Source organism: Brevundimonas sp., assembly GCF_047617075.1.
In the GTDB taxonomy this organism is placed as follows: domain Bacteria; phylum Pseudomonadota; class Alphaproteobacteria; order Caulobacterales; family Caulobacteraceae; genus Brevundimonas.
This window is the reverse complement of record NZ_JBLGCI010000005.1, coordinates 107,607-161,970: the sequence shown is the minus strand read 5'-3', so window position 1 is coordinate 161,970 and position 54,364 is coordinate 107,607. Positions and strand designations below refer to the sequence as shown.

Annotated in this window: 59 protein-coding genes and 1 other RNA gene (2 of these 60 only partly in view); 30 read left to right on the top strand and 30 right to left on the bottom strand. The window is 69.2% G+C overall.

Annotated elements, in window-relative coordinates:
* The 4 genes in view from ACI8U3_RS07355 to ACI8U3_RS07340 are tightly spaced (at most 21 nt apart) and all read right to left on the bottom strand, a layout consistent with a single transcriptional unit that may run on beyond the window.
* On the bottom strand, positions 1-981 hold the 5' portion of the coding sequence (locus ACI8U3_RS07355; protein WP_415014216.1) for an anthranilate synthase component I family protein. The gene continues 375 nt to the left of window position 1, outside the view; only the first 981 of its 1,356 coding nucleotides appear in the window; the start codon lies at positions 979-981; its stop codon lies beyond the left edge, outside the window.
* A gap of 2 nt (positions 982-983) precedes the next feature.
* Positions 984-1,766 carry a tyrosine-protein phosphatase gene (locus ACI8U3_RS07350; RefSeq protein ID WP_415014215.1) on the bottom strand — a complete coding sequence of 261 codons (783 nt, stop codon included), beginning with the start codon at positions 1,764-1,766 and terminating at the stop codon, positions 984-986.
* A gap of 21 nt (positions 1,767-1,787) precedes the next feature.
* Entirely contained in the window at positions 1,788-2,090 is a 303-nt protein-coding gene (locus ACI8U3_RS07345) for a winged helix-turn-helix domain-containing protein (protein WP_415014214.1), read from the bottom strand.
* Between the two features lie 3 nt (positions 2,091-2,093).
* Entirely contained in the window at positions 2,094-2,720 is a 627-nt protein-coding gene (locus tag ACI8U3_RS07340) for a hypothetical protein (protein ID WP_415014213.1), read from the bottom strand.
* 61 nt (positions 2,721-2,781) lie between these two features.
* On the opposite strand from ACI8U3_RS07340, the gene ACI8U3_RS07335 reads away from it, so the two are divergent.
* Complete coding sequence (locus tag ACI8U3_RS07335) at positions 2,782-3,564, top strand: SAM-dependent methyltransferase (protein ID WP_415014212.1); 783 nt, start codon at positions 2,782-2,784, stop codon at positions 3,562-3,564.
* On the opposite strand, the gene ACI8U3_RS07330 is transcribed toward ACI8U3_RS07335, so the two are convergent.
* Both ACI8U3_RS07330 and ACI8U3_RS07325 read right to left on the bottom strand, forming a co-directional pair.
* Positions 3,546-3,782 (bottom strand): helix-turn-helix domain-containing protein, encoded by a 237-nt coding sequence (locus ACI8U3_RS07330; RefSeq protein ID WP_415014211.1) that lies wholly within the window; start codon positions 3,780-3,782, stop codon positions 3,546-3,548. The genes ACI8U3_RS07335 and ACI8U3_RS07330 overlap by 19 nt on opposite strands.
* A gap of 6 nt (positions 3,783-3,788) precedes the next feature.
* Positions 3,789-4,340, bottom strand: a complete 552-nt coding sequence (locus tag ACI8U3_RS07325; protein ID WP_415014210.1) for a hypothetical protein — start codon at positions 4,338-4,340, stop codon at positions 3,789-3,791.
* Between the two features lie 73 nt (positions 4,341-4,413).
* Between ACI8U3_RS07325 and ACI8U3_RS07320 the strand changes: the two genes are divergently transcribed.
* Positions 4,414-4,548, top strand: a complete 135-nt coding sequence (locus ACI8U3_RS07320; RefSeq protein WP_415014209.1) for a hypothetical protein — start codon at positions 4,414-4,416, stop codon at positions 4,546-4,548.
* Complete coding sequence (locus tag ACI8U3_RS07315; RefSeq protein WP_415014208.1) at positions 4,545-5,729, top strand: aspartyl protease family protein; 1,185 nt, start codon at positions 4,545-4,547, stop codon at positions 5,727-5,729. The genes ACI8U3_RS07320 and ACI8U3_RS07315 overlap by 4 nt, the downstream gene beginning before the upstream one ends.
* On the opposite strand, the gene ACI8U3_RS07310 is transcribed toward ACI8U3_RS07315, so the two are convergent.
* From ACI8U3_RS07310 to ACI8U3_RS07285, 6 genes are all read right to left on the bottom strand, one after another.
* Positions 5,726-7,174 carry an AMP nucleosidase gene (locus ACI8U3_RS07310; RefSeq protein ID WP_415014207.1) on the bottom strand — a complete coding sequence of 483 codons (1,449 nt, stop codon included), beginning with the start codon at positions 7,172-7,174 and terminating at the stop codon, positions 5,726-5,728. The genes ACI8U3_RS07315 and ACI8U3_RS07310 overlap by 4 nt on opposite strands.
* Before the next feature lie 45 nt (positions 7,175-7,219).
* The gene (locus ACI8U3_RS07305) at positions 7,220-8,311 is read right to left on the bottom strand and encodes a hypothetical protein (RefSeq protein WP_415014206.1); all 1,092 of its coding nucleotides are present in this window, start codon (positions 8,309-8,311) and stop codon (positions 7,220-7,222) included.
* A gap of 65 nt (positions 8,312-8,376) precedes the next feature.
* Positions 8,377-9,207, bottom strand: a complete 831-nt coding sequence (locus ACI8U3_RS07300; protein ID WP_415014205.1) for an alpha/beta hydrolase — start codon at positions 9,205-9,207, stop codon at positions 8,377-8,379.
* A gap of 122 nt (positions 9,208-9,329) precedes the next feature.
* Positions 9,330-11,408: an AsmA family protein gene (locus tag ACI8U3_RS07295; protein WP_415014204.1), complete on the bottom strand. Its 2,079-nt coding sequence runs from the start codon at positions 11,406-11,408 to the stop codon at positions 9,330-9,332.
* A gap of 60 nt (positions 11,409-11,468) precedes the next feature.
* Positions 11,469-11,789: a hypothetical protein gene (locus ACI8U3_RS07290; protein ID WP_021696683.1), complete on the bottom strand. Its 321-nt coding sequence runs from the start codon at positions 11,787-11,789 to the stop codon at positions 11,469-11,471.
* A gap of 137 nt (positions 11,790-11,926) precedes the next feature.
* Positions 11,927-12,160, bottom strand: a complete 234-nt coding sequence (locus ACI8U3_RS07285; protein ID WP_415014203.1) for a hypothetical protein — start codon at positions 12,158-12,160, stop codon at positions 11,927-11,929.
* A 21-nt stretch (positions 12,161-12,181) separates the two neighbouring features.
* On the opposite strand from ACI8U3_RS07285, the gene ACI8U3_RS07280 reads away from it, so the two are divergent.
* The 4 genes from ACI8U3_RS07280 to ACI8U3_RS07265 are packed head-to-tail and all read left to right on the top strand — an operon-like array spanning position 12,182 to position 16,258.
* Positions 12,182-13,339 carry a serine hydrolase domain-containing protein gene (locus ACI8U3_RS07280; protein ID WP_415014202.1) on the top strand — a complete coding sequence of 386 codons (1,158 nt, stop codon included), beginning with the start codon at positions 12,182-12,184 and terminating at the stop codon, positions 13,337-13,339.
* Positions 13,340-13,379: 40 nt separating this feature from the next.
* Entirely contained in the window at positions 13,380-14,102 is a 723-nt protein-coding gene (locus tag ACI8U3_RS07275) for a 3-deoxy-manno-octulosonate cytidylyltransferase (RefSeq protein WP_415014201.1), read from the top strand.
* Positions 14,103-14,132: 30 nt separating this feature from the next.
* Positions 14,133-15,125: a KpsF/GutQ family sugar-phosphate isomerase gene (locus ACI8U3_RS07270; RefSeq protein WP_415014200.1), complete on the top strand. Its 993-nt coding sequence runs from the start codon at positions 14,133-14,135 to the stop codon at positions 15,123-15,125.
* Positions 15,122-16,258: an NAD(P)/FAD-dependent oxidoreductase gene (locus ACI8U3_RS07265; protein WP_415014313.1), complete on the top strand. Its 1,137-nt coding sequence runs from the start codon at positions 15,122-15,124 to the stop codon at positions 16,256-16,258. Before ACI8U3_RS07270 ends, ACI8U3_RS07265 begins: the two co-directional genes overlap by 4 nt.
* Here ACI8U3_RS07265 and ACI8U3_RS07260 read toward each other — a convergent pair.
* The 4 genes from ACI8U3_RS07260 to fsa are packed head-to-tail and all read right to left on the bottom strand — an operon-like array spanning position 16,238 to position 19,540.
* Positions 16,238-17,215, bottom strand: a complete 978-nt coding sequence (locus ACI8U3_RS07260; RefSeq protein WP_415014199.1) for a retroviral-like aspartic protease family protein — start codon at positions 17,213-17,215, stop codon at positions 16,238-16,240. The two genes, ACI8U3_RS07265 and ACI8U3_RS07260, sit on opposite strands and share 21 nt — an antisense overlap.
* A gap of 32 nt (positions 17,216-17,247) precedes the next feature.
* Positions 17,248-18,177, bottom strand: a complete 930-nt coding sequence (locus tag ACI8U3_RS07255; RefSeq protein WP_415014198.1) for a tyrosine recombinase XerC — start codon at positions 18,175-18,177, stop codon at positions 17,248-17,250.
* On the bottom strand, positions 18,159-18,851 hold the full coding sequence (locus ACI8U3_RS07250; RefSeq protein ID WP_415014197.1) for a DUF484 family protein: 693 nt from the start codon (positions 18,849-18,851) through the stop codon (positions 18,159-18,161). Before ACI8U3_RS07250 ends, ACI8U3_RS07255 begins: the two co-directional genes overlap by 19 nt.
* Before the next feature lie 35 nt (positions 18,852-18,886).
* Positions 18,887-19,540: a fructose-6-phosphate aldolase gene (fsa, locus tag ACI8U3_RS07245; protein WP_415014196.1), complete on the bottom strand. Its 654-nt coding sequence runs from the start codon at positions 19,538-19,540 to the stop codon at positions 18,887-18,889.
* Between the two features lie 45 nt (positions 19,541-19,585).
* Between fsa and ACI8U3_RS07240 the strand changes: the two genes are divergently transcribed.
* Positions 19,586-21,748 carry a primosomal protein N' gene (locus tag ACI8U3_RS07240; RefSeq protein WP_415014195.1) on the top strand — a complete coding sequence of 721 codons (2,163 nt, stop codon included), beginning with the start codon at positions 19,586-19,588 and terminating at the stop codon, positions 21,746-21,748.
* Here ACI8U3_RS07240 and ACI8U3_RS07235 read toward each other — a convergent pair.
* Together ACI8U3_RS07235 and ACI8U3_RS07230 are read right to left on the bottom strand one after the other, a co-directional pair.
* Positions 21,745-22,530: a glutaminyl-peptide cyclotransferase gene (locus ACI8U3_RS07235; protein WP_415014194.1), complete on the bottom strand. Its 786-nt coding sequence runs from the start codon at positions 22,528-22,530 to the stop codon at positions 21,745-21,747. The two genes, ACI8U3_RS07240 and ACI8U3_RS07235, sit on opposite strands and share 4 nt — an antisense overlap.
* 17 nt (positions 22,531-22,547) lie before the next feature.
* Entirely contained in the window at positions 22,548-23,333 is a 786-nt protein-coding gene (locus ACI8U3_RS07230; RefSeq protein WP_415014193.1) for a TerC family protein, read from the bottom strand.
* A gap of 272 nt (positions 23,334-23,605) precedes the next feature.
* On the opposite strand from ACI8U3_RS07230, the gene ACI8U3_RS07225 reads away from it, so the two are divergent.
* The 8 genes from ACI8U3_RS07225 to ACI8U3_RS07190 all read left to right on the top strand — a co-directional run bounded on the left by ACI8U3_RS07225 (position 23,606) and on the right by ACI8U3_RS07190 (position 32,133).
* Positions 23,606-24,160, top strand: coding sequence for a F0F1 ATP synthase subunit delta (locus ACI8U3_RS07225; protein ID WP_415014192.1), 555 nt, complete (start codon positions 23,606-23,608; stop codon positions 24,158-24,160).
* A gap of 66 nt (positions 24,161-24,226) precedes the next feature.
* Positions 24,227-25,762 carry a F0F1 ATP synthase subunit alpha gene (gene atpA, locus ACI8U3_RS07220; protein ID WP_415014191.1) on the top strand — a complete coding sequence of 512 codons (1,536 nt, stop codon included), beginning with the start codon at positions 24,227-24,229 and terminating at the stop codon, positions 25,760-25,762.
* 34 nt (positions 25,763-25,796) lie between these two features.
* Positions 25,797-26,675, top strand: coding sequence for a F0F1 ATP synthase subunit gamma (locus ACI8U3_RS07215; protein ID WP_415014190.1), 879 nt, complete (start codon positions 25,797-25,799; stop codon positions 26,673-26,675).
* 37 nt (positions 26,676-26,712) lie between these two features.
* A complete protein-coding gene (atpD, locus tag ACI8U3_RS07210) occupies positions 26,713-28,266 on the top strand; it encodes a F0F1 ATP synthase subunit beta (RefSeq protein ID WP_415014189.1) in 1,554 nt (517 codons plus the stop codon).
* 2 nt (positions 28,267-28,268) lie between these two features.
* Complete coding sequence (locus ACI8U3_RS07205) at positions 28,269-28,538, top strand: ATP synthase F1 subunit epsilon (RefSeq protein WP_415014188.1); 270 nt, start codon at positions 28,269-28,271, stop codon at positions 28,536-28,538.
* A gap of 147 nt (positions 28,539-28,685) precedes the next feature.
* Positions 28,686-30,851: a TonB-dependent receptor gene (locus tag ACI8U3_RS07200; protein ID WP_415014187.1), complete on the top strand. Its 2,166-nt coding sequence runs from the start codon at positions 28,686-28,688 to the stop codon at positions 30,849-30,851.
* Positions 30,761-31,945, top strand: coding sequence for a PepSY-associated TM helix domain-containing protein (locus tag ACI8U3_RS07195; protein WP_415014312.1), 1,185 nt, complete (start codon positions 30,761-30,763; stop codon positions 31,943-31,945). Before ACI8U3_RS07200 ends, ACI8U3_RS07195 begins: the two co-directional genes overlap by 91 nt.
* Positions 31,942-32,133, top strand: coding sequence for a hypothetical protein (locus ACI8U3_RS07190; RefSeq protein ID WP_415014186.1), 192 nt, complete (start codon positions 31,942-31,944; stop codon positions 32,131-32,133). Before ACI8U3_RS07195 ends, ACI8U3_RS07190 begins: the two co-directional genes overlap by 4 nt.
* A gap of 22 nt (positions 32,134-32,155) precedes the next feature.
* Here ACI8U3_RS07190 and recR read toward each other — a convergent pair whose 3' ends face one another.
* Genes recR through ACI8U3_RS07165 form a run of 5 tightly spaced genes read right to left on the bottom strand, consistent with a single transcriptional unit; the run spans position 32,156 to position 34,652 of the window.
* Complete coding sequence (gene recR, locus ACI8U3_RS07185; protein ID WP_415014185.1) at positions 32,156-32,758, bottom strand: recombination mediator RecR; 603 nt, start codon at positions 32,756-32,758, stop codon at positions 32,156-32,158.
* A 5-nt stretch (positions 32,759-32,763) separates the two neighbouring features.
* The gene (locus tag ACI8U3_RS07180) at positions 32,764-33,093 is read right to left on the bottom strand and encodes a YbaB/EbfC family nucleoid-associated protein (RefSeq protein ID WP_415014184.1); all 330 of its coding nucleotides are present in this window, start codon (positions 33,091-33,093) and stop codon (positions 32,764-32,766) included.
* A 58-nt stretch (positions 33,094-33,151) separates the two neighbouring features.
* The gene (locus tag ACI8U3_RS07175) at positions 33,152-33,691 is read right to left on the bottom strand and encodes a TadE/TadG family type IV pilus assembly protein (protein ID WP_415014183.1); all 540 of its coding nucleotides are present in this window, start codon (positions 33,689-33,691) and stop codon (positions 33,152-33,154) included.
* 8 nt (positions 33,692-33,699) lie between these two features.
* Positions 33,700-34,227, bottom strand: a complete 528-nt coding sequence (locus ACI8U3_RS07170; protein ID WP_415014182.1) for a TadE/TadG family type IV pilus assembly protein — start codon at positions 34,225-34,227, stop codon at positions 33,700-33,702.
* A 20-nt stretch (positions 34,228-34,247) separates the two neighbouring features.
* On the bottom strand, positions 34,248-34,652 hold the full coding sequence (locus tag ACI8U3_RS07165; RefSeq protein WP_415014181.1) for a pilus assembly protein N-terminal domain-containing protein: 405 nt from the start codon (positions 34,650-34,652) through the stop codon (positions 34,248-34,250).
* A gap of 281 nt (positions 34,653-34,933) precedes the next feature.
* Between ACI8U3_RS07165 and ACI8U3_RS07160 the strand changes: the two genes are divergently transcribed.
* The 9 genes from ACI8U3_RS07160 (at position 34,934) to ACI8U3_RS07120 (ending at position 43,890) form a co-directional block, all read left to right on the top strand.
* Positions 34,934-35,131: a Flp family type IVb pilin gene (locus tag ACI8U3_RS07160; RefSeq protein WP_415014180.1), complete on the top strand. Its 198-nt coding sequence runs from the start codon at positions 34,934-34,936 to the stop codon at positions 35,129-35,131.
* Positions 35,132-35,262: 131 nt separating this feature from the next.
* Positions 35,263-35,769: an A24 family peptidase gene (locus tag ACI8U3_RS07155; RefSeq protein WP_415014179.1), complete on the top strand. Its 507-nt coding sequence runs from the start codon at positions 35,263-35,265 to the stop codon at positions 35,767-35,769.
* 99 nt (positions 35,770-35,868) lie between these two features.
* Entirely contained in the window at positions 35,869-36,786 is a 918-nt protein-coding gene (cpaB, locus tag ACI8U3_RS07150) for a Flp pilus assembly protein CpaB (protein ID WP_415014178.1), read from the top strand.
* A complete protein-coding gene (locus ACI8U3_RS07145) occupies positions 36,783-38,183 on the top strand; it encodes a type II and III secretion system protein family protein (RefSeq protein ID WP_415014177.1) in 1,401 nt (466 codons plus the stop codon). The genes cpaB and ACI8U3_RS07145 overlap by 4 nt, the downstream gene beginning before the upstream one ends.
* A gap of 8 nt (positions 38,184-38,191) precedes the next feature.
* A complete protein-coding gene (locus tag ACI8U3_RS07140; RefSeq protein ID WP_415014176.1) occupies positions 38,192-38,857 on the top strand; it encodes a CpaD family pilus assembly protein in 666 nt (221 codons plus the stop codon).
* 14 nt (positions 38,858-38,871) lie between these two features.
* Positions 38,872-40,305, top strand: coding sequence for an AAA family ATPase (locus ACI8U3_RS07135; RefSeq protein ID WP_415014175.1), 1,434 nt, complete (start codon positions 38,872-38,874; stop codon positions 40,303-40,305).
* A 135-nt stretch (positions 40,306-40,440) separates the two neighbouring features.
* A complete protein-coding gene (locus tag ACI8U3_RS07130; protein WP_415014311.1) occupies positions 40,441-41,934 on the top strand; it encodes a CpaF family protein in 1,494 nt (497 codons plus the stop codon).
* 3 nt (positions 41,935-41,937) lie between these two features.
* On the top strand, positions 41,938-42,912 hold the full coding sequence (locus ACI8U3_RS07125; RefSeq protein WP_415014174.1) for a type II secretion system F family protein: 975 nt from the start codon (positions 41,938-41,940) through the stop codon (positions 42,910-42,912).
* A 9-nt stretch (positions 42,913-42,921) separates the two neighbouring features.
* On the top strand, positions 42,922-43,890 hold the full coding sequence (locus ACI8U3_RS07120; protein WP_415014173.1) for a type II secretion system F family protein: 969 nt from the start codon (positions 42,922-42,924) through the stop codon (positions 43,888-43,890).
* Positions 43,891-44,033: 143 nt separating this feature from the next.
* Here the strand turns inward: ACI8U3_RS07120 and ACI8U3_RS07115 are convergent, their stop codons facing one another.
* Positions 44,034-44,822 (bottom strand): tetratricopeptide repeat protein, encoded by a 789-nt coding sequence (locus ACI8U3_RS07115; protein WP_415014172.1) that lies wholly within the window; start codon positions 44,820-44,822, stop codon positions 44,034-44,036.
* Positions 44,823-44,902: 80 nt separating this feature from the next.
* Here ACI8U3_RS07115 and ACI8U3_RS07110 point away from each other — a divergent pair, with 80 nt between their 5' ends.
* Together ACI8U3_RS07110 and ACI8U3_RS07105 are read left to right on the top strand one after the other, a co-directional pair.
* Positions 44,903-46,279 carry a leucyl aminopeptidase family protein gene (locus tag ACI8U3_RS07110; RefSeq protein WP_415014171.1) on the top strand — a complete coding sequence of 459 codons (1,377 nt, stop codon included), beginning with the start codon at positions 44,903-44,905 and terminating at the stop codon, positions 46,277-46,279.
* Positions 46,280-46,358: 79 nt separating this feature from the next.
* Complete coding sequence (locus ACI8U3_RS07105) at positions 46,359-47,195, top strand: NlpC/P60 family protein (protein WP_415014170.1); 837 nt, start codon at positions 46,359-46,361, stop codon at positions 47,193-47,195.
* 70 nt (positions 47,196-47,265) lie between these two features.
* Here ACI8U3_RS07105 and ACI8U3_RS07100 read toward each other — a convergent pair whose 3' ends face one another.
* Positions 47,266-47,976: a c-type cytochrome gene (locus tag ACI8U3_RS07100; RefSeq protein WP_415014169.1), complete on the bottom strand. Its 711-nt coding sequence runs from the start codon at positions 47,974-47,976 to the stop codon at positions 47,266-47,268.
* Positions 47,977-48,095: 119 nt separating this feature from the next.
* Positions 48,096-49,010 carry an NAD(+) diphosphatase gene (gene nudC, locus ACI8U3_RS07095; protein WP_415014168.1) on the bottom strand — a complete coding sequence of 305 codons (915 nt, stop codon included), beginning with the start codon at positions 49,008-49,010 and terminating at the stop codon, positions 48,096-48,098.
* A gap of 79 nt (positions 49,011-49,089) precedes the next feature.
* Between nudC and ffs the strand changes: the two genes are divergently transcribed.
* Positions 49,090-49,185: signal recognition particle sRNA small type (gene ffs, locus ACI8U3_RS07090), an RNA gene on the top strand.
* Between the two features lie 204 nt (positions 49,186-49,389).
* Positions 49,390-51,246, top strand: a complete 1,857-nt coding sequence (locus ACI8U3_RS07085) for a DNA polymerase III subunit gamma/tau (RefSeq protein WP_415014167.1) — start codon at positions 49,390-49,392, stop codon at positions 51,244-51,246.
* Positions 51,247-51,279: 33 nt separating this feature from the next.
* Here ACI8U3_RS07085 and ACI8U3_RS07080 read toward each other — a convergent pair whose 3' ends face one another.
* From ACI8U3_RS07080 to ACI8U3_RS07065, 4 genes are read right to left on the bottom strand one after another with little or no spacing between them, the layout of a single operon-like run.
* Complete coding sequence (locus ACI8U3_RS07080; protein ID WP_415014166.1) at positions 51,280-51,987, bottom strand: lysophospholipid acyltransferase family protein; 708 nt, start codon at positions 51,985-51,987, stop codon at positions 51,280-51,282.
* Between the two features lie 4 nt (positions 51,988-51,991).
* Positions 51,992-52,609: a YdcF family protein gene (locus ACI8U3_RS07075; RefSeq protein ID WP_415014165.1), complete on the bottom strand. Its 618-nt coding sequence runs from the start codon at positions 52,607-52,609 to the stop codon at positions 51,992-51,994.
* Positions 52,606-53,517 carry a cell division protein FtsX gene (locus ACI8U3_RS07070; RefSeq protein ID WP_415014164.1) on the bottom strand — a complete coding sequence of 304 codons (912 nt, stop codon included), beginning with the start codon at positions 53,515-53,517 and terminating at the stop codon, positions 52,606-52,608. The genes ACI8U3_RS07075 and ACI8U3_RS07070 overlap by 4 nt, the downstream gene beginning before the upstream one ends.
* Positions 53,514-54,230 (bottom strand): cell division ATP-binding protein FtsE, encoded by a 717-nt coding sequence (locus ACI8U3_RS07065; RefSeq protein WP_415014163.1) that lies wholly within the window; start codon positions 54,228-54,230, stop codon positions 53,514-53,516. The genes ACI8U3_RS07070 and ACI8U3_RS07065 overlap by 4 nt, the downstream gene beginning before the upstream one ends.
* Before the next feature lie 72 nt (positions 54,231-54,302).
* On the opposite strand from ACI8U3_RS07065, the gene ACI8U3_RS07060 reads away from it, so the two are divergent.
* On the top strand, positions 54,303-54,364 hold the start of the coding sequence (locus tag ACI8U3_RS07060; RefSeq protein WP_415014162.1) for an MJ0042-type zinc finger domain-containing protein. It continues 805 nt past the right edge of the window; 62 of the gene's 867 nt are visible here — the first part of the coding sequence; the start codon lies at positions 54,303-54,305; its stop codon lies beyond the right edge, outside the window.

Genomic DNA, 54,364 nt, shown 5'->3' with positions numbered 1-54,364 from the left:
ATGGTGGACATTGGCGAAGGTCTGCAGCTCGAACAGCGCCGGCGCCGTGACGCTGCCGGGGACGCAGACACGCGACAGGTCATTGCGCATCAGGTCCACGATCATCAGATTTTCGGCCCGATCCTTGGCGCTGGCGAGCAGTTCGGCTTTCATCGCCGCATCCTGTCGCGGGTTCGCCCCCCGGCGCCGGGTGCCCTTGATGGGCCGGGCCGTGATCCAGCCGTCTCGCAAGCTGAGGAAGGACTCGGGCGAGTTGGACGCCAGCACATGGTCGCCCAGATCCCAGAAAGCCGCGTAGGGCGCCGGACTGGCGCCGGCCATGCGCGCGAACAGGTCGAAGGGGTCTGCTTCCTCGACCAGAACTCCCGACCACGCCCGCGCGATGTTGGCCTGAAAGATTTCGCCGGCGGCGATGCGGCCGACCACGTCCGACACCGCATCGACATAGGCCTGTGCCGGGCGCTCTGGCGCAAAATCTTCGGCCAGCGGACCGGACAAGCCCCGCGGCGCCCGGGCCGAGGCCAGCCATGCCGAGGCCTGCTCCGCCGCCGCCCGGGCCGCCCGGTCATCCGCGCCTCTGCCGACGGCGATCACCCGCCGCTCCCGATGGTCGAAGGCCAGAACGGCCTCGTAACGAGCCAGGGTCAGACCCGGCCAGTCCTGATCATCGCCGCCGAGCACCGCTTCCGGCGCGGCCAGATCATAGGCCGCCAGCCCCACCACGCCGCCGGTGAAGGGCGGCGCGCCCGGCGCGGGCTCGGCGCGCTCGCCGAGCAGCGCCGCGATCCGCTCGAACGGATCGCCTTGGCCTCGCGGGATTCGCTCAATGGCGGCGGGTTCGGCGGCCGCATAGGACCAGCGGGCGTCAGGCGCGCCGTCGGACAGAAGCACAAGGCGACCTTCCCGCGCCTCCAGCCCCGCCGCCGCATGCAAAGGCGGAACCCAGTCCCGCTCAATCAGCGTCAGGACCGGACCGGGCATTGTCAGGCCGACAGCCGCTCGCCGATGCGGTCGCGCAAGGCCGCGTCCACGCCCAGCGCCCGCTCCAGATAGCCGTCGATGGAGCCATGCGCCTCGACCATGGCCGCGATGGCCGCGTCCAGATAGGCGGCCTCGACCCCCAGGAAGGCCACCACCGCCGCATGGGACGCGGGGCGCCCCGTCCAGGTCTCCAGCTGCTTCGCCACCGCCGGGGCGCGGCCGTCCAGATCCACCGCGTGGTTGGTCAGCAGATAGTCCTCCATCATCTCGTCATGGCCGACGCCGAGCAGATAATGGGTCAGGGCGGCCAGCAGGCCGGTGCGATCCTTGCCCGCCGCACAGTGGATCAGCACCGGCCCGTCGCTGTCCCCCAAGGCGTGGAAATAGCGGCGGAACAGGTCCACGTGGGCGTCCTCGAACGGCAGGCGGCGATAGGTCTGCATCATGAAGGCGCGGCCGCCTTCCTCGGTCAGGGGCGAGGTTTTGAGGAAGGTGATGTGGGGCGCCTCGCCGTCGTCGGCCTGATCCCACTCGATCACCTGCCCGGAAAAGTCCTCGGGCCGCTTGGACGGCTGGGCCCGCCGCTCCGACACCCGGCGCAGGTCCACCACTGTGGCCAGATTCAGGGCCCCCAGCCGCGCAACGTCCGCCTCGCTGGCCCGCGCCTGATGCCCCGCGCGGAACAGGACGCCGCCGCGAATGCGGCGTCCGGCGGCGGTGGCGTAGTCGCCGTAGTCGCGGAAATTCTCGACGGCGTCGAAGCGGTGCAGGCGGGAGGAGGTCATGCCCGCCAGTCTATAGGCGCCCTAGCGCTGCTCCACCAGACGGGCCATGGCGTCCAGATAGTCCACAAAGGCCTTTCGCCCGGCGTCGGTCAAGCGCGCCCGGGTCAGGGGACGGCGGCCCTGAAAACTCTTGAGCACCTCCACGAACCCCGCGTCCTCCAGTTTCCTGAGATGCACCGAAAGATTGCCGTCGGTGACCTGCAGCCGCGCCTTCAGCTCGTTGAAGTCCGCCGTATCGGCGCCGGACAGATAGGCCATGACCCCCAGACGAACCCGCCCGTGAATGACCTCGTCGATGTCGGCGATCTGGAAATCATCCGCCATGGATCACACCACGTCCGCGGGTTCCTGGCGCATCAGGGCCAGGCCGGGGAGCAGGGCGACGAAGACCATCAGGCCCGCGAACACCAGATAGATCCAGGCGCTCTCTGAAAACACGCCCAGCAGCACCGCACCGGCGTAGGCGATCAGGGCCACACCCTTCATCCAGCCGACCCCGACCATGGTCCCGGCCACCATCCACGCCGCCCCATAGGCCGCGAACACCACGCTGGGCATGGCCCGCATGATCGCCCAGTCGCCCGTGGTCAGGCCGATGGCCATGAAGGTCACCCACATGGCGAAGATGCCGAAGCCCACCGCCGACCAGGCCGCGCCCACCGCCCGGTTCACCGGTGATTGCGCGCCCGGCTTGATGTCCATGCGGCGGATCAGAACCATCAGGGTCGCCGTGAACAGCACGCCCGCCCCGACCCACAGCCAGACGGGCGCCCAGGGCGATAGCTGCAGAACTCCGGCCGCCATGGCCCACTGGCCCAGTGTCGCCGCGCCGAAGATCACGGCGGCGGCCACCAGCACCGAGCCGCACAGCAGCGGCGTGTTGCGCCCCTCCTGCGCCAGGCTGCGCATATAGGCGATGTCGTCGTGGACGGATTTCATCTGATCGTTGGTCATGGGGCTCTCCCTTGGATGAAGAGACCCTAGCATCATACTTTAATATGTAAAGTGCTTTTTCGTGGCCCTGCCCGGCCCGCCGGTGCAAGCCGTCCCCATGGCCCTGAACTTTCAGCATATCGCTTATAAGACGCTGGATATCTGCAACCCGGTGTCCTGGGACGCGGTGCGCGGCGCGGTCACGGCGAGCGGCCTGAAGCCCGGCGCGGCGGCGCTGGATCTGGGCGCCGGAAACGCCAGCCTCGCCATTGGGCTGGCGCGGGATCTGGGCCTCAAGGTGCGTGCGGTGGAGCGGGACCCCCTCATGGCCGAACTGGCCGCCCGGCGCATCGCCGCCGCCGGTCAGGGCGAAACCGTCGAACTCGTGATCCGGGATTCCAGCGAGGTTCTGGGCCGCCCGCCCCTGCCGGACCTGATCACGGTGCTGGGCGCCACCGATGCGGCCGCCCCCGGCCTTCGCGATCCGGTCGCCGTGTTCGCGCGGCTGAGGGACGCCGTGGCCCCCGGCGGTTTCCTGCTGTGGGGCGAGCCCTTCTGGAAGGCCGAGCCCAGCGCACCCCTGCGCCAGATCATCGAGATGACCAACTCCTACCAGACCGACGCGGGCTGGCAGGCGGCGGCGGAACAGGCCGGCTGGCGCGTCATCCATGTGCGCCACAGCACCGAGGAGGAATGGCGCATCTACATCGACACCATGGACGCCTCCGTCCGCGCCTGGGTCGCCGAGAACCCCGACGCCCCCCAGGCCCCGCGTCTGCTCGCCCGCGCCGACATGCAGAAGGCCATGTTCGAATCCGAAGGCTTCCGCGTCTTCGGATTCGGACTCTATTTATTAGCGGCCTGACCGGTGGCGGCGTCATCCGGCGCGTAGGCCAGAATGTCGGCCGGCTGACAGTCCAGAAGCCGGCACAGGGCGTCCAGGGTGTCGAGCCGCACGCCGCGCACCTTGCCGGTCTTCAGCAATGACATATTGGCCTCGGTGATGCCGAGCGCCTGGGCGAGGTCTCTGGAGCGAACCCCCCGTTTCGCCATCACCACCGCCAGAGTCACGCGAACGGCCATGCAGCCTCAGACAAACCGGGCATGGTCGTCCGCCACCGCTGCGGCCCGGTCAATGGCGTGAGCCACGACCCAGACCGCGGCGGCGAACACCAGCAGCACCAGAAGGTCAGACGAGACGTTCAGACTGACCGAGCGCGCCCCCGGCGGCTGGGCCCACGACGCCAGCGCGCTGGCCGCAACCCCCGCCAGGGGACGAAGCAGGGCCGAAAGCGCCATTCCGGCGGCCATCGATTTCAGGCCCCGCGTCATGGCCGGCGACACCAGACGGCCTGACGCCATCTCGCGGAAACACCGCCGCGCGCCGAGAATGGCCCAGATCAGGGCGGCCATGGGCACGGCGGTTATCACAAGGCCGGTTGCGCGGGCCCACGGCGGCCAGACGTCGCCGGCCGTGGGCGGCGAACCGGCTGCGGCCGTCAAGGTCTCGGCCGGGACGGCGATCCAGTAGCCGACCGCAAAAGCGGGAAGCGCCAGGGCGACGCCCAGCGCGAAGGCTTCAAGCAACCGTCCCGCCAATCGCAGGCGAGGCGGCGCGGTCGTATCGGGACGGAGGCTCATGAAATTATCGAATTGCAATAATTTTGTACTGTGAAAGAATAGGTATCAGACATCTGACCCGAGAGTTCAATCCATGTCCGCTCGCTATCTGATCCCGCTGCTCGCCATCCTCGCGTGCCTCGCCGCCGCCGGCTGCTCCACACTGGACTGGGGGGCTGAGATCCGCGACCCGAGGGTCGACCCGGGCGAGCGGCGCGACCCGTCATGAGGCGCCCGCTGCTGGCTGCCGTCATAAGCCTCGCGGCGGCGTTCTCGACCACGACCGCAATGGCCCAGGAAGCCGACGCCCAAACGATCCTGTCTCAGCCGCCGGTGTTCGAGCGGTCCTCGGACGTGACCGTTCCCCTGCAGTGGCGAGCGGGAAAACTGGCGCTGGACGCCGAGGCGAACGGCGTGGCCCGGTCTTTCATTCTCGACACAGGCTCTCCGACGATCCTGTCTGCTGATCTGGCGCGGGAACTGGGCCTGACCGTTCAGGGGCGCAATGTCGGACAGGACGCCAACGGACGACCCGTCACCATGGAGATCGCCCGACTGGACCGCCTCGAGATCGGCGGTCTGGTGATCCGCGACCTCCCGGTGCTGATTTTCGATTTCTCCGCGCTGGAGATCGGCGCCTGTGTCATGGACGGCGGCGTCATCGGCTCGGACATCCTGCCGGCCGGCGCCTGGACGCTGGATATGGAGGCGGAAACGCTCAGCCTCGCCACAGAAGCGCCATCCAGCGACGCCGCCGCTCTGGAGTCCTACGGCTATCCCTTCGCACCCATTGTGGTTTACCGCGCGGGCGATCTGATCGATCGCGCCCTGATCGACACCGGAGGAACAGGCGCGGTCACCCTGTTTGACGGCGCCATGGACGGGTGGGCCTCAGGGGCGGCTGCAGATGCGGTCGAGACGGAACAGGCCTTCGCGGGTGAATCCGCCGGCGGACGGGGTGGACAGGTTCGCGTCCGTCGCGCCCGCATCGACGAATTCCACATCGGCCCGTTCGACATCGGCCCGGTCGTGGCCGGATCGCGCCCCGTCGCGCCCACCCTGATCGGCGTCGACATTCTGAGAACGCACCGGATAACCCTGAACCAGCCCTCCGGAACCCTGGAACTCATACCGCGCGACCACCCCGACCTGCGGCCCGCCGACCTGGGCCTTGGGGTCGAATGGATCGACGGCGCTGCCGTGGTCAGTCGTCTCATGGACAACTCCGTCGCGGCCCGGGCCGGGTTGCGGCTGGGCGACCGAATCCTGGCCGCGAACGGACGGGATCTGGAGGACGCCGCCGATCATTGCGGCCAGGCCCTCTGGCTCATCGAGACCCTTGCGTGGGCGCCGGCGATGACGCTGACCACGGCCCGCGACCCGCAACATCCCGTGGTTCTGGAACCCTAGCGGAAAGGCGGTTCGTCAAACGCGCGCAGCTTGCGCGAGTGCAGGCCGACGCCTTCCTGACGCAGCAGGGACACCGCCTCGATGCCGATCTGCAGGTGCTCGGAGATGGAGCCCTCATAGAAGCGGTTGGCCTGACCCGGCAGCTTGATCTCGCCGTGCAGGGGCTTGTCGGACACGCACAGCAGGGTGCCGTAGGGCACGCGGAAGCGGTAGCCCTGGGCGGCGATAGTGGCGCTTTCCATATCGATGGCCACCGCCCGGCTCTGGTTGAAGCGCAGGGCGGAGCGGGAATAGCGCAGCTCCCAATTGCGGTCGTCGGTGGTGACCACCGTTCCGGTGCGCAGCCGCCGCTTGACCTCCTCGCCCGGCATGCCGCTGACGGCCTTGGTGGCGTCGTAGAGAGCCCGCTGGACCTCGGCGATGGACGGGATGGGAATGTCCGGCGGCAGCACCGCGTCCAGCACGTGGTCGTCGCGCAAGTAAGCGTGGGCCAGCACATAGTCGCCGATGGACTGGCTGGCGCGCAGCCCGCCGCAGTGGCCGATCATCAGCCAGGCGTGGGGCCGGGTCACGGCCAGATGGTCGGTGATAGTCTTGGCGTTGGACGGGCCGACCCCGATGTTGACCAGGGTCACGCCGCGCCAGCCGGGCGCGGTTAGATGCCAGGCCGGCATCTGGTGCCGTCGCCACGCGCCGTCGGACAGGGCCGCGTCCGCGTCCGGATCATCCCGGGTCACCACCACGCCCCCGGCGCAGGACAGGGTTTCGTACGGGCTCGACGGGTCCGCCAGCTGGGCGCAGGCCCAGCGCACGAACTCGTCCACGTAGCGATGGTAGTTGGTGAACAGGATGAAGGACTGCACATCATCCACCGGCGTGCCGGTGTAATGCTTCAGCCGGGCCAGCGAAAAATCAGTCCTCAGCCCGTCGAAGTGGGACAGAGGAAAATCCCCCGCGGCCGGATCGAACAGGCCGTCTGCGATCTCGTCCCCGATGTGGGCCAGTTCGGTGGTGGGGAAATACCGCGCGATGGCCGAGGTCATGCTGCGGTCCAGCGTCACGCCCGAGCCGTCCATCACATAAGGGAAAGGGATTTCCTGACGCGACGGCGTCACCTCGAAGGTGGCGCCATAGTCGGCCTCAAGCAGCTCCAGCTGCTCGCGGATATAGGACCGGAACAGGTCGGGCCGGGTGATGGTGGCGGCGTAGTCGCCGGGCCGCGACAGCCGGGCGAAGGCGCGGGGGTCCAGATCGCCGGGCCGCTCGCCGCGCCAGCGAACCTTCAGTTCGGGATAGGCGAACAGGCCCTTCGCCCGGGCATTCGGATCGGGCAGGGCGCCGGTGTCCAGAAACTGCTTCACCGCCTCACGCAGGGCGCCCACGGAACTGGAATAAAGGTCTTGCAGACGGTCCAGCACCGCCTCGATGGTCATGGTCTCGGTCATGACCCAGTCTAGCGGGCAAGCGTGACGATGGCGAGACGCGGCGCGCTACATCGCCCCGGCGCGGGCCAGAATGTCCAGCACCGCCTCGTCATCGGCGTGCGTGCGGCGCAGGGCCTGTTCGTCGGCGCCGAGGGTCTCGCACCGGGCCTCGGACAGGGCCGCATCGATCTGGGCGGCGCGCTCGGCGTCATAGGGCTCCTCCCCGCCCCAGTGGTCGCAGGCCATGCGCCGCTGAACCCAGGCGAAGACATCGGCGGGAACCTGCTGGGCGAGGGTCGCAAGGGCGTCTTTCACCTGCACACCGGTCAGGGCCAGGCGATCATCGCGGATCTCGAAATCCAGAAAGGCCTCACCGCCCGTGGGGCAGCAATTGGCGTCGTTGGTTCGCCACAGAGAGGTTTCAGCCATCAGGGCGCCGTAGAAAAACCGAACCCCCTTCCACACTTCCAACCCTTGGGGCAGCCGATCATCAAGCGTGTCGCGCCAGCTCAAATTATCGATCTGGACAAGGGGACGCTCGCCGCCCTCGACGATGCGGAACATGACATCGGCGTTCTGGGCGCCGGTGCCGTCCTGCGTCCCCGCCACGGCCACGAACAGGTCCCCGTCCGGGCCGCCTGCGCCCTCGGCCCATTCCGGCTGTTGGTACACAAAGCCCTCGAAGTCCCAGGCCGCGGGACGAAGGGTGACGCCGTCCGCCTCCAGCTGAAGCAGCACAAAGCCGCCGCCCACGCCGTCCCACTCGGTGAACCCCCGCTGGACCTGCCAATAAAGCGTGGGGCCGTCCTGTCGCGTGACATGGCCCCCGGCGACGCTTTGACAATCGCGCAGAACGATGGGCACGCAGGCCCGGGCCAGATCGGCCGGGGTGGTCCGCAGGTCCCACGCGGCGCGGTCGCGGGCGGCGCGGATGGTCAGATCCTCGAGGCGCCGGGCCCGACCCTCGGCGCTATGATCCCCGTACTCGGTCCACTCCGCCAGATCGCGATCCAGCGACAGGGGCACGGGGCTGACCTGTCGCGCCGCCTCGAAAGCGCTCTCCAGATCAGACGACGTTGCGGCCGGCTGCGCAGCCGCGCCGGCCGCCCACATGGCCAGCGCGGCTGCGGCCGCCAGTCCCATGATCCATGCCCGCATCGCCCTGCCTCCCGCTGCCATAGTGGACATTTCCACCGGAAAACGCCGCTGACGCAAGCTGACGATCAGGCCAGCGTCTCCGTCAGGAAGCTGGCCATGTCGCCCAGAACGGGGGCCTTGCGTCGGAACAGGGGTGAGAAGGTCGCGACCAGATCGGCGTGGTTCAGCCCCTCATACAGCCGCAGGGTGGAGGGCGCCCCCAGCTCGGTCAGGCGCGCGTGCAGGATTTCGGAATCCTCGGCGTGGACCGTTTCGTCCTCCGTGCCGTGGGCCAGCCAGACGGGCGGGGCGTCGGCCCGAGCGAAGGTGACCGGCTGGGTCAAGGTGGGGTCCGGCGCCCGACCGAAGGCGTTACGACTGGCGGCAACGTCAAAGGGCAGGAAATCATACGGGCCCGCCAGACCCGCCGCCGCCTTGATCAGGTCCGGCCGGTCCACGCTCGCCATGTAGCGCCGGTCCAGGGTGATCATCATGGCCAGATGGGCGCCGGCGGAATGCCCGCTGACCGCCAGCCGGGCCGGGTCGCCCCCATGATCCGCCGCCACATCCGCCGCCGCCGCCGTCGCCATGGCCGCGTCCTCGATGAAAGCGGGAAAATGCACGTCGGGGGACAGGCGATAGTCCGGCAGGGCCACCACAAAACCGCGCGCCGCCAGCGCCTGCGCCGCCCAGCCATACAGGTCCTTCGCCCCCGAGTCCCAGCCGCCGCCGTAGAAGAAGACCACCACCGGCAGGTTCGCCCCAACGGTCGGGGCGTAGAGATCAAAGCGCTGGCGGTCCTCGGGCCCATAGGTCAGGCCTTTCGCCACCCGCCCGGCGCCGCCGTCACGCGGCCCCAGGGCGTTCAGGGCGCCCAGCGGCGAACAACCGGCCAGCAAACCGGCAAGGGCAGGCATGAAAAATCCGCGTCGTGTCATGGGTTTCCGCGTCAGGGGTTCTATCTCAGAGGTCCAGATCAGATACGCACGTCGTCCGTCGCAGGTTGCGGCCGTCAAACGGGGTTGTCGAGCAAGTGGGATTACCGCGCCTGGCTGATCAGGGCGCCGCAGTTGGCGTCTTCGGCCAGCCCCGGCTCGATCAGGCCCAGCACGCCCGCGACCGGCGCCACCAGCGCGCCGATGGCGGCGATCAGGCCCACCTGCCCGGCGATGGCGGCCTCGTCCACGCCCACCGACGGCGAGCGTATCGGGCCCGAGATGGTGACAGGCGACCAGACGCGCAGCAGGCGCGGCTTCTTGCTCTCGCCGTCGATGCGGATATCCAACTGCTCGGTTCTCAGGTTCAGCGTCCCCTGCCCCTGAGCCAACACCACGTCTGTGTCGATGATGAAGGTGGAGGCCGTTCCCACCCCGTCGCGCACGTCGAAACTGGCGACGCCGCAGCGGATGGGCGTGGTGCGCTCGTCGCCGGACAGCAGCAGGCGCAGGCCGCGCCCCACATTGATGCCCAGCAGCTCGGCGAAGGCTTCGCGCATCTGGCCCTGCGGCACCACCACGGTGATGGTCCCGCGCGAGCGGGCGGCGAAGTCGGCGATGGAGGCGCCCGCCCCCTGCAACCGGACCCGGCCCAGAGCCCGGCCCGTCACGGTGGGCTGGCCGTCGCGGGCGGGAATGACGGCCTCCAGCGGGTAGCCGGCCAGCCGGAAATCGACGCTGGACTGGGGAACCTCTCCGGTGGCGTCGATGCGGGCCGTGCCGTTCAGCTCGCCCTGGGCGAACGAGAAGGCGACCGGGTCCAGCCCGAGAATCCCGTCCTCCAGCGTGGCGCCCAGACTGACGGCGGTGACGGACAAAGCGTTGCGCTTCACCTCGTCGGCGCGGAAGTCCAGCCGGCCGTCCATGGTGCGCAGCCGCTCGGTGCGCAGGGGCGCATCGGGCAGCAGGCGGGCCTGGGCGCGCATGGCGCTGGCGCGGGCCCGCTGTTCCGGCGAGGCGGTTTCGGTCGGGTCCGGCGGAGCGCCCAGCACGGCCAACAGGTCGTCCAGATCCAGCGATCGACTGCGCAGGTCCGCCTCCACCCGCAGCCGGTTATCGACCCGATCCACGCTGATGTCCCCGGACAGGTCGCTGTCGCCCACCTGGCCGGTCACCGCGCTGAAGGTCCACAAGCTGTCGTCCCGGGCCAGATCGCCCTCCAGGCTGTAGGGCGGCGTGTTGGGCGCCACCACGCCGGTGATCAGGTACAGGTTCGCCAGATCCGGCCCGGACAGGCTGAGGTCGGCGGTGAAGTGGCTGAGGTCGAAGGGGCGCGTGATCTGGCCCCGCGCATTCAGTTCGCTGCCGGCCCCGGTCAGCTCGGCCCGGAACCGCCAGGGCCGGTCGCGGCGCAGCTGGACGAAGGGCTGGCCCAGCACGCGCAGGGTCAGGGGCTGGCCGTTCAGGGCGCCGTCGCCCTCCAGTCGGAAGCCGGAGCGCTCGTCCTCGTCGCCCACGCCTTCGGCCAGCTCGCGGGCGTCGATTTCGGCGTCCAGGGTCAGACCGCGGCCACGCTCATCCACCCGGACCCGTCCGTCGCGGATCAGCAGACGTTCGATCAGGGGCAGGCGGGTGGGTTCGTCCGGGCCGGTGTCGTCCAGGACCCAACTGCGGCGTCCGTCCTTATGGACGATCAGAACGATGTCGGGCGCGATCACCACCGCCCGGGTCAGTTGCAGATCACCCGCCAGCAGACGGGTCAGGCGCGCCGAACCCTCGAACCGCGCCACCCGCAGGGTGTCCTCTTCATCCGCCCAGTCCGGCCCGCCGACGCGCAGATCCTCGACCCGGACCGACGGCGTCCAGCTGAACAGGGTGACGTCCAGATCGCCGTCGATGCTGATGTCGCGTTCGTATTTCGCCGAGGCCCAGCGGCCGATGGGCCCGCGAAGCTGGTTCCACTCGAACAGAGCCAGAAAAAGGACGATAGCCAGCACCAGCACGCCCGCCGCGGCGCCCGAGATGATTTCGGGCCGTCCCGGCCGGCGCCATGCGCGCCAGACGGGATCATTTGCGGCGACCCAGCCGCGACCGGTATCGAAATGCGCGCGCCCGGACGCCCAGAGCCGACCACCCCGCGTGGCGGCGTCGGCTCTGGCGCGCTTCCAGTCAGGAAGTTTCACTGTGTGTTCCCGGTCATGACGACAGGGAACGCCTCAGTGATGATTTGGTGGCGCGGGTCGTCAGGCGGCCAGTTCGGCCTGGTCCTCGCGCAGCATTTCAGCCACGCGCAGCAGGAAGTCGCGGCGGCGCTCCAGCGCCTCCACATCGTCCGGGCCGATGCGGCCGTGGCGCACGTGGGTGCGCTCGGACTCGGAGATCAGGCGCTCGGCCACGGCGGCCTGGTGACCGGGGGTCTTGCGACGGTCCATCAGCTCGGCGTGAGACTTCAGTTCGCGGACACGGCGCGTCAGCGCCTCCTCCACGTCCTGACCGCCGTCGGCGCGGGCGGCCATGGCGGCGAAATCGCGCACGTAGAGTTGAACGAAGCCTTCTTCGACCATCGTTTGTCCTTTCCAGTCTGACGCGGTCCTTGGGGAAGAAACGCCGGTCGCGCGGCCAACCCGTTCAGGATCAGGGGGCGCGCAGGCGGCGAAAAGGGCCGGGGATGCGAGGGCGGTCAATAAGGACCGCGTGAGTGTCACTCTCTTAGCACACCCTTGTGGAAAAAGCCATTTTCTTGATTCGGTCGTGAAATTCCCGTCATGCGCATCCGGCGCGGCGCACCGCCGCCTCTTGCCTGCATGAAGCCGCTCGCCGCCCTTTTCATGCTGATCGTCGCCAGCTGCGCCGGCGCGGTTCCCGTCATGGCCGGGGCCGGCGCCGCGCCAACGCCGGTGACTTCCGGCACAGCGTCCACAAGCCTATAGATCATGCTCGAACAGGGGGCTCTCACATGCGCAGTCATCACATCCTCGGCCTGACCGCCGCCATCCTGCTTTCGGCCTGTGCGCCAGAGCCGGACCTGATCGGTCAGGGCCTGCCCCGGCTGGAGCGAACTTCGGAGGTGTTGTTCTGGAGCCAGGACGAGCGCGAGGCCGGCTTCCGCGCCATGGACCGGATCACGCCGCACCGCACGGTGGCGGCGGGCGGCGAGGTTCGCGCCCTGCCGCCCGGCGCGCCGCTGGATCTGGAGGTGGACGCCTTCATGGAGACCGAGAAGGTCGCGGGCCTGCTGGTGCTTCAGGATGGGCGGGTGCGGCTGGAGCGGTATGGACTGGGCTTCGGGCCGGATGGTCGCTGGACGTCCTTTTCGGTGGCCAAGTCCCTGACCTCGACCCTCGTGGGCGCCGCTATCGCCGACGATCATATCGAGAGTCTTCAGACGCCCATCACCCGCTACCTGCCGGAGCTGGCGGGCGGGGCCTATGACGGAGTCACGGTGCGCCAGTTGCTGACCATGACCTCGGGCGTGGCTTGGAACGAGGACTATGGCGATCCTGACTCGGACGTGGCCCGCTTCTTCGAGCCGCGCGAGACCGGCGGCATGGACCCGACCCTGCACTACATGCGCGGGCTGACGCGGGCCGCTGAGCCGGGGACACGCTGGCACTACAGCACCGGCGAGACGAATCTGGTGGGGCTGCTCATCAGCCGGGCCACGGGGCGCACTCTGGCGGACTATCTGTCCCAGACCATCTGGCGGCCCTACGGCATGGAACGGGACGCGGCCTGGATGGTGGATGAGGCCGGGCAGGAGCCGGGCGGGTGCTGCCTGACGGCGTCCCTGCGCGATTGGGGCCGGGTCGGCCAGCTGGTGCTGGAGGACGGCGTGATCGACGGGGACTCCATCGTTCCCGCCGGATGGTTCGCCGAGGCGACGCGGAAACAGGCCGACATCGACGACCCGGGCAGGGGCTACGGCTTCCAGTGGTGGACGCGGGACGACGGACGTTTCGAGGCCTACGGCATTTTCGGCCAGACCATTCACATCGACCCGGAGCGGCGGCTGGTGGTGGTGATCCTGTCCGCCTGGCCCACCGCCACCGGTCGCGAGCGGTCGCAGGCGCGCGAGGCGATCCTGGCGCGCATCGCGGCGGCGGCGGATCAGTGACGGGCTTGCGGGCGCGCGCCATCGGGGCTAGCGCCGGAGCATGAACCCCCTGGTCCTGATCCCCGCCCGCATGGCGGCCACGCGCCTGCCGAACAAGCCGCTGGCCGACATCGGCGGCAAGCCCATGATCGTGCGGGCGTATGAGGCGGCGGCGGCCTCGGGCCTGCCTGCGGCCGTGGCTGCGGGCGACCCGGAGATCGTCCAGGCGGTCGAGGCCGCCGGCGGCCGAGCCGTCCTGACCGATCCGGAACTGCCTTCGGGGTCGGACCGCATCCGCGCGGCCTTGGACGCCATTGACCCGGACGGCGCCCACGACGTGGTCATCAATCTGCAGGGCGACATGCCCTTCGCCGACCCGTCCATCAGCCGCCTGTGCGCCGACCTGATGGCGCGCGAGCCGTCCTGCGACATCGCCACCCTGGTGGCGCTCGAGGCGGGGCCGGAGGACCGGGCCAATCCCGACGTGGTCAAGGCGGTGCTGGCGCTGGACGGGACAGGAGGCAGCGGCCGGGCGCTCTATTTCACCCGCTCGACGCTTTATGGCGACGGGCCGGTGTGGCGCCATGTGGGCGTCTATGGCTATCGGCGCGCGGCGCTGGAGGCCTTCTGCGCCGCCCCGCCGTCGCCGCTGGAGCGTCGCGAGAAGCTGGAGCAACTGCGGGCGCTGGAGATGGGTCTGAGCATCTGGGCTGCGGTGATCGATGAAGCCCCCCTGTCGGTGGACAATCCGGCGGACCTTGAGGCGGCGCGAAAGCTGGCCTGAACCGGCCCCGATGGGCTATGGCCCATGTCCATGAACACGAGCACTCAAGACGCCCGCCCGGACGACCAGGCCATGCTGGCCCGCGCCCGCGAGGTGATGGCCCTGAACATTGAGGCCCTGACGGCCCTGAACGACAGCCTCGGCGAGGCGCTGATCGAGGCGTGCCGCACCGTCCTGAGCCGGCCCGGCTATCTGGTGGTCACGGGCATGGGCAAGTCGGGCCATATCGGCGGCAAGATCGCCGCCACCCTGGCCTCCACCGGCACCAACGCCTTCTTCGTGCACCCGGCCGAGATGAGCCACGGGGACCTGGGCATGCTGCGGGAGGACTGCACCCTGCTGGCCATTTCCTCGTCTGGGGAAAGCCGCGAGTTGCGCGATCCGCTGCTGTTCTGCCAGCGTCACCATATCCCGGTCATCGGCATCACCCAGCGCGAGGGCAGCTTCCTGCACCGCATGTCCACCGTGCCGCTGGTGATGCCCAAGGTGGCCGAGGCGTGCCCGAACAATCTGGCGCCCACCACCTCGACCCTGATGACCCTGGCCCTGGGCGACGCCCTGGCCATGGTGCTGATGGACCAGCGCGGCTTCACGGCCGAGGATTTCGGCATGCGGCATCCCGGCGGGTCGCTGGGCATGCGGCTGCAGCGGGTCAGCGAATGGATGGGCGACAAGCGCGAGCCGCCCGTGACCCTGCCCGAGGGCGCCGCCTTCGCCGAGGTGGTGTCGGCCATCACCAAGGGGCGTCAGGGCTGCGTGGCCATTGTCGAGCCGGACGGCCGCCTGATCGGCATGATCACCGACGGCGACGTGCGCCGCGCCTTCCTGCGCGACATCGCCGGCCTGAAGGCCGCCGACATCATGAGCCGCGATCCCATCACCGTGACGCCGGACGCGCGCATGAGCGAGGTCATCGACCTGCTGGCCGCCAACAAGATCGCCAACCTGTTCGTGGTGGAGCGCGGTCGCCCGGTGGCGGTGGCGCACATCGCCGAACTGATCCAATCCGGATACGTCAGCTGACCCAGCCCTTCGACTTCGACGCGGTGGTGGTGGGCGCCGGCGCCGTGGGCCTGGCCTGCGGGCGGGCGCTGGCGAAACGGGGCCAGACGGTGCTGGTGCTGGAGCGCGAGGCCGACATCGGCCAGGGCGTCTCCTCGCGCAATTCCGAGGTGGTCCACGGCGGGCTCTACTATCCCACCGGCTCGCTGAAGGCGCGCTTCTGCGTTCAGGGCCGCCGGGCCCTGTGGCCCTATCTGGAAAGCCGCAAGATCGATCACCGCAAGTGCGGCAAGCTGGTGGTAGCCACAGCCCCGGACGAGCTTGAAAGGCTGGACGCCATTCTGGCGCAGGCCCGAACCAATGACGTGGAAGGCATGACGCAGCTGAGCGTGGATCGGGTTCGGGTGCTGGAGCCGGAGCTGGCCTGCCACGGCGCCCTGCTGTCGCCCGAGAGCGGGGTGTTCGACAGCCACGGCTACATGCTGGCCCTGAAAGGCGAGATCGAGGACGCGGGCGGATCAGTAGTGGCCGCTACCCCGTTCGAGGGCGCCGAACCCCTGCCCGGCGGCGGGTTCCGCGTGCGCGCCGGCGGCGAGGCCGGCGCCGAACTGAACACGCGGCTGCTGGTGCTTTCGGCAGGCCTTGGCGCGCAGGAGGTCGCTGCGAAGGTGGAAGGCTATCCCCCAGGGAACATCCCGGCCCGGCATCTGGGCAAGGGGGTCTATTTCCGCCTGATGGGCAAGGCGCCTTTCGACCGGCTGGTCTATCCGCCGCCCATCCCCGGAGCCCTGGGCACCCACTACCGCAAGGATCTGGGCGGGCAGGCGGTGTTCGGCCCCGACCTCGCCTTCGTCGAGACCGAAGACTACTCGGTTGATCCCGCGCGCGCTCAAGCGTTCGAGGCGACCATCCGGCGCTTCTGGCCTGCCCTGCCTGAGGGCGCCCTGTCCCCCGACTACGCCGGAATCCGGCCCAAGCTGCACGGGCCTGGCGAACCCCAGGGCGACTTCCGTCTGGACGGGGCGGATGTGCACGGTCTGGACGGCCTCATGGCCCTGTTCGGCATCGAAAGCCCCGGCCTGACCAGCTCCCTGGCTATCGGCGAGGCGGTGGCGCAGGCTTTGGGACTGAGGTCAGCGCCTTTCGAGCCTTGACCCGAACACCATGCGCATCTGGCCGTAGTCCATGGTCACGCTTCGGAACATACCCAGGACGTCGGCGCCCATCAGCAGGGCCGGCGTCTCGGCCAGGCGCCATATGTCGAAGGCGTGCAGGTCAGCGAACAGCACCGGAAGGTCATGGACGCGCGCCGACCCCAGGCGCAGCGACCGCAGATAGGCCAGCCGGCCGGTGGTGGTCTGGCCCGTCACGCCGATGATGGGCGTCTCCCACACCTGGTCGCGCAAGGACGGCCTCTGGACGGCCAGCGAGTTGAACAGGGCCATGTTGCCGATGGAATGCTGGGCGCCGCTGTCGATGAAGGCGGTCACATCCACTCCGTCGGCGGCCACATCGGTCACGGTCAGCTGGCCGTACTCCCGATGGCCTCGCAGCGCGTTGGCGCGGTTCAGGCGGCTGATGTCCACGTCCATCTGCTGGACATAGGCGACGCGGGGCGAACGCAGCAGAGAGACGCGCTCGCCCGCCATGTCGAAGACCAGCCGGTAATCGCCCAGCACATCCACACCCAGCAGGCCGTCGACACCCAGGCGGGCGCGGGTGAAGACCGGGGCGATCAGGTCGGGGATCCGGCTGCTGGCGAAATCCAGTCGAGGCACGACGACGGTCGCGGCGCGCTCGGCGCTGACGACTCCGTGCACCACCACCTCCGGTCCCGGCGACAGGTTGAGGCTCTCGGCCAGTTCCCGGGACAGGGTGGTGCGCGTCGCACCCGTGTCGATGACGAAATGGAACGGACCCTGGCCGGCGATCTGCACCGGCACGGCCATGCGCGTGACCAGATTGGACAGGGTCTGCAACGCGGTCGGATCGATGGGCGGCGGCCCCTCAGGGCCCGCCTCACCCGTCGCCTGAGCCCGTGCGAGCCCGGACCTGGGCGCCGCCAGCGCCCCCGCCAGACCCGCCAGTACGGATCGTTTCGTCAGGCGCATGCGCCCCTCCCGCCCCCAGCGGAAAACCGACGTTAGGCCCTGGGATGGGCCCGTGCATAGACCCCCAGAAGGTGATCAGCGTTCACGGCGGCGTATTTCTGTGTCGTGGACAGGGACGCGTGGCCCAGCAGTTCCTGGATGGACCGCAGATCGGCCCCGGCGCCCAGCAGGTGGGTGGCGAAGCTGTGGCGCAGGGCGTGGGGCGTGGCCGAGGGCGGCAGGCCAAGCCGCCCGCGCAGACGCTGGACCATGGCCTGAACGTGCCGGGGGCTGAGCGGCCCCCCACGCCGGGCGCGGAACAGGGGCTCGTCCGGCGACAGGCCGAAGGGAACGGCGGCCACATAGGCGTCCACCGCCGCGCGCACGGCGGGCAGGACCGGGACCAGCCGGGTCTTGCCGCCCTTGCCGGTGATGCGCAGGGTCTCGGGCAGCGGCGCATCGGCGCGGGTCAGGCTCAATCCTTCGGAGATGCGCAGGCCGCAGCCGTACAGCAGGGTCAGCACCGCCCGGTCACGCGCCGCCTCCCACGGTTGCAGGTCGGTATCGCTGTCGGGCTCGGCCATGAGGCCGCGCGCCTGATCCTCGCTGACCGGGCGCGGCAGGGATGGCTTCGCGCGCGGGCCCTTAACCAGGGCGATCTGAGGGGCCGGAACGCCGCAGCGGCGGTCCAGAAAATCATGCAGACTGCGGATGCCCGCCAGCGTCTGGTTCAGGGACCGGGCGCCCAGCGGCCTGTCGCCCGAGCGCCGCTCGGCCAAATGCGCGCGCACCTCCGCCGCCGTCACCGCGCCCAGATCGGCGACGCCCAGCGCCTCGCCCCGGTGCCGGCCCAGAAAGCCGATATAATGGCGACCGATATGGCCGTAGGCCTCCAGCGTGCGGGGCGACAGCCTCCGCTCGTGGGCCAGATGCTCCAGCCACGTGGTCAGGGCCTGATCGGCGGTCAGTTGAGGATGGGCCATCGCTCGGCCATGCGCTCCACCACCCGGGTCAGAAAAGACACCAGTTCGCAGCCCATGGCGGGTGTGAAGCCCTCGGGCTCCGGCGAGCCGAAGGCGCACAGGGCCGGCCGGGACGGCGACCACGGCGCCATGCGGATCAGGGCGACGCTGCGCACCTCGTCCTCGGCCCCGCCGAACAGGTCCAGCCCGTCGAAATTGGGGCCAAGCCAGGCCAGCCCGTCATCGCCCACGAGGCCGTTGACCGCGCCGGCTTCCAGCACGCGCCAGCCGAAGGGCACGCCGCCGGGCTTCTCCAGCGCGATGGCCGCGCCCGCCAGACCGAAACGGGCCTGGGCGGCGGCGTCGAGGCGCCGGGCCAGGTCGGAGTGGTTGCGGGATTCCATCAAATCCAGGGCCGCCACATGGGTCTGGGTCTGGGCGGCGAAATTGGCGCGGGCCACGGCCTCGATTTGGCGGCGGGCGCCGGATTCCTTCTCGATCAGGCTTTCCAGCCGGGTCAGGGCGGCGCGGCCGAACTCCACCACGTTGGGGCCCGTGGTCTTCAGGCCAAGCTCTTCCAGCAGGGCGCGGTCGGCCGTCAGCAAGTCGCCGTTGGCCTGCACCCATGCGCGCACCTCGGGCCAGTGCAGGCCTGGGGCGGCGTCCGTGTCGATGGATTCCTGTGCGCCGCTCACGACGATCTCCGGCTCGAATACAGCCGGAGCCGGGATTACAGGATGGATTGTCCCGTCTTGCCCCAGTCGGCCAGGAATTGATCAAGACCCTTGTCGGTTAAGGGATGCTTGACCAGGGCCTTCAAAACGTCCGGCGGCAGGGTCGCGGCGTCGGCGCCGGCCACGGCCGCGGCCGACACATGGGCGGGATTGCGCAGGGATGCGGCCAGGATTTCGGTTTCGAAGCCGTGCACGTCGTAAAGCACGCGGATTTCCTCCAGCAGGCCGATGCCGTCCGCGCCGTGATCCTCCAGCCGGCCCACGAAGGGCGAGATGAAGGTCGCGCCGGCCTTGGCCGCCAGCATGGCCTGGGCCGCCGAGAAGCACAGGGTGACGTTGGTCTTGATGCCCTTGTCGGTGAAGGCGCGGCAGGCGCGCAGTCCGTCCCAGGTCAGGGGCAGCTTGACCACCACATTGTCGGCGATGGCGGCCAGCTTGTCGCCTTCCTTGACCATGGTCTCGAAGTCCACGGCCACGGCCTCGGCGGAAATGGGGCCCTCGACCAGGGCGCAGATTTCGGCGATGACCTCGGCGATGTTGCGACCGGATTTGGCGATCAGGGATGGATTGGTGGTGACGCCGTCCACCATGCCGGTGGGGACCATGTCCTTGATGACGGCGACGTCGGCTGTGTCGAGAAAGAGTTTCATGGCTCGCCCTTTAGCGGATCATCGCGGCTTGTGCGAGCGTGAGGGATGATCCTCGCCGCCGTCCTGATTCCCCTGCCGGTGCCCGAAGCCTTCGACTACGAGGTTCCGGAGGGATTGACGCTGGCGCCGGGTGACCATGTGGCGGTGCCGCTGGGCCCGCGGCTGGTGCGGGGCATTGTGTCGGAGGTGCGCGAGACGACCGGCTCCAATCGGCGGCTGAAGGCGGTGGATCATCGGATCGACGATCCGCCCCTGCCGCCCCGGACCCTCGCCTTCGTGGAATGGGCCGCGCGCTGGACCCTGAGCCCGCCGGGCGAGATGGCGGCCATGGCCATCAAGGGCCTGCGCAGCCCGCCGCCCCGCCCCGAGCGCCGGGTGCGCCGGGTGGGCGACCGCGTCCCGGCCCGTGCGACGCCCGCCCGCGACGCGGTGCTTCAGGCTCTGGGCGACCGGGCCATGACCGGAGCCGACCTGGCCCGGGCGGCCAGCGTGTCGGCGGGGGTGGTCAAGGGCCTGACCGACGAGGGCGTGCTGGAGGTCATCGAGATCGCGGCCGAGGCCGGGTTTGATGCGCCGGACCCGGGCCATGCGCCCGCCACCCTGAATGCGGATCAGGGGGCGGCGGCCGATGTGCTGTCGCAGGCGGTGGCGGCCCGCGCCTTCGCGCCCTTCCTGCTGGATGGGGTCACCGGTTCGGGGAAGACCGAGGCCTATCTGGAGGCCATGGCCCGTCTGCTGAAGGCGGAACCCGACGCCCAGATCCTGATCCTGCTGCCCGAAATCGCCCTGACCCAGGCGGTGATCGCGCGCATCGCCGATCGCTTCGGCGCCCTGCCGGCCGAGTGGCATTCCGGCGTGCCGGGCCCGCGCCGCCGTCAGGTGTGGGAGGCGGTGGCCGCCGGGCGCTGCACCATCGTGGTGGGTGCGCGCTCGGCCCTGTTCCTGCCCTTCGTCAATCTGCGCCTGATCGTGGTGGACGAGGAACACGACGGCTCGTTCAAGCAGGAGGAAGGCCTGATCTATCACGCCCGCGATCTGGCGGTGGCGCGCGCCCGGATCGAAAGCGCGGCGGTGGTGCTGGCCTCGGCCACCCCGTCTCTGGAGACCCTGACCAATGCGCGGCAGGGGCGCTACGGCTGGCTCCGGCTGTCGGCGCGGCACGGGGCGGCGGTGATGCCGTCCATCGCCCTGATCGACCTGCGGCAGGCCCCGCCCGATCCCCAGACCTGGCTGTCCCAGCCCCTGCGCGAGGCCATGATCGAGACCCTGGGCCGGGGTGAGCAGGTGCTGCTGTTCCTGAACCGGAGGGGCTATGCGCCGGTGGTGCTGTGCCGCGCCTGCGGGCACCGGCTGACGGCGCCGGACACGGACTCCTGGCTGGTGGAGCACCGCTACACCGGGCGGCTGGTGTGCCACCTGACCGGCTTCTCCATGGCCAAGCCCAAGACCTGCCCGGCCTGCGGGGCGGCGGACACCCTCGTGCCCGTGGGGCCGGGGGTGGAGCGGGTGGAGGAGGAGGTGCGCGGCCTGTTCCCCGATGCGCGTACGGCGGTGTTCAGCTCCGACACCGTGCCCGACGGCAAGAGCGCTCGGGCCCTGATCGAGACCATGGCCGATGGCGGCATCGACATTCTGGTGGCCACCCAGGCGGCGGCGAAGGGTCACAACTTCCCGCGCCTGACGCTGGTGGGGGTGGTGGACGCCGATCTGGGCCTGCGGGGCGGCGACCTGCGCGCGGCCGAACGCACCTTCCAGCTGCTGACCCAGGCCACGGGCCGGGCTGGCCGGGCGGACCGGCCCGGGCGCGCCCTGCTGCAGACCTGGACGCCGGAGCATCCGGTGCTTCAGGCGCTGGCGGCGGGGGACCGGGAGGCGTTCATGCAAACCGAGATCGCCGAGCGCGAGGCCGCGTCCCTGCCGCCCCACGGCCGTCTGGCGGCGCTGATTCTGTCCGGAGAGAAGGCCGAAGCGGTGGAGAAGGCCGCCGCCGATCTGGCCGCCGCCATTCCAAACGCCGAGCGGCTGGAGGTCTACGGCCCCGCCGACGCCCCGCTGGCGCTGGTGCGGGGCCGGCGCAGAAAAAGGCTGCTGGTCAGGGCCGACCGGGACGTGGATCTTCAGGCCTTCCTGCGGGCGTGGCTGGCCCGGGTGAAAATCCCGTCCTCGGTCCGGCTATCCGTGGACGTGGACCCCTACAGCTTCCTCTAACGCTCGTCCGGGGCGCCCCGGGGCTCGATCACCTCGATGTGGAACAGGGTCGGCCAGTATTTGCCGGTGACGAACAGGCGCCGGTTCTGCGCGTCCCATGCGATGCCGTTCAGCACGTCGGCGCCCGATCTGTCCTCGGCGGGAAGCAGCCCGGTCAGGTCCACCCAGGCGGTCACCCGGCCGGTGTCCGGGTCGATGCGGGCGATGCGGTCGCTGCCCCAGATATTCGCCCAGACCTCGCCTTCTATCCACTCCAACTCGTTCAGGTTTGCCACGGGCTGGCCGTCGTCCATGACCCGCAGCCGGCTGGTTTCGCCAAAGGTCTCAGGGTCGAGAAAGCGCAGCTCCGCTGTGCCGTCGCTCATGATCAGGCGGCGGTCGTCACGGGTCAGGCCCCAGCCCTCGCCGGAATAGGTGAAGGCTGTCACCAATGTGAAGCTGTCGATCTCCCAGACGAAGCCGATCCCGTGCCGCCATGTCAGGCCGATCAGTCGGTCATCCCAGTCCACGATTCCTTCGCCGAAATACTGCCGGGGCACGCTCTGGCGTTGCAGGACTTCTCCGTCTTCAAGGCGGACCTGGCGCACGCCTGAGGCGCCGTGGTGTCCTGTGCTTTCGTACAAATGGCCGTCACGCCACAGCAGACCCTGGGTGAACGCCGCCCGATCATGCGGATAGGTTTCGACCACCCTGTAGCCCAGCACCGGCGCAGGCTGGGCCCACGTCGGCGCGGCGGTGCTGATCAGAGCCAGCAGGCCCAGCGAAAACAGAAACCTGATCACGCTGGGCTCCTCTGTCGTCAGATGGACGGGTCGCCGCCGCTTGAGGCGGCGCGGGCCGCGGCTTTTCGTTCGTGGGATTTCCGCTGCCACATGTTCAGGGCCTCGACCCCGGCCGAGAAGGCCATGGCCGCGTAGATATAGCCCTTGGGCACATGGGCGCCGAAGCCTTCGGCGATCAGCACCATGCCGATCATCAGCAGGAAGCCCAGGGCCAGCATGACGACGGTGGGGTTGTTGTGGATGAAGTTCCCCAGCGGGTCGGCCGCCAGCAGCATGACCGCGATGGCCACCAGCACGGCGATGACCATGATCGGCAGGTGATCGGTCATGCCCACGGCGGTCAGGATGGAGTCGATGGAGAACACCAGGTCCAGCAGAATGATCTGGAAGATCGCCCCGCCGATGTTGCTGATGACCACGTCGGCCTTGTCCTTGTCCAGCAGGTCGTCGCCCGGCGTGGGGTCGACCGAGTGGTGGATTTCCTTGGTGGCCTTCCAGACCAGGAACAGTCCCCCGGCGATCAGGATCATGTCCTTCCAGGAGAACTCATTGCCGAACACCGCGAACACCGGCGCGGTCAGGGTCACGATCCAGGCGATGGTGGACAACAGAACCAGGCGCATGACCAGCGCCAGCGAAATGCCGATGCGACGAACCCGCGACCGGTGCTGTTCGGGCAGCTTGTTGGACAGGATCGAGATAAAGATCAGATTGTCGATCCCCAGCACCACTTCCATGACGATAAGGGTGATCAGGGCGGCCCAGGCGGCCGGATCGGCCAGCAGGGAAAGCAGATAGTCCATCGGGTGTCGTGTTCCGGTTTGCGCGGGCGGTTCCCGCTGTTGACCGAATAGCAACTGCCCGGGCCTCCCGCCAGATGGCCGTCTGCCGGGTCATGCGGCGCCCCGCCTCGGTTGCGGGGCGGACCGGCCCATGCTAACAGGCGCCCGGCTTGCCAGACGCGGGGCTTGAAGGAGTTCCTCGTCGCGTGCTTTTACCAAGCAATTCAAGCCTTTGGCCGGAACGACCCCGTCCCGGTGACGACCCAGACGCTTTCACCCGGCGGACCATATAAGTGGCTGAAGATTTCAGATCGACGGAAGTCGGCGAACGATACGCTCAGGCGTTGTTTGATCTCGCCAATGAAAACAAGCGGCTGGACGCCGTGCGCGACGACCTGCGCAGCCTGAAGGCTGCCTGGATCGACAGCGCGGACCTGCGCCGCCTGGCGACCTCCCCGGTGATTTCGGCCGAGGACAAGCAGAAGGGCCTGGAGGCCATCGCCGACAAGGCGACGTTCGATTCGATCACGAAGAAATTTCTGGGCCTTGCGGCCTCCAGCGGCCGCGCGGCGGACCTGCCGGGCGTGATCGCGGCCTTCGAGGCGCTCTACGCCCGCCATGCCGGCATCGTGGCCGCCGAGGTGGTTTCGGCCAAGCCGCTCGCGGCGAAACAGATGACGTCGGTCAAGGCGGCCCTGAAAAGCGCCCTGGGCCGCGACCCCGAACTGACCGCCCGGGTCGATCCGTCGATTCTGGGCGGGATCAAGGTCAAGGTGGGCTCGAAGTTGTTCGACGCCTCGCTGAAGACCAAACTCGACCAGATGAAATTCGCCCTTCGCCGGGCCTGACCCTTACCGATCAACAAGACAACGGGCGGAAACGCCCGCTCAGGACGAAAACCGAAAGAGCCAGCTATGGACATCCGCGCCGCCGAAATCTCGGCCATCCTCAAGTCGCAGATCGCCGACTTCGGCGTCGAGGCCGATGTCTCCGACGTCGGCAGCGTGCTGTCGATCGGCGACGGCGTCGCCCGCATCCACGGTCTGGACAATGTCCAGGCCGGTGAAATGGTCGAGTTCACCAAGGCCGGCGTGAAGGGCATGGCCCTGAACCTGGAGCGCGACAATGTGGGCGCGGTGATCTTCGGCGCCGACGCCGAGATCGCAGAGGGCGACGAGGTCCGCCGCCTGGGCGAGATCGTGGACGTGCCGGTGGGCAAGGCGCTGCTGGGCCGCGTCGTCAACCCGCTGGGCGAGCCCATCGACGGCAAGGGCCCCATCAAGGGCGCCGCCGAGCGCCGCCGGGTGGACGTCAAGGCGCCGGGCATCATCCCCCGCAAGTCGGTGCATGAGCCCATGCAGACCGGCCTGAAGGCCATCGACACCCTGATCCCCGTCGGCCGCGGCCAGCGCGAGCTGATCATCGGCGACCGTCAGGTGGGCAAGACCGCCGTGGCCGTCGACACCATCCTGAACCAGAAGAACGTCAACAAGACCGACGACGAGAGCGCCAAGCTCTACTGCATCTACGTGGCCATCGGCCAGAAGCGCTCCACCGTGGCCCAGATCGTCAAGACGCTCGAGGAGTCCGGCGCGCTGGAGTACACCATCGTGGTGGCCGCCACGGCCTCCGAGCCGGCCCCGCTGCAGTTCCTGGCCCCGTTCGCCGGCTGCGCCATGGGCGAGTGGTTCCGCGACAACGGCATGCACGCGCTGATCGTCTATGACGACCTGTCCAAGCAGGCCGTGGCCTACCGCCAGATGTCCCTGCTGCTGCGCCGTCCGCCGGGCCGCGAAGCCTATCCGGGCGACGTCTTCTATCTGCACAGCCGCCTGCTGGAGCGCGCGGCCAAGCTGAACGAGGACTACGGCTCGGGCTCCCTGACCGCCCTGCCGATCATCGAGACCCAGGCCAACGACGTGTCGGCCTACATCCCGACCAACGTGATTTCGATCACCGACGGCCAGATCTTCCTGGAATCGGACCTGTTCTACCAGGGCATCCGCCCGGCGGTGAACGTGGGCATCTCGGTGTCCCGCGTGGGCTCCTCGGCCCAGATCAAGGCCATGAAGCAGGTGGCCGGCTCCATCAAGGGCGAGCTGGCCCAGTACCGGGAGATGGCCGCCTTCGCCAAGTTCGGTTCGGATCTGGACGTGACCACCCAGCGCCAGCTGGCGCGCGGCGAACGCCTGACCGAGCTGTTGAAGCAGCCCCAGTACTCGCCGCTGGCGGTCGAGGAGCAGGTGGTGTCCATCTATGCGGGCACGCGCGGCTATCTGGACAAGCTGGCCGTTTCGGACGTGCAGCGCTTCGAGCGCGAGCTTCTGGCCCGCATCCACTCGAACCACGCCTCCCTGCTGGAGGGCATCCGCACCAAGAAGGCGCTGACGCCCGAGCTGGAAACCGAGCTGAAGTCGGCTCTGGACGCCTTCGCCAAGACCTTCGCCTGATCGTCCGAACCTTTAGGAGCTAGAGGAACGCCGGATGGCCAGCCTCAAGGAAATGCGCAATCGGATCGGAAGCGTGAAAGCCACGCAGAAGATCACGAAAGCCATGCAGATGGTCGCCGCGGCCAAGCTGAAGCGTGCCCAGGACCAGGCCACGTCCGCCCGGCCCTATGCCGAAAAGATGGCCTCGGTCATCGCCAACCTGGCGCAGGGCGTTTCGGGCGACGATGCGCCGAAGCTGCTGGCCGGAACCGGCGCGGACCAGAAGCATCTGATCGTGGTGGCCACGGCGGACAAGGGTCTGGCCGGCGGCTTCTCCACCAATGTGGTCCGGGCCGCGCGCGAGCGCATCAAGGCCTTGATCGCAGAGGGCAAGGACGTCCGCATCATCGCGGTGGGCCGCAAGTCCCGCGACCAGCTGCGCCGGCTCTTCGCCGACCGCATCATCCAGACGTTCGAGCTTTCCGAGCACAAGACCGTGGGCCTGCACTCGGCCCAGCCCATCGCCGAGCTGATCGCCGATGAGTTCGAATCCGGCCGGGCCGACGTGGTCACCCTGTTCTACAGCCGCTTCCGCTCGGTGATCTCCCAGGTTCCCACCGCCAAGGGTCTTGTCCCCGCCGAGGTGGCCGCGGACGCCGAGCCGGTGGACCTGAACGGCGCGGTCTATGAATACGAGCCTTCCGAGGAGGAAATCCTGGAAACGCTCCTGCCGCGAAACATCACCACCCAGATCCTGGCCGCCCTCTACGAGAACCAAGCCGGCTTCTACGGCGCCCAGATGAGCGCCATGGACTCCGCCACCCGAAACGCGGGCGACCTGATCAACGCCCTGACCCTGCAGTACAACCGTTCCCGCCAGGCGCAGATCACCAAGGAGCTGATCGAGATCATCTCCGGCGCCGAAGCCCTCTGATCTGACGCAACACGATTTCCATACGGACAGCACCGATATGACCGACACCATCGCCCCCAAGAAGCCCGCCGCCCGCAAGCCCGCTGCGAAGAAGCCCGCTGTTGCGGCGAAGAAGGTCGCGCCCAAGGCCGCCGCCTCCGGCGCCACCGGCCGCATCGCCCAGGTCATCGGCGCCGTCGTGGACGTCGAGTTCGACGGCCACCTGCCGGCCATCCTGAACGCCCTGGAAACCCAGAACACCGACCAGAAGACGGGCGAGCCCTTCCGTCTCGTGCTGGAAGTGGCCCAGCACCTGGGACAGAACGTGGTCCGCACCATCGCTATGGACACCACCGAGGGCCTGACCCGCGGCCAGCCGGTGACCGACACCGGTTCGTCCATCATGACCCCCGTGGGCCCCGGCGCCCTGGGCCGCATCATGAACGTGGTGGGCGACCCCATCGACGAAGCCGGTCCGATCAAGACCGACATGTACCGCCCGATCCACCGCGAGGCCCCCAGCTTCGAGGAGCAGTCCACCAGCTCGGAAATCCTGGTCACCGGCATCAAGGTCATCGACCTGATGTGCCCCTACACCAAGGGCGGCAAGATCGGCCTGTTCGGCGGCGCCGGCGTGGGCAAGACCGTGACCATGCAGGAGCTGATCAACAACATCGCCAAGGCCTACGGCGGCTACTCCGTCCTGGCCGGCGTGGGTGAGCGCACCCGCGAGGGCAACGACCTGTATCACGAGATGATCGAGTCCAACGTGAACGTGGACCCGGCCAAGAACAACGGCTCCACCGAGGGCTCCAAGTGCGCCCTGGTCTATGGCCAGATGAACGAGCCTCCCGGCGCCCGCGCCCGCGTGGCCCTGACCGGCCTGGCCCAGGCCGAGTACTTCCGCGACGAGGAAGGCAAGGACGTTCTGCTGTTCGTGGACAACATCTTCCGCTTCACCCAGGCCGGCTCGGAAGTGTCGGCGCTGCTGGGCCGCATCCCCTCGGCCGTGGGCTATCAGCCCACCCTGGCCACCGAGATGGGCAATCTGCAGGAGCGCATCACCTCCACCAAGAAGGGCTCGATCACCTCGGTCCAGGCCATCTATGTGCCCGCCGACGACCTGACCGACCCGGCCCCCGCCGCCTCCTTCGCCCACCTGGATGCGACGACCGTGCTGAGCCGCGACATCGCCGCCCAGGCCATCTTCCCGGCCGTGGATCCGCTGGACTCCACCAGCCGGATCATGGACCCCCTGGTGATCGGCGAGGAGCACTACACCGTGGCCCGCCGGGTTCAGGAAGTGCTGCAGCAGTACAAGGGCCTGAAGGACATCATCGCCATCCTGGGCATGGATGAGCTGTCCGAAGAGGACAAGCTGGTCGTGGCCCGCGCCCGCAAGATCCAGCGCTTCCTGTCGCAGCCGTTCTTCGTGGCCGAGCAGTTCACCAACACCCCCGGCAAGTTCGTTGAGCTGGCCGACACCATCCGCAGCTTCAAGGCCATCGTGGACGGCGAATACGACCACCTGCCCGAGGCCGCCTTCTACATGGTCGGCGCCATCGAGGAAGCCGTCGAGAAGGCCGAGAAGCTGGCCGCGGAAGCCGCCTGATCATGGCCGGAAAGCTGAACTTCTCCCTCGTCTCGCCCGAACGCGAGGTCTTCTCCGGCCTGGTGGATCAGGTGGACGCGCCGGGCGTTGAGGGCGACTTCGGCGTCCTGCCCGCGCACGCGCCCTTCATGACCGCCCTGCGCGAAGGCCCGGTCACGGTGTTCGACGGTTCGGCCGTGCGCCGGTTCGAGGTCAAGGGCGGCTTCGCCGACGTCAACGCCGCCGGCCTGACCATCCTGGCCGAGGAAGCCGCCGAGGTCGCCGCCGTCTGAGGCGGACTTCAGACCTGACGATTCAGCCCCGTGCCGGTCGGCGCGGGGCTTTTTCGTGCGGCGCCGATTCGTCGCGGATGCGACCGGTTGCCAACGCCTCGCCACCTCTATATTGCGACGCATTCTTATTCTTACCGGAGCCTCCCCGTGTCCGTTCGTTCACCCGCCCGCCTGTCCGCCCTGTTGTCATCCGCCGCCCTGGTCGCCCTTGCGGGCGCGGCGCCGGCTCTGGCTCAGACCACCCCTGCGCAGGACGCTGACGCGACCGAGGTGGAGGAACTGGTCATCACCGGCTCGCAAGTGTCGGTTCCGCCTGCCTACGAGGGCGGACAGGTGGCCGCCGGCGGGCGCGTGGGCTTGTTCGGCGCCATGGACATCATGGACACGCCGTTCAACGTCACCAGCTACACCGAGGAACTGAGCCGCAACCAGCAGGCCCGCAGCGTGGCTGACGTGTTGCAGAACGACCCGGCCGTGCGCGTCTCCAAGGGCTTCGGCAATTTCCAGGAGTTGTACGTCATCCGGGGTTTCCCGGTGTACTCCGACGACATGACCTACAACGGCCTGTACGGCGTGCTGCCGCGCCAGTTCGTGGCCGCAGAGCTGCTTGAGCGGGTCGAGGTGCTGCACGGCGCCAGCGCCTTCCTGAACGGCGCCGCGCCCGGCGGCAGCGCCGTGGGCGGGGCCGTCAACCTGATGCCCAAGCGCGCCGGGTCCGAGCCCCTGAACCGGCTGACCGCCGGCTGGACCGGCGACGACGAAATCTACGGCGCCGCCGATCTGGCGCGCCGCTTCGGCGACGATAACGCCTATGGCCTGCGCCTGAACCTGGCGGGCCGCTCCGGACAGGGGGGCGTTGAGAACCAGAGCACCGACCTGCGCGTGATCGGCCTGGGTCTGGACCGGCGCGGCGACCGTGTGCGGTTCTCCGCCGACCTGGGCTGGCAGGACCACCACATCGACGCCCCGCGCCCGACCGTGACCCCGAACGGCGCCGTCCCGACGCCGCCGTCGGCCGATATGAATTTCGCCCAACCCTGGACCTACACCGACGAGCGTCAGCTGTTCGGCGCCGTGCGGGCCGAGTTCGACGTCACCGACCGCGTCAGCCTCTGGGCGGCCTTCGGCGGCCGCGACGGTCGCGAGGCCAATGTGCTGGCCAACCCGAACGCCGCGCCCGACGGAACCCTCAGCGCCTACCGCTTCGACAACGCGCGCGAAGACTCGGTCTGGTCCGGCGACGTCGGCCTGCGCGCCGAGCTGACCACCGGCGCCGTCGAGCACACGCTCGTCGCCTCAGCCGCCCATGTGGAGTCGGACTCGAAGAACGCCTACGCCTTCTCGAACTTCGCGGGATTCGCGGGCGACCTGTACAATCCCTTCCCCGTGACCGCGCCGACGCCCGACTTCTTCATCGGCGGCGACCTGGACGCTCCGCTGATCACCGAGTCGGTCAGCAACACCAGCTTCGCGATCGCCGACATGCTGTCCTTCCTGGACGACCGCATACTGGCCACGGTCGGCGCCCGCTATCAAGAGATCGAGACCCGCACCTTCGACTACAACACCGGCGCGCAGAACGGCGGCTACGAGGGCGACGCCGTTACGCCGGTCTTCGCTGTTGTCTGGCGCCCGACCCCGTCCGTTTCGCTCTACGCCAACTACGCCGAGGCCCTGCAGCCGGGCGCCACGGCCCCGGCCGTCAGCGGCGGCGTGCCCGTCACCAACGCCGGGGAGGTGCTGTCGCCCTTCCAGTCCGAACAGATGGAATTCGGCGTGAAGTATGACGGCGGCGCGTTCGGCGGGTCGCTCAGCGTCTTCAGCCTGACCCAACCGGTCGCCTTTGTTGAGAACAACATCTTCGGCGAGAACGGCGAGCAGGAGAACCGCGGCGTCGAGCTGAGCGTCTTCGGCGAACCCCTGCGTGGCCTGCGTCTGCTGGGCGGCGCCACCTGGCTGGACGCGGAAACCGACAGCGGAAACGCCCCCATCGGCGTGCCCGAGTTCCAGGCCACCCTGAACGCCGAGTGGGACGTGGCCGCCACGGGCCTCACGCTGGAGGGCCGCGTCGTCCACGTGGGCGAGCAGGCCGTCAACGCCGCCAACACCGTCGAGCTGGAAAACTGGACCCGCTTTGACGCCGGCGTGCGCTACGCCTTCGAGGCGGGGGACAAGCCGGTCACCCTGCGCGCGCGGGTGGAGAACGTCGCGGACGAGGACCACTGGGTCGCCGTCGGCGGCTTCCCCGGCGCCAACTACCTGACCCTCGGCGCCCCCCGCACCCTGCGCCTGTCCATCTCCACGGACTTCTAGGGCCCATGAAGACGGCCACGATCCGCGCCTGGTCGTGGGTTCACTCCTGGTCCAGCCTGGTCGCCACAGCCTTCCTGCTGATGCTGTGCGTGACCGGGCTGCCGCTCGTCTTCACCCATGAGATCGAGGAGGTGCTTCTCGATCATCAGTGGACCCCCGCCAACGCCGAGGGCCCGCTGCTGTCCCTCGATCAGGTGCTTGAGACGGCGCTGGCCCGCCACCCCGGCGACGTCCCGGCCTTCATGAGCTTCGATGTGGACCGCCCCGTGGTCAACGTCACCAGCCGCGCGCCGGACGCCCCCGCCGGCGCATACAATTTCCAGCCCATCGACCAGACCAGCGGCGCCCCCGCGCCCCCGGTGGCCGGCCATCCGGTGATGGAGTTCCTGCTCCAGCTGCACACCGACATGTTCCTGGGCCTGCCCGGCATGCTGTTCCTGGGCGTCATGGGGCTGATGCTGGTCGCGGCGGTGGTGTCCGGCGTCGTGCTCTACGCCCCCTTCATGCGGCGCCTGCCGTTCGGCACGGTGCGCACCCAGCGCTCCGCCCGCACCCGCTGGCTGGACTGGCACAATCTGCTGGGCGTGGTGACGGTGGCCTGGGTGCTGGTGGTGGGCGTCACCGGGGTGGTCAACACCCTGGCGGTCCCCATCATCGCCTACTGGAAGGACACCGCCCTGGCCGATCTGACGGCGCAGTACGACGCCCCCGTCGCCCTGACCGAGCGCGCCTCCCTCGACGCCGCCGTAGAGCGCGCCAGACAGGCCCTGCCCGGCATGACGCTTCAGTTCGTGGCCTTCCCCGGCTCGGACTATTCCACCGACAACCACTATGCGGTGTTCTTCCACGGCGACACGCCGGTCACGACGCACCTGATAACGCCCGCCCTGATCGACGCCCGCACCGGCGAGCTGGCCGCCGTGGCCCCCATGCCCTGGTATGTGAAGACCCTGTCCCTGTCCCAGCCCCTGCACTTCGGCGACTACGGCGGGCTGGCCCTCAAGATCCTGTGGGCGATCCTGGACGTGATCACCATCATCATCCTGGGCTCGGGCCTGTATCTGTGGGTCGCGCGTCGGAGGAAGCGGGCGTGAGTCGCAAGGACCAGTCCCTGACCACCATCTTCGCCGCCCCGCTGCTGCTGGCGGCTCTCAGCCTGACCGGCCTGATCGGCGCCCTGCTGGCCGACGGCGCCTGGGACTGGATCGGCGCGGCCCTACTGGCGACGCCCGTCGTGGCCGTCGGGTGGGCCCGGTTCAAGCGTGTGAAGCGCGGCGTCTGAACAGGATCAAGGCGGCGACGGATCAGGCCGGGCGGCGCTGGCGCATGGCCTGGACTATGGTGCCGTCGTCCAGCCAGTCCAGCTCGCCGCCCACGGGCACGCCGCGCGCCAGGCTGGTGATCTGAACCTCTGTCCCGGAAAGCCGGTCGGCCAGATAGTGGGCGGTGGTCTGGCCGTCGACGGTGGCGGGCAGGGCCAGCACCACCTCCTTGACCGCGCCCTCGCGGGCCCGTCCGATCAGTTCATTGATGCGCAGGGCCTCGGGGCCGACCCCGTCCAGCGCCGACAGCAGACCGCCCAGCACATGATACTTGCCGCGAAAGGCGCCCGACCGCTCCATGGCCCACAGGGCGCCGGCCTCCTCCACCACGCAGATCAGGCCGCCGTCGCGGGACGTGTCGGCGCAGATGGAGCAGGGATCCCGGGTGTCCGGCGCGCCGCATACGGAGCAGGACCGCACCTTGGCCGCCGTCTCCGCCAGCGACGCCGCCAGCGGCTCCAGAAGTTGTTCGCGCCGTTTCAGCAGGGCCAGCGCCGCGCGGCGGGCCGAGCGCGGCCCCATGCCGGGCAGCTTGGCCAGCAGGCCGATCAGGCGCTCGATCTCGGGTCCGGCGGACGCGGCCATTCAGATCAGAACAGCTTGGGCATGCCAGGGATGTTCATGCCCGCCATGGGACCGGCGGCCTCCCGCATCAGCTCGGCGTTTACGGCATCCAGCTTGCGCTTGGCGTCGGCGTGGGCGGCCACGATCAGGTCGGCCAGGATCTCGCCCTCGCCGGGCGCCATCAGGCTGTCGTCGATGGTGATGCGTGTAATCTCGCCCGGCCCCTTCAGGGCCACGGTGACCAGACCGCCGCCCGAGGTGCCCTCCGCCGAGGAGTCCGCCATCCTGGCCTGGGCGTCCTGCAGCTTCTGCTGCATGGCCTGGGCCTGCTTCATGAGTTCGTTGAGGTCTTTCATGCCGCCTATCTAATCGCGCCGGGCGGTCGATGACAGAGGGTTCCGCGCGGATTCCGGATCAGCAGTCCGCGCAGACCACCTGCTCCACCTTGCGGGGCCGCAGATAGTAGGTGTGCGAGAACCGGGTCATCTCGGGCAGCAGATCGGCGAAGGGCGATTCATAGTCGTAGGTGATCTCGGTCATGACCACGCTCTCCCCCACAGCGATCAGGCCGTCGGGGATGGTCACCTCGTCGCCCGGCGCGCGCGCCGTCATGCCCTGCCCCAGCGACCAGTCCACCTCCACCGAGCCGTCTTCCTGGCGGGTGACGGCGGTGGCGCGCTGGCTGAGCAGCTCGGCGTTGAACGGGCGCATCATCAGGTCGCCCACCTCGAACACGTCCGACACGTCCGCGCGAGTGACGGTCTCGTTCTGGGTGACCAGATCCGCCACAGCCGCTGCGGTGCGGCCCATGCGCTTCTGGGCCATAAAGGCCTGACAGAACTCGGCCAGGCCGAAATAGAACACGATGATGACCGGCGCGATCAGGGCGAACTCCACCGCCGACACGCCTCGACGGTCGCCTCTCAACCGGGTCAGCAGGCCCTTGTGATGCATGTCCCGACTCATGATCCGAAGGGCTCGTTGCGGAAGGCGGTGGTGGCGTTCAGGACGCGCTGGCCCGCGACCCTTTCGGCGCCCTGGTTGACCAGCGGGGTGAACAGGGGCTGGGGATACCAGGCGCTGACCAGGATGATGTCGCCCGGTCCGCCCATGGCGAACAGCAGGCCGGCCTCGGACAGCTCGCCCTCGTCGTCCACAGGATCAGGCGGCGTCTGGCCGGTGAAACGGGGCAGAACCCGCACATCCACCAGCAGACGGTCGCCGCAGCGGTCCTGGAACACCCCCATGCGGGAACAGACCTCTTCCCTGAATTCGGCGGCGCCCATGGATCGTTCGTGGGCCTGGCCGGTGCGGACCAGCCGGCCCGTCTGGCTGACGGCGCTTTCCAGGGTCACGTCCATCATGAACAGCACGCCCAGCTCGATCAGGGCGAACATCATGAACAGGAACGGGGCGGCCACGAAGGCGAACTCGATGGCGGTCGCGCCGTCCTGGTCACGTCGGAATCGTTTCAGCAGCCGCCGGGCCATCGGTTCCCCTCCGCCCACGCTCAGGGGGCGCCGTCGGGGTCAGGCGTCTGGCGCGGACTGGGCGCGCAGCTGGCGCCGCAGGCCATGTCCACAGACTGACCGCCCCGCCAGACACGCACATGGCCTGCGGCCGGCGAGGTCACATTGACCACGGTCTGGAACAGGGTTCGACCGATGGCGTCCACCACCACCAGTTCGGTGGAGCCGAAACCCCGGCCGGTGATGAACAGGGTGGAGGCGTCCACCACGGTGACATCGGCCACGTCCGGATTGGCCACGATCACGGACGAGGCCGCGCCGCGCAGCTGGATCCGCTGCACCCGGTCGATCTCCACATCCAGCGAGCGGCTCTGGGCGACGGCGGCCAGGGGCGCTGCGGCGGTCAGGGTAATGGCGACGGCGAGAACGGACGCGAGGCGGCGCATGGCGGGTCTCATCGAAAGGCGCGCGGGGCGCGCGCGAGGCCGCACACTGCGGGAAACCCCTCAACAAATCCTGAAAGAGCGCAGCGCAGCCCCAAGCCTCGGTTAACAGCGATTAATCATGAATACTCGCTAACGATGAATATCGCCAAGATCGTCCATCCGTTTTACTTGCCATTAAGTAGGGGCGCCCCATGGTCGCGAACGTAAACGGGGGTCTGGCGGGCAATCCGGCGGCCCTGATCCGAAACTTTTGCTCGCCTGGATAAACAAGGAAGATTCACATGAAGACGTTCATCAACAAGTTCGCCAAGGACGAATCCGGCGCCACGGCCATCGAGTATGGTCTGATCGCCGCGCTCATCGCCGTGGTCATCATCGGCGCCCTTCAGCTGCTGGGCGGCAACATGTCCACCGCGTTCACCTCGGTGGCCAATGCGGTCGGCGGCGGCGGCGGCGGTGAAGGCGGCGGCGAAGGCTAAGCCAGCCGTCTCAACGCAGACGAAACCGGAGGGCCGCGGCGGAAACGCCGCGGCCCTTTCGCTTTGTCTACGCCGCAAAGGCGGCCTTAACCTGCGCAGGCTAGACCGTGGCCCCAGATCAGGGGGCCCCAATGACCATCGCGCTCTTCATTCTTCTGGCCGCGCCGCCCGTGGTGGCGGTGATGGCGGCGGTGCGCGACCTGACCACCATGACCATTCCCAACTGGATGTCGCTGGTGCTGGCGGCCCTGTTCCTTCCGGCGGCGCTGGTGGCGGGTCTGGAGTGGCTTTCGATCCTGACCCATCTGGGCATCGGGGCTGCGGCCCTGGCGATAGGCATCGGCCTGTTCGCCCTGAGAGTTCTGGGCGGCGGCGACGCCAAGCTGCTGGCGGCCCTCAGTCTCTGGATGGGGTTGGAAGGCTCAGCGATTTTCGTGCTGTGGACCGGCGTCATCGGCGGCTTGTTCAGCCTGGCGCTGATTCTGGCCCGCGCGCGGTTCGCAGCCTGGGCGCCCGCCGCGCCCGGCTGGGTGGGTCGGCTGCTGGCCCCGGGCGGCGACATTCCCTACGGCGTCGCCATCGCCGCCGGCGCGCTTCTGGCCTGGCCCCACAGCACCCTGATGACGACCGCCTTCTGAATCCGGCGCTTAGGGACGCGTTAACCCGCGCCGGGCATGTTCGTTAACGACTGGGGGCTCGGAATCCGATTCCGCACGCCCCGTTCGGAGACGGCCAGGATGAAACCCGCCCGCATCGTCGTGATCTGCGTCGCCGCCGTGGCCGCCATCGGCCTGGCCCTGGTCGTGCGCGCCATGGGCAGCCGCGACGGCGAACCCGCCACCGTGGCCTCCGCCGCTGTGGAGGCGCCGCGCATGGCCCGGGTGCTGGTCGCCGCCCGCGACCTTCAACCGGGCAAGCGGCTGGAATCGGCCGACATGGAATGGAAGGACTGGCCCCTGGACGGCCTGAACCCAACCTACATCACCGACGGATCCGTACCGCTGCCCGCTGCCGAGGCCGAGGACGCCGCTGAAACCCCCGAGAATCAGGTCGAGGGCGCCGTCGAAGGCGCCGCCCGCGTGGTCGAGCGCGTGGCCGGAACCGGCGCCCAGGCCGACTATGTGGGCGCCGTGGTGCGCGAGCCGTTCGTGGCCGGCGAGCCCATCGTGGTGCGCAAGATCGTGCGCGCTGGCGACAGTGGCTTCCTGGCCGCCTATCTGGAGCCCGGCATGCGGGCCATGGCCATCCGGGTCTCGGTGGAGACGGCGGCGGGCGGGTTCATCCTGCCGGGCGACCGGGTCGATGTGGTGATGACCCGCGAACTCGACAGAAACAGTTCCGCTCCCGACTCCGCCGGGCGCCGGCACGTGGCCAGCACGGTCATGCAGAACGTCAAGGTCCTCGCCATCGACCAGACCACCCAGGCAGGCGAGGATCAGGCTGTGGTGGGCGCCACCGCCACCCTCGAGGTCACCCCCGGCGACGCCGAGGTGCTGACCCTGGCGCGGGCGGAAGGCGATCTTTCGCTGATGCTTCGCTCCTACGCCGACTCCGCCGGCCCGTCCGGCCGCACGGGGCGTCTGGGCGCCGGCGCGGACTCCCACGCGGTGCGGGTGCATCGCGGCGATCAGGTGGAAGTGGTGGTGGTCCAATGAGAACCCTGCTCGCCTTTTCCGCCGCCCTCGCCCTGGCCGTGGCCCCCATCGCCTCCGCTCCGGCCGAGGCCCAGTCCACCATCCGCGTGGCGGTGGGCGGCGAGAGCCAGTCCCTGAACCTGCCGCGCGGACGTTCGGCGGCCATCGACCTGCCGGTGGATGCGCGCGACGTCATCGTCTCCAATCCGGCGGTGGCCGAGGCCATGCTGCATTCGCCCCGCCGCATCACCATCATCGGCGTGGCCCCGGGTGAAACCGACGCGGTGTTCCTGGACGCCTCGGGCCGCTCGATCCTGAACCTCAGCGTTCGCGTGGACGCCGGGGTCGGCGCTCTGACCGACACACTCAATCGCCTTCTGCCCGGCACGAGCATTTCGGTCGAGGCGGTGAATGAAAGCATCATCCTGACCGGCAGTGCGGCTACGCCGTCCGAGGCCGAACAGGCTGTCCAGATCGCCCGACAGTTCGTCAGCGAGCCGGAGCGGGTCATCAGCATGATCGGCGTGACCGGCGCCGATCAGGTGACACTGCGCGCCCGCGTCGTCGAGGTTCAGCGCAGTTCGGTGCGCCAGCTCGGTCTGGACCTGAATGCCCTGGTGGCCAGCGCCGGCGACACCTTCACCTTCGAGCAGACCGCCACCTACGGCGTCAGCGGCGCTATCCTGGGCGGCGGCGCCATCGGGTTCGAGGACACGGGCCCCGAAAGCATGGCCGCCACCCTGCGCGCCTTCGAGCGGGTGGGCCTGATCCGCACCCTGGCCGAGCCGAACCTGACGTCCATCAACGGCGAGAACGCCAGCTTCCTGGCGGGCGGCGAGTTCCCCGTGCCCGTGGGACGCGACCAGCAGGGCAACATCCTGACCGAGTACAAGCCCTACGGCGTGGCTCTGTCCTTCCGTCCGATTGTGCTGTCGGGCGGCCGTATTTCGCTGCAGATCTCCACCGAAGTGTCCGAACTGACCAGCCAGGGCGCCCTGACCCTGGGGGCCGGCACGCCCAACGCAATCACCCTGCCCGGCCTGAACGTGCGCCGCGCCCAGACCACGGTGGAGCTGCCGTCGGGCGGGGCCATGATGATCGCGGGCCTTCTACAGGAATCCACCCGCCAGAATCTGGACGCCCTGCCAGGCGTCACCAACCTGCCGGTGCTGGGGGCCCTGTTCCGATCGCGCGACTATCTGATGGGCGAGACCGAGCTGGTCATCATCATCGAGCCGTTCATCGTCTCGCCGACCGACCGCGACCGGATGCAGACGCCCGCCGACGGCCTGCAGATCGCCGGCGACGCCGAGTCCATCTTCTTCGGTCAGCTGAACCGCGCCTATGGCACCCCCGCCCCGTCCCCCGGTTCGCCCTCCACCGGCTGGCAGGGTCCGGTGGGCTATGTGATCGAGTGAGGACGCCCATGACCCGCGCCCGCCCCCTTCTCATGATCGCCCTGGCCTCGGCCGTGCTGTCGGCCTGCGCCTCGGCGCCCGCCGCACCTGTTCCGCTGACGCCCCTGTCGCGCTGGAGCCTGCAGGTTGAGGAAGGCGTCGACCGCATCGCCCTGGCGGTGCACGAGACCGGCCTGTCGCCCAATCAGCGCGCGGCCCTGTCCGCCCTCGCCGGTCGCTTCGCCCATACGGGCGGCGACGTGATCGTGGTGCAGACCCCCGCCGGAAACGACCCCGTGGCGGCCGAGGCCGCCTGGGGGGCGCGCGCTGCTCTTCAGGAGACCGGCGTCCCGGCCGAGCGCATCCGGGTCGAGTCCTACCACGCGCCCGATCCGCGCGCGCCGGTGCTGGCCGGCTTCACGACGGTCCAGGCCCATGTGCCCCGTTGCGGCGCGGCCAGCGACAATCTGGCCCGGGTCGGACCCGGCCAGACGCCGTCCAACTTCGGCTGCGCCGTCAACGCCAATCTGGCGGCCCAGATCGCCGACCCGCGCGACATCGTCGCCCCGCGCCCCATGACCCCGGCCGACGCCGGGCGCCGGGCCGTGGTGTTCGACAACTACCGCGCCGGCCAGCCGACCTCGGCGCCCCAGGAAGAGCTGGTCAGAAGCCGTGTCTCGCAGGCGGTGGACTAGGAGCGGCTGACCCCATGAACAACGCCTTCGCGCCCCAGCCCTTCGAATCGTTCGAGGACGATCTGGACCTGGATCTGGGTCCGCCGCCTTCCGGCGCCGACGCGCCCGATCATCAGCCGCTTCAGTTCACCCCCGCCCAGCCGACCGCGTCCCAGGCCCCCCAGCCGCCGGCGCCTTTCAATCCGGTGGGCGAACTGGTCGCCGGCGCGGCCGAAGCCTTCTCGCCTCCGGCGCAGACGGTCGATGTCTCGGTCCCGCGCATCGCCATCCACATCTTCGCGGAACGTCAGGACACCCTGGCCGCCGCCGAGCGCGCCGGTCAGGACCGCCGTCTGGCCCGCGCCACCACCCAGGTGCGCCTGGGCGGTGTCGCCGCCGCTGTCGAGACATACGCCCACGAACCCACCCCGCCCCTGATCGTGGTGGAGTGCCTCGCCGGGGCCCATGAACTGCTGAACGAGATCGACCAGCTGGCCCAGGTCTGCGACCAGGGCACCAAGGTGGTCATCATCGGCCCCACCAACGACATCCTGCTTTACCGCGAGCTGATGCGGCGCGGGGTCAGCGAATATCTGGTGGCGCCGATCCAGCCTCTGCAGCTGATCGCCGCCATCGGCGGCCTGTTCAACGACCCGGCCCAGCCCTTCGTGGGTCGGTCCATCGCCTTCGTCGGCGCGCGGGGCGGAACCGGCGCGTCGACGGTGGCGCACAACACAGCCTGGGCCATGTCCGAGCGGATCGGGGCCAATACGGTGATCGTCGATTACGACCTGCCGTTCGGCACCGCCGGGCTGGACTTCAATCAGGACCCGCTGAACGGCGTGGCCGACGCCCTGAACCAGCCCGAGCGGCTGGACCAGACCCTGATGGACCGGATGATGGTGCGCTGCACCGACCGGCTCAGCCTGTTCGCCGCGCCCGCGACCCTGGACACCGACTGGGACATCGCGCCCGAGGCCTTCGAGGAGGTCACCACCCGCATCCGCCAGAGCGCGCCCTTCGTGGTGCTGGACCTGCCCCACCAGTGGAACGGCTGGGTGCGGCGCAGCCTGATCGCCGCCGACGAGGTGGTGGTGGTGGCCACGCCGGACCTGGCGTCCCTGCGCAACGCCAAGAACATGATGGATCTGATCCGCCAGGGCCGCCCTAATGACGCGCCGCCCCGGCTGGTGCTGAACCAGGTGGGCGTTCCGGGCCGCCCGGAAATCCCCGCCAAGGATTTCGGCGCCGCGCTGGGCGTGCACCCCAGCCTGACCATCCCGTTCGAACCCAAGGTGTTCGGCGCCGCCGCCAACAACGGCCAGATGATCCTTGAGGCGGCGGGCAAGTCCAAGGCGGCCGAGAGCTTCCAGACCCTGGCGCAGATCGTCTCGCGCCGGGAAATCGCGGCCCTGCCCGCCAGCAAGACCAAGGGCGGCTCGCTCTTCGGCAAGCTGTTCAAGCGCTAGGTGTTCGGCAAGCGCACAGCCCAGGCCGGACAGACCGCGGCGCCCATGCGCCCGGCGCCCCAGTCCGCGCCCCAGTCCGCGTCAAGGCTTCAGCCGGACGCCCTGGCGCCCGATGATCTGGACGACTTCGATGACATGCCCCAGCCCGGCCAGGGGCGTCAGGCCAAGCCCTATGTGTCGCCGCCGCTGGGTGACGAGCCCGCGCCCGACCGGCTGGAGGCTCTGGCCACGGCGCCGAAGCCGTCCGCCGCGCCCAATCCCTCGGGCCCTCGTCCTTCCGGCACAGGCCCGCGCCAGACCACCGGCTTCGAACAGCTGAAGAAGGCCCAGGCGGTCGCCGAGATCGTCCGCGAGCAGTCCGATTATTATCACGCCACGAAGACCACCATCTTCAACGCGCTGATGAACACCATCGACCTGGCCCAGCTGGCCCAGCTGGACACCAAGGCCGCGTCCGAGGAAATCCGCGACATCGTCGCCGAACTGGTGGCGATCAAGAACGTCTCCATGTCCGTGGCCGAGCAGGAGCATCTGGTCCAGGACATCGTCAACGACGTCCTCGGCTATGGTCCGCTGGAACCGCTGCTGGCCCGCGACGACATCGCCGACATCATGGTCAACGGCGCCGGCCGGGTCTTCATCGAGGTGGGCGGCAAGGTTCAGCTGACCAATGTCCGCTTCCGCGACAACGCCCAGTTGATGAACATCTGCCAGCGGATCGTGTCGCAGGTCGGCCGCCGGGTCGACGAGAGCTCGCCCATCTGCGACGCCCGCCTGCCGGACGGATCCCGCGTCAACGTCATCGCGCCGCCGCTGGCCATCGACGGTCCGACCCTGACCATCCGGAAGTTCAAGAAAGACAAGCTGACCATGAAGAATCTGGTGGAGTACGCCTCCATCAGTCCCGAAGGGGCGCGGGTTCTCGGCGTCATCGGCGCGTCGCGCTGCAATCTGGTCATTTCGGGCGGCACCGGCTCGGGCAAGACGACCCTTCTGAACACCCTGACCGCCTTCATCGACCCCACCGAGCGGGTGGTGACCTGTGAGGACGCGGCCGAACTTCAGCTTCAGCAGCCCCACGTGGTCCGCCTCGAGACCCGCCCGCCGAATCTGGAGGGCCAGGGCCAGATCACCATGCGCGATCTGGTCAAGAACTGCCTGCGCATGCGTCCTGAGCGGATCATCGTCGGCGAGGTGCGCGGACCGGAGGCCTTCGACCTGCTTCAGGCCATGAACACCGGCCACGACGGCTCCATGGGCACCCTGCACGCCAACAGCCCCCGCGAAGCCATCAGCCGTATGGAGTCCATGATCACCATGGGCGGCTACGGCCTGCCGTCCAAGACCATCCGCGAGATGATCGTCGGCTCCATCGACGTGATCGTCCAGGCCGCCCGCCTGCGCGACGGCTCGCGCCGCATCACCCACATCACCGAGGTGGTCGGGCTGGAAGGCGACGTGATCGTGACCCAGGACCTGTTCGTCTACGAAATCACCGGCGAGGACGAGAACGGCCGCGTGATCGGGCGTCACCGCTCCACCGGCATCGCCCGGCCCCGGTTCTGGGACCGCGCCCGCTACTACGGGCTGGAGCGCGAGCTGGCCGAAGCCCTGGACGCGGCGGAATAGGCCATGCTGGAGCTCACCGCCGCCGTTTTGGCCTTCGTCGTCATCGCCAGCCTGGGCTGGGTGTTCGTCGGCGGCGACGACTCATCGACCCGGGCCGTCAAGCGCGCCCAAGGCTTCGGCAATCCGAAGAAGGCCCAGGCCGCCGCCCGCGCCGCCGCGGCCAATACGCCCGAACAGCGCCGCAAGCAGATCATGGATCAGCTGAAGGAGTCCGACCGCAAGGAGCGCAAGGCCCGGGTGACCATGGCCGCCAAGCTGCGTCAGGCGGGCCTGTCCATGAAGATGCGCACCTTCATCCTGTTCAGCGTCATCTCCGGCCTTGTCCTGGGTCTGGTGGCGCTGGTTCTGGGGCTGAATCTGCTGCTGGCCATGGGCGTGGGGCTGATCGGCGGTCTTGGCCTGCCCCGCTGGGTCGTCGGCTTCCTGGGCAAGCGCCGGATGAAGAAATTCTCGGGCGAGTTCGCCAACGCCGTGGACGTGATCGTGCGCGGCATCAAGTCCGGCCTGCCGGTCCACGACTGTTTCAAGATCATCGCCCGCGAGAGTCCCGCCCCCCTGGGCCCCGAGTTTCAGCGGCTGGTGGAGGGGCTCGGCGTAGGCCTGACCCTGCCGCAGGCGCTTGACCGCATGTACGAGCGCATGCCGACGCCCGAACTGCGGTTCTTCGCTATCGTCATCGCCATCCAGCAGAAGACCGGCGGCAATCTGGCCGAGGCCCTGAGCAATCTGTCGTCGGTGCTGCGTTCGCGACGCATGATGGGTGAGAAGATCAAGGCCATGTCGTCCGAGGCGGTGGCCTCGGCGGGCATCATCGGTTCGCTGCCCCCGGCGGTGATGCTGATCGTGATGATCACCACGCCCGCCTACATGACCCTGCTATTCACCGACTCCCGCGGCCAGATCATGCTGCTGATCTCGGCCGTGTGGATGTCCATGGGGATCTTCGTGATGAAGCGCATGATCTCGTTCAAGTTCTAGGGGCGGCGCATGGACCTGATCGCCTTCTTCACGGATATGCAGAACCTGCTGTCGATCGCTGTGGGGGTGCTGGTGTTCGCCACCCTGGTGACGGTTCTGGGCTCCATGACCCAGGGCGCCCAGCTGGAGGGCCGCATGAAGGCCGTGGCCGTGCGGCGCGAAGAACTGCGCCGCCGCTCGCGCGAGGCCATCGTCCGCAACGGCCAGGGCGGACTGCGCCATACGGACGAGGGCTTCAAGAAGCGGGTGGTGGAGCGGCTGAACCTCACCAAGCTACTGGAAGACCCCAAGGTGGCGGACAAGATGGCCCAGGCGGGCTTTCGCGGGCCCCGGCCCCTGACCACCTTCTATTTCTTCCGCTTCGCCACCCCGTTCGTCTTCCTGGCCGTGGCGATCTTCTATTTCTACGTCCTGGGCGTGATGGACCTGCCGTCCATGTCGCGCCTGGCGCTGACAGTGATGGCGGCGGGCGCCGGTTTCTATGCGCCGAACCTGTACCTCGAGAACCGCATCGCCAAGCGCAAGACCTCGATCATGCAGGCGTTTCCCGACGCCTTGGACCTGATGCTGATCTGCGTGGAGTCCGGCATGTCCGTGGACACCGCCATCGCCAAGGTGAGTCAGGAGATCGGCGGCCGCTCCATCGAACTGGCCGAGGAGATGTCCCTGCTGTCGGCCGAGCTCAGCTATCTGCCCGACCGGCGCCTGGCCTATGAGGGCATGTCCCGGCGCACCAACCATCCGGGCGTGAAGGCGGTCATGACTTCCATGATCCAGTCCGAACAGTACGGCACCCCCCTGGGCACCGCGCTTCGCGTCATGGCCAAGGAAAACCGCGACCTGCGCCTGTCCGCCGCCGAGAAGAAGGCCGCCGCCCTGCCGGCCAAGCTGACCGTGCCGATGATCCTGTTCTTCCTACCGGTGCTGTTCATCGTCATCCTGGGTCCGGCGATCATCAAGATTCAGGATACCATGTAGGGGCCCTATGCTCGCGTCGCGGACGCTCGCGGCTTGAGGGCGTGGGCTCTTGTCCTGAGATGCCCCGATTGGCGCGAGGCGCTCTCGCGCCCGCGCTCAAGCAGCGAGGGACCGCGTCCCGAGCGGTAGCGCAAAATGATCGCTCAGCGTCCCGACAGGGATTCCCACGTGCGCGGGGCGGCCGTCTGAGACCCCGCTCCAACCTGTTCGCCCAGCCACTGCAAATTCTGATCAGCCTGTTCGGGCGGCAGGTGACGGCGCAGGATCTGCTCGGCCTCGGCGCGGTTGCCGTTCAGGCCCAGCACGAGGGCCAGGTTCTGGCGCATCTGCAAGGTGGCGTCCGGATGGGCCGCGGCGCGGCGCAGCAAGGGTTCGGCGTTCGCTGAATCGCCGCCGGCCACCATGGCCATGGCCATGTTCGACAGCACCTTGGGGTTCTCCGGCGACAGGGCCAGAGCCGCCGTCCACGCCGCCTGGGCGTCAGCCGGACGGCGCACCTGCTGATAGGCCACGCCCAGCAGCGACAGCGGGCGCCAGTCGTTCGGCGCCGCGTCACGCGCCTGCTCCAGCGCCTCGACGCCATAAAAGGCCTGGCCCCGCGCGATGTGGGCCCGGCCCACTTCCAGCATGGCCTCCACATTGCCGGGCTGGATCATCAGAACGTTCTGCGCCGCCTCCACCGCCTGGTCATGGCGGCCCATTTCGCGAAGGGCCTCCGCCAGACGGACCCCGGCGACCGGATCGGCGGGGTTGAGATCCGCCTCACGCGCCCAGAACACCGAGCGCGCCAGCGGGTCAGCGCGCTCATAGGCGGCGCGCTGCTCGGCCGTTGCGGGCGCGGCGGCAGGCGCCGTGGACGTCTCCTGCCCAAAGGCCGGAGCGGCGGCGGCGAGGATGAGGGCGGTTGCGGCGAGGGTCAGCTTGCGCGACATGGATCGGGTCCGAACGGTTTCCTGCATGCCGGAGTCTGGCCCGTTCGCGTCAATCCTTGGTTAATCCTCGAAAGACCGCCATGCCCGACGCCGTCATCGCCTCTGTCACAGGACACGCCGTTCCCATCCGCCTCGTCGCCGAGGGGGCCGAAATCACGGACGCCCGCGCCGCCGCCTGGGCCGGCGCCAACGGCTTCAAGAGCGCGCGCGGCGAACTTCTGGCGGTTCCGGGGGAGGACGGCGGCGTCGAGGCGGTCCTGTGGGGCGCGGGCGAAACCTTCGATCCCATGACGGCCCGCGCCTTGCCCGCCCGCCTTCCCGTCGGGGACTACGTCCTTGAGGGGCTGGATGACGGCGACGCGGCCCTGGCGGCGCTGGCCTTCGCCCTGGGGGCCTACCGGTTTGATCGCTACAAGCCTCGGAAGGACAAGGGCGCCGCCCGTCTGGTCGCCCCGGGCGGAGTCGATCTGGACGATCTGACCCGCATCGCCGCCGCCGCCGCCCTGGCCCGCGAGATGGTGGACACCCCGGCCGCCGACATGGGGCCGCTGCAGATCGAGACCATCGCCCGCGAGATCGCCGAGGAGTCCGGCGCGGCCATTACCGTCACCACCGGCGACGCCCTTTTGGAGGCGAACTATCCGGCCGTTCACGCCGTGGGCCGCGCCGCCGCGCCGCACCGGGCGCCGCGCCTGATCGAGATCGGCTGGAATCTGGACAAGGCCGACCTACCGCTGGTGGCGCTGGTGGGCAAGGGGGTGGTGTTCGATTCCGGCGGACTGGACATCAAGCCCGCCGCCGGCATGCGCAACATGAAGAAGGACATGGGCGGCTCCGCCCACGCCCTGGCGCTGGGGCGGCTGGTCATGCAGGCCGGACTGAAGGTCCGTCTGGTCGTGCTGGTAGCGGCGGTTGAGAACGCCATCTCCGCCGACGCCTTCCGGCCCGGCGACATCCTGTCCACCCGCGCCGGTCTGACCGTGGAGGTCGGCAATACCGACGCCGAAGGTCGCCTCATCCTGGCCGACGCCCTGACGCGAGCGGGCGAGCATGATCCCGACCTGACCCTGGATTTCGCTACCCTGACCGGCGCCGCCCGCATCGCCCTGGGCCCCGAATTGCCGCCGGTCTACACCGATGACGACGCGCTGGCCGCCGATCTGCTGGACGCCGCGCGCCGGGTGCGCGACCCCTTGTGGCGCATGCCCTTGTGGCCGGGGTACCGCGACAGCCTGAACAGCGAGATCGCCGATCTGCGCAACGATTCCGCGCCCTGGGCCCAGGCGGGATCGATCACCGCCGGCCTGTTCCTGCAGCGGTTCGCGCCGAAGACCGGGGTGTGGGCGCATCTGGACATCTTCGCCTGGAATCCACGCGCCCGCCCGGGCCATCCGGAAGGCGGAGAAGCCCAGTCCCTGCGCGCCTGTTTCCACATGCTGCGAACGCGGTATGGCTGACGGTAACCATCGATATTAACCGGCCCTTCGGCTTCACGGTGTAGAGTTTAAGGCTCCCGATCCACGGACGCCGCGCCTCTTGCCTCTGCCCCCCGATCCCGATCCGCGCGTGACCCTGGCCCGGCCCGACCTGGCCGAGCTGGCGCTCGAGGGCGTGCTCGCGGCCGGGGGCTACCGGGCGGTCACGCCGATGCAGTGCGTCCTGCCCGTGACGCCGGTGCGCGCTGGAGCCGATGACGCTTCCCCCCTCCTCGACCAGCTGGCGTTCGGCGAGATCTTCGACGTGCTTGAGGTCGCAGGCGGCCGCGCCTGGGGCCGGTCGCGCCGAGACGGCGTGGTGGGTCATGCGCCGCTGGACGCGCTGACCGACGAAATTCTGGAGCCGACCCACCGGGTGGGCTCGGTCGACACGCCCATACTGGACGCCCCGGTATTCGATCAGGCCGCCGGCGCACAGCCGGTGGTTCTGGCCCTCAACGCCTTGGCGACCGTGCTGGAGACCCAGGGCGGTTTCGCCCGCGTCGCGCGACTGGGCTGGGTGGCCCTGGCCGATCTGGCCGATTTCCTCGCCTTCGACCCTGAGCCCGCAGCCGTGGCCGAGCGCTTCGTCGGCGCCCCGTTCCAGTCGGGTGGCCGCGACCGCGCCGGGCTGGACGCCCCCGCCCTTGTGCAACAGGCGCTCTACGCCTGCGGCCTTGGCTGCCCCCGCGCGGCGGACCAACAGCAGGAACTGGGCCGCCCCGCCGATGTCGCCGCCCTGACGCGCGGCGATCTGATCTTCTGGCCGGATCACGTGGCCATGATGCTGGACGCCGAACGCCTGATCCACGCCGATCCTGACCGAGGCGTGGCGGTGGAGGCCCTGACCGACGCCCTGGCGCGCCGGGATCAGCCGAGCGCCTGCCGACGGATCTGACGCTCTGCGCGCGCAACAAAAAGGCCCGGATCAGCGATCCGGGCCTTTTATCGTTTCAGGGTTCTGACCCTCAGTTCTGGTCGCTGCTTTCCGCCGCCGGCTGAGCCGGGCTGGTGGCCTCTTCGTCCGGCTGGGCGCCGATTCCTTCGTCGGGGGTCTGCTCCAGGCCCTCGCCCTCCGCGGCTTCACCCTCGGCGGGCGCTTCTTCCTCGGCGCCCGGCTGGCGCGAGGGATCCGGCGCCGGGATGGCGTAGCCGCCCGAGCCCTGCGAGCGCAGGTAGGCGATCAGGGCCACCCGCTCCTCGGTGTTGCGTATGCCGGCGAAGGACATCTTGGTGCCGCGCACGTGGCGCGAGGGCGCAGTGATGAACTGGTCCAGCTCGTCATAGGTCCAGTTGGGGTTCGCCACCGCGTGTTCACGCAGGGCCGGCGAATAGTCGAAGCCGGCGCTGTGCAGGATCGGACCGCCGACCACGCCGTAAAGGTTCGGACCGATGCCGTCGGCCCCGCCCTGATTGATGGTGTGGCAGGCGGCGCAGCGGGCGAAGGCGCGCTCACCGGCAGCCACATCAGCCACCGGCAGGACCGTACCCCAATCCGGCGGCAGCTCCACCTCGGCCTCACCGCCCGCGGCTTCTTCAGGGGCGTCGATGAAATAGCCCATCTTTTCCGGCTGTTCGCTGGAATAGACGAACCCCGACACCTGATTGACGCCCAGGATGACGAACACGGTCGCCAGGCCGGCGCCGAAAATCTTGTTCCACTTCAGATCGCCGCTCATGCGCGTGGTCGAGTCCCGTGTAGAGGGCCGAAATCCGGCCAAGGTCCATGGTTTGCGGCTGTCTTACACGGCCCGGCGGGGTTCGCAACCGCCTGAACGGCGTCCCGGCGTCGCAGGGGTCAATCCTCGCCGTGCGCCCATGCCTCCAGCAAGGTGCGGGCGATGGCGATGGGGGGCGGGGCCAGAACCTCGGCGTGGGTTCCCGCCAGCACGGCGCGGGCCTCCTCACGGGTCAGCCAGGCCACGGCTTCCAGCTCGGTCTGGTCGGGCGCCGCCCGGTCATGACTGACGTCGCAGATCAGCCCGATCATCAGCTGGGACGGGAACGGCCAGGGCTGGCTGGAGTGATACCGCACGGCGGTGACCTCCAGGCCGGACTCCTCGGCCACCTCCCGCGCACACGCCTCCTCGATGCTCTCGCCCGGTTCCAGAAACCCGGCCAGGGCCGACATGCGCCCGGCGGGCCAGGACGCCTGACGACCCAGAAGGCACCGCCCTTCAAAGACCGGCAACATGATCACCACCGGGTCAACCCGTGGGAAATGCTCGACCGCGCACGCCGGACAGACCCGCCGCCAGCCGCCGGCCGAATCCCGCGTTTCGGTCCCGCAGGCCGCGCAGAAGCCATGCCGACGCCGCCAGTCGAACAGGGACTTGGCCGCCCCCGCCATGGCCGCCTCGTGGCCGGGCAAAAGGGCCGCCGCCGCCCGCATTTCGTGAAACGCCCCCAGGCCCATGACCGGTCCGGCCGCCGGATCGGCCGCGCCCTCGAACTCCACCGCGAAAACCGGCGCGTCCTTCCACAGGCCCAGAAAGGCGCGGCGGTCACGGGTCAGGTCCATGGCGTGGGGCATGTCGAGCCAGACCAGACGTGGCCCGCTCGCATGATCCTCGATCAGGGGTCGGCCCTCCCACAGGGCCAGCGCCAGGGCGTCAGGATTCTCTTCCTGCTGCGCGATCCACTCGGGATCGTTGCGCCGGTCGCCCGCCCGGTCCAGCGGGTTGCCGCAGAAGGTGTTCTGGGGAAAAGCCATCGCCGCCTATCTAGGCCTGCGCGCCCGGCGCCGGAAGGCCCCGCTTGATCAATCAGCCTTTTGACGCCATATCCCCCCTCGGAGATCGGTGCGGGCGGAGGCTTCGCCAACCTGGTCAGGGCCGGAAGGCAGCAGCCACAACGAATTCACCTTCGGGTCGTGTCGGTCTCCACCTCTCATCTTTTTGCCCTAACGCTCGCCGCGCAGCGGCTCGCTGCTTGAGCGCGTGTTTTTCGCCCTATGCTCGCGTCGCGCTCAAGTAGGCCGAAGGCCGATAGCGTACAGAAATGTGGCTCGCTGCTTGAGGGCGTTTTCCGAAACTGTTGGAAATCGAGCGCGCCGTCTTCGCAGCGGCGGACTTCGCGCGCTATGACAGGGTATGAGCGATACGGACCTGAAATCGGACGGGCCTCCCTGGGAGGACGACGCCCTCGACGGCGGCGCGCCTGAGATCGAGGTCGAAGAGCGCGATCCCAACACCGACGACATGTTCGGGGCTCCGGCCGAGGCGCCGTCTGAACCGCCTCTCGAGGCGCCTGCTCCGGCTGCGGCCCAACCCGCGCCCCCGACCGATGACGTGGCCTACACCGTTCTGGCCCGGAAGTACCGGCCGCGCACCTTCGAGGACCTGATCGGTCAGGAGGCGATGGTGCGCACCCTGACCAACGCCTTCTCGTCCGGCCGCATCGCCCACGCCTTCATGCTGACCGGGGTGCGCGGTGTGGGCAAGACCACCACCGCCCGCCTGCTGGCCCGCGCCCTGAACAACGAGTCGGACACTATCGACCGCCCCTCCCTGGCCCTGACGGCCAGCGGCCGCCACGACGCGGCCATCATGGAAGGCCGGCACATGGACGTGATGGAGATGGACGCCGCCAGCCACACCGGCGTCAGCGACATCCGCGACATCCTGGACAGCGTCCGCTACGGCCCCGTCGAGGCGCGCTACAAGGTCTATGTGCTGGACGAGGTGCACATGCTCTCGACCCAGGCCTTCAACGCCCTGCTGAAGACCCTGGAAGAGCCGCCGCCCCACGCCAAATTCATCTTCGCCACCACCGAGATCCGCAAGGTGCCGGTGACCATCCTGTCCCGCTGCCAGCGTTTCGACCTGCGCCGGGTGGAGCCCGAGATCCTGTCCGAACATCTGGCCAAGGTGGCGGACAAGGAGGGCATGAAGATCGACAGCGAGGCCCTGGCCCTGATCGCCCGGGCAGCCGAGGGCTCGGTGCGCGACGGCCTGTCCCTGCTGGATCAGGCCCTGGTTCAGGCCGAGGGCGGCCAGATGGTCAAGGCCGAGGTGGTGCGCGACATGCTGGGTCTGGCCGACCGCACCCAGACCATCGCCCTGTTCGAAAGCCTGATGGGCGGCCGCACCCCCGAAGCGCTGGAGGCGTTCCGCCAACTCTACGGCTTCGGCGCCGATCCGGTTCAGGTGGTGAACGATCTGCTGGAGCACTGCCACGCGGCCTCGGTCTCCAAGATGCTGGGCCCGGCCGCCACCCGCCTTCCGAACGATCAGGCCCAGCGGCTGGCGGCCCTGGGCGCCTCCATTTCGGCCGGCTCCCTGTCTCGGGTCTGGTCCATGCTGCTCAAGGCCCATGAGGAAGTGCGCCGCGCGCCCAATCCCGCCGACGCGGTGGAAATGGCCATCGTCCGCCTCGCCTACGCCGCCGACCTGCCCGGGCCGGAAGAGGCGCTGAAGAAATTGCAGTCCGGTGAACCCATGGGCGGCGGCTCCGGCCCGTCCGGCCCGCGTGGCGGCGGCGGCGGGGCCAGCGCCCAGATCGCAGCGCGGCCGAGCGCCCAGCCCGAACAACTTCCCGACCCCCAGACCTTCGACCAGACCGTCGCCCTGATCGGCGAGAAGCGCGACATCGGGCTGCAGATGGACGTGCAGCGTTTTGTGCGCCTGATCGCCTTCAAGCCCGGCGCCATCACCTTCGAGCCGGTTCCCGGCGCGCCCCACGACCTGGCCCGCCGGCTGGCCTCGCGGCTCAAGGACTGGACCGGCCGCACCTGGCTGATCGCCGCCAACGGCCAGGGCGGCGGCGAGACCCTGATCGAGCGCGACCGCCGCGAGAAGGACCTGGCCCGCCAGGCCATTCTGGACGACCCGTTCGTCAAGGCGGTCATGCAGACCTTCCCCGGCGCCGAACTGGGCGAGGTCCGAACCCTCGCCCCCGCCGCGCCGGAAACCCCTGAAATCCCCGAGGACGCGTCGGACGAAGACTGAGCACCGGCAGCCGGAAGGTCGCCCGTCGAGGGCTCAGCTCTTCAGCAGGGCGCCGGACGCCGTCTCGATCTCCGCCTCCAGCCGCGCCATGAACTCGACCCGCTTCAGTCCGGCGGGCAGGGGCGGCAGGAAGGCGAAGGTGACCACGCCGGGGCGGTAGATGAACCCCTTGGCCGGCCAGCAGCGCCCGGAGTCCGTGGCCATCAGGTGGCACGGGGCGTCCAGATCGCGATAGATGGCCGCCACCCCGGGCTTGTAGTCGCCGGGCTGGCCCGGAAGCGTGCGGGTGCCCTCGGGGAAGATCAGAATCTGTCGCCCCTCGGCCAGCCGGGCGCGGGTCTGACGCACCATGTCCTTCAGCGCCTTGGCGTGGGCCGCCCGGTCCACGGCGATCATCTTCGTCTTCCAGGCGAACCAGCCGAAGAAGGGCAGCGGCATCAGCTCCTTCTTCAGCACGAAACAGGGATCGTCCATGAAGGTGAAGGGCGCCACGATGTCCAGCATGCCCTGATGCTTGCCGGCCAGAAGGGCGGCGCCCGTGGGCCGGTGCTCCAGTCCCGTCACAACCACCTGGATTCCGGCGATCCAGCGCAGGCCGAACAGCACGAAGCGCGCCCACAGCTTGATGACCCCCATGGCATGGCGGTGCGGCAGCAGCAGCGCGGGCGACAGGCCGATGGCGAACACCGGCATGGACAGCCAGAGCCAAAGGTTGAACAGAACAGAACGCAGTATAATCAAGCGCTTACGCCGCTTCCGGCTGAGGCTCAGGCTCACTCCGGCCGGTCAGGCCCAGCACCGTCTCGCGCACCAGAACCACCAGATACTTGTTGTACTCCAGCGCCATGCGCCGCGCGTCGCCGGGCGAGCGCCACCAGTTGTCCGTGTCCAGCGAGGGGGTGCGCACGGCGTGGGCGGTCAGGGCCACCTCGGGCGCCATGCCCCGGATCTCCAGCAGGCTGCGCGGCATGTGGTAGTCCGAGGTCACCACGATCAGGCTGTCGAAGTCCTTGGCCCGCGCCCAGGCGGCGATCTCCTGCGCATTGCCCATGGTGTCCTCGGCGTCGAAACCCAGATCCACGCAGCAGTCGAACAGGCGGCTTGAGCCCGGCGTCAGGGCGCGCAGCTCCTCGCGCCGCACCTCGCGGTTGACGCCGGACACCAGCAGCCGCTGAGCCTTGCCCTGCTCCAGCAGACGCACGGCGGCGTTGATACGCTCGGAAGACGGCCCCGTCAGGGCCACGATGCCGTCCGTCGCCGCCGGCTCGGGCGCGGGCGTGATGGCGCGCACCCGGTCCGCGAATGCGAACAGACCCACGGTCCACAGCAGGACGGCGATGACGATGACCGACAGTAATCTCATTCCACGCTCCCTGCCCCGGAAGAAACGCTGCTTGCCGCGCCGGGGGGGCCCTTGTCCAGAGCCCGTCTCGCCGCCAGCCAGGCGGCTGCAAGCGCAACCGTAGCGGCAAGCAGCGGCGAAAGCGAGAGGATGAACAGGTCGCTCCACGCCAGCGGCAGGGCCGGGCTGACGCCCCCCTCCCCGCCCGCCAGCCGCACAGCCGCCAGCAGCGCCGCCGCCGCCGCGCCGCCTCCGGCCCCCGCCAGGGCCGCCAGCCGGCCGAAGCGTTTCTGGAACTGCCAGATGATCTGGCCGCGTCCGGCGCCCGACAGGCTGAGGATCTCGATCTCCCGCCGCCGCGCCGCGATGCCCGCCCTGGTTGCGTAGGTGATGGCCGCCCCCGCCGCCCCCGCCGTCAGGGCGAAGGCCGCCAGCGCCAGGCTGGTCAGGGTCAGGGCCGAGCGCTCGATCTCGCCGCGCCACAGGGAATGGTCGTCCACCGAGGCGTCCAGCCCCGCCTCCGCCAGCGCCTCGCCCAGCGCCTCGGCCGACGCCGGAGATTCAGACGATAGCCGCACCGTCACCAGATGGGGCAGCGGCAGATCCTCCAGCGCCGCCTCGCCCATCCACGGCCGCAGCAGGGCCTCGGCCGCCTCGCGGTCCAGCGCCTGGGCCTCCTCCACCCCGTCCACGCCCGACAGGGTCTCGGCCGCGCGGGCGGCGGCGGCGTCGCCGGTCTCGTCGGCACGGGGGCGAACCTGCACCGTCGCCTCTGCCCGCAGACGCGCGCTCCACCCGTGCGCCGCCCGGTCCGCCGCCAGCGCACCGGCGGCCATCAGACAGGCGATGAAGCACAGCACCCCGATCACCGCGCCCAGCCACGCCTCTCCGCCCGGATCGCGCGGCAGCAGGCTCCCGCCCCGGCTCATGCCGCACCTCCGTGGATGCGGCCGTTCTCCAGATGCAGCACCCCGGCGCCCGAGCGCTCGGCCAGCGCCGTGTCGTGACTGGCGATCAGCACGGTGGCGCCCATGCGGTTCAGACCCTGGAACAGTTTCAAAAGCCGCGCCCCCATGGCCGCGTCCACATTGCCCGTGGGCTCGTCGGCCAGAATAAGATCCGGCTTGCCGATCACCGCCCGGGCGATGGCCAGCCGCTGTTTCTCCCCGCCCGACAGGGTTTCCGGCAGATCATCCATGCGCCCGCCCAGCCCGACCCAGCGGAGCATCTCCTCCACGTCGGGGCCATAGTCCTCGGCCCGGCGACCAGCCAGCCGCAGGGGCAGGGCCGCGTTGTCGAACACGCTGAGATGGGCCATCAGGCGGAAGTCCTGGAACACCACCCCGATACGGCGGCGAAAGGCGGTGATATCGCGGCTGCGCAGCCCCCCGGTCTCCTCCCCGAAAAGACTCACCGCGCCCTTGGTCGGCGCCGCCGTCAGGTGCAGCAGGCGCAGCAAGGAGGACTTCCCCGCCCCCGACGGGCCGGTAAGGAAGTGGAAAGAGCCGCGGGGCAATAAGAGGTCCACGTCCCGAAGCACGCGGGGCCCTTGCGCATAGCCGAAATCCACCCCCTGAAGCCGGGCGGTCTCGGTGAAGGCGGACGGGGCGCTGGTCGCGGCGCGGCGGGTCTTGAACGGCATGAAGTTACTGACGGATTTCGGATCGCGCGGGCGGTCCTGTGGGAGGGGGCGGCGCGCCTCGCATTCGCGGCCATGATACTGACCTGTCCCGAGTGCGCCACCAGCTATTTCGTGCCTGACGACAGCGTCGGCCC

Coding starts and splice junctions, on each gene's coding strand:
- ACI8U3_RS07305 (WP_415014206.1), bottom strand. CDS start 8,311: ATGCGGGCATGGATCATGGGACTGGCGGCCGCAGCCGCGCTGGCCATG.
- ACI8U3_RS07285 (WP_415014203.1), bottom strand. CDS start 12,160: ATGATCTATAGGCTTGTGGACGCTGTGCCGGAAGTCACCGGCGTTGGC.
- ACI8U3_RS07140 (WP_415014176.1), top strand. CDS start 38,192: ATGACCCGCGCCCGCCCCCTTCTCATGATCGCCCTGGCCTCGGCCGTG.
- ACI8U3_RS07155 (WP_415014179.1), top strand. CDS start 35,263: ATGACCATCGCGCTCTTCATTCTTCTGGCCGCGCCGCCCGTGGTGGCG.
- atpD (WP_415014189.1), top strand. CDS start 26,713: ATGACCGACACCATCGCCCCCAAGAAGCCCGCCGCCCGCAAGCCCGCT.
- ACI8U3_RS07160 (WP_415014180.1), top strand. CDS start 34,934: ATGAAGACGTTCATCAACAAGTTCGCCAAGGACGAATCCGGCGCCACG.
- ACI8U3_RS07085 (WP_415014167.1), top strand. CDS start 49,390: ATGAGCGATACGGACCTGAAATCGGACGGGCCTCCCTGGGAGGACGAC.
- ACI8U3_RS07345 (WP_415014214.1), bottom strand. CDS start 2,090: ATGGCGGATGATTTCCAGATCGCCGACATCGACGAGGTCATTCACGGG.
- ACI8U3_RS07275 (WP_415014201.1), top strand. CDS start 13,380: ATGAACCCCCTGGTCCTGATCCCCGCCCGCATGGCGGCCACGCGCCTG.
- ACI8U3_RS07070 (WP_415014164.1), bottom strand. CDS start 53,517: ATGAGCCGGGGCGGGAGCCTGCTGCCGCGCGATCCGGGCGGAGAGGCG.
- ACI8U3_RS07350 (WP_415014215.1), bottom strand. CDS start 1,766: ATGACCTCCTCCCGCCTGCACCGCTTCGACGCCGTCGAGAATTTCCGC.
- ACI8U3_RS07290 (WP_021696683.1), bottom strand. CDS start 11,789: ATGGTCGAAGAAGGCTTCGTTCAACTCTACGTGCGCGATTTCGCCGCC.
- ACI8U3_RS07115 (WP_415014172.1), bottom strand. CDS start 44,822: ATGTCGCGCAAGCTGACCCTCGCCGCAACCGCCCTCATCCTCGCCGCC.
- ACI8U3_RS07300 (WP_415014205.1), bottom strand. CDS start 9,207: ATGCCTGCCCTTGCCGGTTTGCTGGCCGGTTGTTCGCCGCTGGGCGCC.
- atpA (WP_415014191.1), top strand. CDS start 24,227: ATGGACATCCGCGCCGCCGAAATCTCGGCCATCCTCAAGTCGCAGATC.
- ACI8U3_RS07075 (WP_415014165.1), bottom strand. CDS start 52,609: ATGAGATTACTGTCGGTCATCGTCATCGCCGTCCTGCTGTGGACCGTG.
- ACI8U3_RS07130 (WP_415014311.1), top strand. CDS start 40,441: ATGCCCCAGCCCGGCCAGGGGCGTCAGGCCAAGCCCTATGTGTCGCCG.
- ACI8U3_RS07205 (WP_415014188.1), top strand. CDS start 28,269: ATGGCCGGAAAGCTGAACTTCTCCCTCGTCTCGCCCGAACGCGAGGTC.
- ACI8U3_RS07240 (WP_415014195.1), top strand. CDS start 19,586: ATGATCCTCGCCGCCGTCCTGATTCCCCTGCCGGTGCCCGAAGCCTTC.
- recR (WP_415014185.1), bottom strand. CDS start 32,758: ATGGCCGCGTCCGCCGGACCCGAGATCGAGCGCCTGATCGGCCTGCTG.
- ACI8U3_RS07310 (WP_415014207.1), bottom strand. CDS start 7,174: ATGACCGAGACCATGACCATCGAGGCGGTGCTGGACCGTCTGCAAGAC.
- ACI8U3_RS07260 (WP_415014199.1), bottom strand. CDS start 17,215: ATGCGCCTGACGAAACGATCCGTACTGGCGGGTCTGGCGGGGGCGCTG.
- nudC (WP_415014168.1), bottom strand. CDS start 49,010: ATGGCTTTTCCCCAGAACACCTTCTGCGGCAACCCGCTGGACCGGGCG.
- ACI8U3_RS07175 (WP_415014183.1), bottom strand. CDS start 33,691: ATGCATCACAAGGGCCTGCTGACCCGGTTGAGAGGCGACCGTCGAGGC.
- cpaB (WP_415014178.1), top strand. CDS start 35,869: ATGAAACCCGCCCGCATCGTCGTGATCTGCGTCGCCGCCGTGGCCGCC.
- ACI8U3_RS07215 (WP_415014190.1), top strand. CDS start 25,797: ATGGCCAGCCTCAAGGAAATGCGCAATCGGATCGGAAGCGTGAAAGCC.
- ACI8U3_RS07280 (WP_415014202.1), top strand. CDS start 12,182: ATGCGCAGTCATCACATCCTCGGCCTGACCGCCGCCATCCTGCTTTCG.
- ACI8U3_RS07110 (WP_415014171.1), top strand. CDS start 44,903: ATGCCCGACGCCGTCATCGCCTCTGTCACAGGACACGCCGTTCCCATC.
- ACI8U3_RS07315 (WP_415014208.1), top strand. CDS start 4,545: ATGAGGCGCCCGCTGCTGGCTGCCGTCATAAGCCTCGCGGCGGCGTTC.
- ACI8U3_RS07100 (WP_415014169.1), bottom strand. CDS start 47,976: ATGAGCGGCGATCTGAAGTGGAACAAGATTTTCGGCGCCGGCCTGGCG.
- ACI8U3_RS07325 (WP_415014210.1), bottom strand. CDS start 4,340: ATGAGCCTCCGTCCCGATACGACCGCGCCGCCTCGCCTGCGATTGGCG.
- ACI8U3_RS07065 (WP_415014163.1), bottom strand. CDS start 54,230: ATGCCGTTCAAGACCCGCCGCGCCGCGACCAGCGCCCCGTCCGCCTTC.
- ACI8U3_RS07340 (WP_415014213.1), bottom strand. CDS start 2,720: ATGACCAACGATCAGATGAAATCCGTCCACGACGACATCGCCTATATG.
- ACI8U3_RS07120 (WP_415014173.1), top strand. CDS start 42,922: ATGGACCTGATCGCCTTCTTCACGGATATGCAGAACCTGCTGTCGATC.
- fsa (WP_415014196.1), bottom strand. CDS start 19,540: ATGAAACTCTTTCTCGACACAGCCGACGTCGCCGTCATCAAGGACATG.
- ACI8U3_RS07320 (WP_415014209.1), top strand. CDS start 4,414: ATGTCCGCTCGCTATCTGATCCCGCTGCTCGCCATCCTCGCGTGCCTC.
- ACI8U3_RS07125 (WP_415014174.1), top strand. CDS start 41,938: ATGCTGGAGCTCACCGCCGCCGTTTTGGCCTTCGTCGTCATCGCCAGC.
- ACI8U3_RS07230 (WP_415014193.1), bottom strand. CDS start 23,333: ATGGACTATCTGCTTTCCCTGCTGGCCGATCCGGCCGCCTGGGCCGCC.
- ACI8U3_RS07135 (WP_415014175.1), top strand. CDS start 38,872: ATGAACAACGCCTTCGCGCCCCAGCCCTTCGAATCGTTCGAGGACGAT.
- ACI8U3_RS07330 (WP_415014211.1), bottom strand. CDS start 3,782: ATGGCCGTTCGCGTGACTCTGGCGGTGGTGATGGCGAAACGGGGGGTT.
- ACI8U3_RS07165 (WP_415014181.1), bottom strand. CDS start 34,652: ATGCGCCGCCTCGCGTCCGTTCTCGCCGTCGCCATTACCCTGACCGCC.
- ACI8U3_RS07180 (WP_415014184.1), bottom strand. CDS start 33,093: ATGAAAGACCTCAACGAACTCATGAAGCAGGCCCAGGCCATGCAGCAG.
- ACI8U3_RS07270 (WP_415014200.1), top strand. CDS start 14,133: ATGAACACGAGCACTCAAGACGCCCGCCCGGACGACCAGGCCATGCTG.
- ACI8U3_RS07170 (WP_415014182.1), bottom strand. CDS start 34,227: ATGGCCCGGCGGCTGCTGAAACGATTCCGACGTGACCAGGACGGCGCG.
- ACI8U3_RS07255 (WP_415014198.1), bottom strand. CDS start 18,177: ATGGCCCATCCTCAACTGACCGCCGATCAGGCCCTGACCACGTGGCTG.
- ACI8U3_RS07145 (WP_415014177.1), top strand. CDS start 36,783: ATGAGAACCCTGCTCGCCTTTTCCGCCGCCCTCGCCCTGGCCGTGGCC.